Annotated in this window: 58 protein-coding genes and 1 tRNA gene (2 of these 59 running past the window's edge); 34 read left to right on the top strand and 25 right to left on the bottom strand. The window is 72.5% G+C overall.

The genetic code is table 11. The annotated features are described in order from the left end of the window. Positions 1 to 373, top strand: the 3' portion of a protein-coding gene (gene def / locus SERN_RS10135; protein WP_135850017.1) for a peptide deformylase. The gene continues 110 nt to the left of window position 1, outside the view; only the last 373 of its 483 coding nucleotides appear in the window; its start codon lies beyond the left edge, outside the window; its stop codon occupies positions 371 to 373. Positions 374 to 522: 149 nt separating this feature from the next. Beyond that, positions 523 to 1,020, top strand: coding sequence for a DUF3145 domain-containing protein (locus SERN_RS10140; protein WP_135850018.1), 498 nt, complete (start codon positions 523 to 525; stop codon positions 1,018 to 1,020). Positions 1,021 to 1,142: 122 nt separating this feature from the next. Here SERN_RS10140 and SERN_RS10145 read toward each other — a convergent pair whose 3' ends face one another. The 5 genes from SERN_RS10145 to SERN_RS10165 all read right to left on the bottom strand — a co-directional run bounded on the left by SERN_RS10145 (position 1,143) and on the right by SERN_RS10165 (position 6,121). Next, entirely contained in the window at positions 1,143 to 2,366 is a 1,224-nt protein-coding gene (locus SERN_RS10145; protein WP_135850019.1) for a beta-ketoacyl-[acyl-carrier-protein] synthase family protein, read from the bottom strand. A gap of 114 nt (positions 2,367 to 2,480) precedes the next feature. Next, positions 2,481 to 2,729 carry an acyl carrier protein gene (locus SERN_RS10150; protein WP_109227904.1) on the bottom strand — a complete coding sequence of 83 codons (249 nt, stop codon included), beginning with the start codon at positions 2,727 to 2,729 and terminating at the stop codon, positions 2,481 to 2,483. A 132-nt stretch (positions 2,730 to 2,861) separates the two neighbouring features. Then, on the bottom strand, positions 2,862 to 3,893 hold the full coding sequence (locus SERN_RS10155) for a beta-ketoacyl-ACP synthase III (protein ID WP_135850020.1): 1,032 nt from the start codon (positions 3,891 to 3,893) through the stop codon (positions 2,862 to 2,864). Then, a complete protein-coding gene (locus SERN_RS10160) occupies positions 3,890 to 4,873 on the bottom strand; it encodes an ACP S-malonyltransferase (RefSeq protein ID WP_135850021.1) in 984 nt (327 codons plus the stop codon). The genes SERN_RS10155 and SERN_RS10160 overlap by 4 nt, the downstream gene beginning before the upstream one ends. A 78-nt stretch (positions 4,874 to 4,951) precedes the next feature. Next, positions 4,952 to 6,121 (bottom strand): PucR family transcriptional regulator, encoded by a 1,170-nt coding sequence (locus tag SERN_RS10165; RefSeq protein ID WP_233251609.1) that lies wholly within the window; start codon positions 6,119 to 6,121, stop codon positions 4,952 to 4,954. A 134-nt stretch (positions 6,122 to 6,255) separates the two neighbouring features. Between SERN_RS10165 and SERN_RS10170 the strand changes: the two genes are divergently transcribed. Then, positions 6,256 to 6,885, top strand: coding sequence for a hypothetical protein (locus SERN_RS10170; RefSeq protein WP_135850023.1), 630 nt, complete (start codon positions 6,256 to 6,258; stop codon positions 6,883 to 6,885). 77 nt (positions 6,886 to 6,962) lie between these two features. Here SERN_RS10170 and aceE read toward each other — a convergent pair whose 3' ends face one another. Further along, entirely contained in the window at positions 6,963 to 9,692 is a 2,730-nt protein-coding gene (gene aceE, locus SERN_RS10175) for a pyruvate dehydrogenase (acetyl-transferring), homodimeric type (RefSeq protein WP_135850024.1), read from the bottom strand. A 276-nt stretch (positions 9,693 to 9,968) separates the two neighbouring features. Between aceE and SERN_RS10180 the strand changes: the two genes are divergently transcribed. From SERN_RS10180 to SERN_RS10200, 5 genes are all read left to right on the top strand, one after another. Beyond that, entirely contained in the window at positions 9,969 to 10,397 is a 429-nt protein-coding gene (locus SERN_RS10180; protein ID WP_135850025.1) for a DUF3052 domain-containing protein, read from the top strand. 10 nt (positions 10,398 to 10,407) lie between these two features. Beyond that, complete coding sequence (locus SERN_RS10185) at positions 10,408 to 10,899, top strand: redoxin domain-containing protein (protein ID WP_135850026.1); 492 nt, start codon at positions 10,408 to 10,410, stop codon at positions 10,897 to 10,899. A gap of 10 nt (positions 10,900 to 10,909) precedes the next feature. Further along, positions 10,910 to 12,031, top strand: a complete 1,122-nt coding sequence (locus SERN_RS10190; protein WP_135850027.1) for a CPBP family intramembrane glutamic endopeptidase — start codon at positions 10,910 to 10,912, stop codon at positions 12,029 to 12,031. 102 nt (positions 12,032 to 12,133) lie between these two features. After that, positions 12,134 to 12,466: a hypothetical protein gene (locus SERN_RS10195; RefSeq protein WP_135850028.1), complete on the top strand. Its 333-nt coding sequence runs from the start codon at positions 12,134 to 12,136 to the stop codon at positions 12,464 to 12,466. 41 nt (positions 12,467 to 12,507) lie between these two features. After that, positions 12,508 to 12,581 (top strand) — tRNA-Val (locus tag SERN_RS10200). 21 nt (positions 12,582 to 12,602) lie between these two features. Here the strand turns inward: SERN_RS10200 and SERN_RS10205 are convergent. Beyond that, positions 12,603 to 12,980 carry a TraR/DksA family transcriptional regulator gene (locus SERN_RS10205; RefSeq protein WP_233251610.1) on the bottom strand — a complete coding sequence of 126 codons (378 nt, stop codon included), beginning with the start codon at positions 12,978 to 12,980 and terminating at the stop codon, positions 12,603 to 12,605. Beyond that, entirely contained in the window at positions 12,977 to 13,909 is a 933-nt protein-coding gene (locus SERN_RS10210; RefSeq protein WP_135850029.1) for an aldo/keto reductase, read from the bottom strand. The genes SERN_RS10205 and SERN_RS10210 overlap by 4 nt, the downstream gene beginning before the upstream one ends. Positions 13,910 to 14,120: 211 nt before the next feature. Between SERN_RS10210 and SERN_RS10215 the strand changes: the two genes are divergently transcribed. Then, the gene (locus tag SERN_RS10215) at positions 14,121 to 16,388 is read left to right on the top strand and encodes a glycoside hydrolase domain-containing protein (protein ID WP_135850030.1); all 2,268 of its coding nucleotides are present in this window, start codon (positions 14,121 to 14,123) and stop codon (positions 16,386 to 16,388) included. A gap of 5 nt (positions 16,389 to 16,393) precedes the next feature. Then, positions 16,394 to 17,752 (top strand): glycosyltransferase, encoded by a 1,359-nt coding sequence (locus tag SERN_RS10220; protein WP_135850031.1) that lies wholly within the window; start codon positions 16,394 to 16,396, stop codon positions 17,750 to 17,752. A 25-nt stretch (positions 17,753 to 17,777) separates the two neighbouring features. Here SERN_RS10220 and ypfJ read toward each other — a convergent pair whose 3' ends face one another. Further along, positions 17,778 to 18,680 (bottom strand): KPN_02809 family neutral zinc metallopeptidase, encoded by a 903-nt coding sequence (gene ypfJ, locus SERN_RS10225; RefSeq protein WP_135850032.1) that lies wholly within the window; start codon positions 18,678 to 18,680, stop codon positions 17,778 to 17,780. Positions 18,681 to 18,836: 156 nt separating this feature from the next. Between ypfJ and SERN_RS10230 the strand changes: the two genes are divergently transcribed. Then, complete coding sequence (locus SERN_RS10230) at positions 18,837 to 19,427, top strand: biotin transporter BioY (RefSeq protein WP_135850033.1); 591 nt, start codon at positions 18,837 to 18,839, stop codon at positions 19,425 to 19,427. 16 nt (positions 19,428 to 19,443) lie between these two features. Here SERN_RS10230 and SERN_RS15980 read toward each other — a convergent pair whose 3' ends face one another. After that, positions 19,444 to 19,575 carry a hypothetical protein gene (locus tag SERN_RS15980; protein ID WP_269846137.1) on the bottom strand — a complete coding sequence of 44 codons (132 nt, stop codon included), beginning with the start codon at positions 19,573 to 19,575 and terminating at the stop codon, positions 19,444 to 19,446. Positions 19,576 to 19,717: 142 nt separating this feature from the next. Between SERN_RS15980 and SERN_RS10235 the strand changes: the two genes are divergently transcribed. Then, entirely contained in the window at positions 19,718 to 21,316 is a 1,599-nt protein-coding gene (locus SERN_RS10235) for an ABC-F family ATP-binding cassette domain-containing protein (protein ID WP_135850034.1), read from the top strand. A gap of 37 nt (positions 21,317 to 21,353) precedes the next feature. On the opposite strand, the gene SERN_RS10240 is transcribed toward SERN_RS10235, so the two are convergent. From SERN_RS10240 to SERN_RS10250, 3 genes are read right to left on the bottom strand one after another with little or no spacing between them, the layout of a single operon-like run. Further along, a complete protein-coding gene (locus tag SERN_RS10240) occupies positions 21,354 to 22,244 on the bottom strand; it encodes an SURF1 family protein (protein ID WP_135850035.1) in 891 nt (296 codons plus the stop codon). Then, positions 22,241 to 22,483 carry a hypothetical protein gene (locus tag SERN_RS10245; protein ID WP_199241590.1) on the bottom strand — a complete coding sequence of 81 codons (243 nt, stop codon included), beginning with the start codon at positions 22,481 to 22,483 and terminating at the stop codon, positions 22,241 to 22,243. The genes SERN_RS10240 and SERN_RS10245 overlap by 4 nt, the downstream gene beginning before the upstream one ends. Further along, positions 22,480 to 22,794, bottom strand: a complete 315-nt coding sequence (locus tag SERN_RS10250) for a DUF3099 domain-containing protein (RefSeq protein WP_135850036.1) — start codon at positions 22,792 to 22,794, stop codon at positions 22,480 to 22,482. Before SERN_RS10250 ends, SERN_RS10245 begins: the two co-directional genes overlap by 4 nt. Before the next feature lie 103 nt (positions 22,795 to 22,897). Here SERN_RS10250 and fabG point away from each other — a divergent pair, with 103 nt between their 5' ends. The 3 genes from fabG (at position 22,898) to SERN_RS10265 (ending at position 24,973) form a co-directional block, all read left to right on the top strand. Next, a complete protein-coding gene (gene fabG, locus SERN_RS10255) occupies positions 22,898 to 23,620 on the top strand; it encodes a 3-oxoacyl-ACP reductase FabG (protein ID WP_233251611.1) in 723 nt (240 codons plus the stop codon). A 72-nt stretch (positions 23,621 to 23,692) separates the two neighbouring features. After that, on the top strand, positions 23,693 to 24,460 hold the full coding sequence (fabI, locus tag SERN_RS10260) for an enoyl-ACP reductase FabI (RefSeq protein WP_135850038.1): 768 nt from the start codon (positions 23,693 to 23,695) through the stop codon (positions 24,458 to 24,460). Further along, positions 24,461 to 24,973, top strand: a complete 513-nt coding sequence (locus tag SERN_RS10265) for a SixA phosphatase family protein (protein ID WP_233251612.1) — start codon at positions 24,461 to 24,463, stop codon at positions 24,971 to 24,973. Positions 24,974 to 24,986: 13 nt separating this feature from the next. Here SERN_RS10265 and SERN_RS10270 read toward each other — a convergent pair whose 3' ends face one another. The 3 genes from SERN_RS10270 to glgC are packed head-to-tail and all read right to left on the bottom strand — an operon-like array spanning position 24,987 to position 27,834. Then, on the bottom strand, positions 24,987 to 25,880 hold the full coding sequence (locus SERN_RS10270; protein WP_135850039.1) for an aldo/keto reductase: 894 nt from the start codon (positions 25,878 to 25,880) through the stop codon (positions 24,987 to 24,989). A gap of 41 nt (positions 25,881 to 25,921) precedes the next feature. After that, positions 25,922 to 26,554: a phosphoserine phosphatase SerB gene (gene serB, locus SERN_RS10275; protein ID WP_135850040.1), complete on the bottom strand. Its 633-nt coding sequence runs from the start codon at positions 26,552 to 26,554 to the stop codon at positions 25,922 to 25,924. After that, on the bottom strand, positions 26,551 to 27,834 hold the full coding sequence (gene glgC, locus SERN_RS10280; protein WP_135850041.1) for a glucose-1-phosphate adenylyltransferase: 1,284 nt from the start codon (positions 27,832 to 27,834) through the stop codon (positions 26,551 to 26,553). The genes serB and glgC overlap by 4 nt, the downstream gene beginning before the upstream one ends. Before the next feature lie 140 nt (positions 27,835 to 27,974). Here glgC and glgA point away from each other — a divergent pair, with 140 nt between their 5' ends. Beyond that, positions 27,975 to 29,213, top strand: a complete 1,239-nt coding sequence (glgA, locus tag SERN_RS10285) for a glycogen synthase (protein ID WP_135850042.1) — start codon at positions 27,975 to 27,977, stop codon at positions 29,211 to 29,213. Positions 29,214 to 29,255: 42 nt separating this feature from the next. On the opposite strand, the gene SERN_RS10290 is transcribed toward glgA, so the two are convergent. Next, positions 29,256 to 29,987, bottom strand: a complete 732-nt coding sequence (locus SERN_RS10290; protein ID WP_135850043.1) for a hypothetical protein — start codon at positions 29,985 to 29,987, stop codon at positions 29,256 to 29,258. A gap of 66 nt (positions 29,988 to 30,053) precedes the next feature. On the opposite strand from SERN_RS10290, the gene SERN_RS10295 reads away from it, so the two are divergent. The 5 genes from SERN_RS10295 to SERN_RS10315 all read left to right on the top strand — a co-directional run bounded on the left by SERN_RS10295 (position 30,054) and on the right by SERN_RS10315 (position 36,680). Beyond that, positions 30,054 to 30,866 carry an ABC transporter ATP-binding protein gene (locus tag SERN_RS10295; RefSeq protein ID WP_135850044.1) on the top strand — a complete coding sequence of 271 codons (813 nt, stop codon included), beginning with the start codon at positions 30,054 to 30,056 and terminating at the stop codon, positions 30,864 to 30,866. A 177-nt stretch (positions 30,867 to 31,043) separates the two neighbouring features. Further along, positions 31,044 to 31,595, top strand: a complete 552-nt coding sequence (locus SERN_RS10300; RefSeq protein ID WP_135850045.1) for an NfeD family protein — start codon at positions 31,044 to 31,046, stop codon at positions 31,593 to 31,595. A gap of 31 nt (positions 31,596 to 31,626) precedes the next feature. Continuing rightward, positions 31,627 to 32,826: an SPFH domain-containing protein gene (locus tag SERN_RS10305; protein ID WP_135850046.1), complete on the top strand. Its 1,200-nt coding sequence runs from the start codon at positions 31,627 to 31,629 to the stop codon at positions 32,824 to 32,826. 141 nt (positions 32,827 to 32,967) lie between these two features. Beyond that, a complete protein-coding gene (locus SERN_RS10310) occupies positions 32,968 to 34,701 on the top strand; it encodes an ABC transporter ATP-binding protein (protein WP_135850047.1) in 1,734 nt (577 codons plus the stop codon). Continuing rightward, complete coding sequence (locus SERN_RS10315; protein ID WP_135850048.1) at positions 34,698 to 36,680, top strand: ABC transporter ATP-binding protein; 1,983 nt, start codon at positions 34,698 to 34,700, stop codon at positions 36,678 to 36,680. Before SERN_RS10310 ends, SERN_RS10315 begins: the two co-directional genes overlap by 4 nt. 334 nt (positions 36,681 to 37,014) lie before the next feature. Here the strand turns inward: SERN_RS10315 and SERN_RS10320 are convergent, their stop codons facing one another. Both SERN_RS10320 and SERN_RS10325 read right to left on the bottom strand, forming a co-directional pair. Beyond that, entirely contained in the window at positions 37,015 to 37,581 is a 567-nt protein-coding gene (locus SERN_RS10320; protein ID WP_135850049.1) for a dihydrofolate reductase family protein, read from the bottom strand. A 65-nt stretch (positions 37,582 to 37,646) separates the two neighbouring features. Further along, positions 37,647 to 38,666 (bottom strand): alpha/beta hydrolase, encoded by a 1,020-nt coding sequence (locus SERN_RS10325; RefSeq protein WP_158292631.1) that lies wholly within the window; start codon positions 38,664 to 38,666, stop codon positions 37,647 to 37,649. Between the two features lie 58 nt (positions 38,667 to 38,724). Between SERN_RS10325 and SERN_RS10330 the strand changes: the two genes are divergently transcribed. Continuing rightward, positions 38,725 to 39,534, top strand: coding sequence for a TrmH family RNA methyltransferase (locus SERN_RS10330; RefSeq protein ID WP_135850051.1), 810 nt, complete (start codon positions 38,725 to 38,727; stop codon positions 39,532 to 39,534). 30 nt (positions 39,535 to 39,564) lie between these two features. Here the strand turns inward: SERN_RS10330 and SERN_RS10335 are convergent, their stop codons facing one another. Continuing rightward, a complete protein-coding gene (locus tag SERN_RS10335; protein WP_135850052.1) occupies positions 39,565 to 40,188 on the bottom strand; it encodes a TetR/AcrR family transcriptional regulator in 624 nt (207 codons plus the stop codon). 51 nt (positions 40,189 to 40,239) lie between these two features. On the opposite strand from SERN_RS10335, the gene SERN_RS10340 reads away from it, so the two are divergent. After that, positions 40,240 to 41,430, top strand: a complete 1,191-nt coding sequence (locus SERN_RS10340) for an MFS transporter (protein ID WP_158292632.1) — start codon at positions 40,240 to 40,242, stop codon at positions 41,428 to 41,430. Here SERN_RS10340 and SERN_RS10345 read toward each other — a convergent pair. Then, a complete protein-coding gene (locus SERN_RS10345; RefSeq protein ID WP_135850054.1) occupies positions 41,376 to 41,954 on the bottom strand; it encodes a CDP-alcohol phosphatidyltransferase family protein in 579 nt (192 codons plus the stop codon). The genes SERN_RS10340 and SERN_RS10345 overlap by 55 nt on opposite strands. A gap of 228 nt (positions 41,955 to 42,182) precedes the next feature. Between SERN_RS10345 and SERN_RS10350 the strand changes: the two genes are divergently transcribed. From SERN_RS10350 to SERN_RS10370, 5 genes are all read left to right on the top strand, one after another. After that, positions 42,183 to 43,088: a MetQ/NlpA family ABC transporter substrate-binding protein gene (locus tag SERN_RS10350; RefSeq protein WP_135850055.1), complete on the top strand. Its 906-nt coding sequence runs from the start codon at positions 42,183 to 42,185 to the stop codon at positions 43,086 to 43,088. Positions 43,089 to 43,110: 22 nt separating this feature from the next. Continuing rightward, complete coding sequence (locus SERN_RS10355) at positions 43,111 to 44,190, top strand: methionine ABC transporter ATP-binding protein (protein WP_135850056.1); 1,080 nt, start codon at positions 43,111 to 43,113, stop codon at positions 44,188 to 44,190. After that, positions 44,187 to 44,843, top strand: coding sequence for a methionine ABC transporter permease (locus tag SERN_RS10360; RefSeq protein ID WP_135850057.1), 657 nt, complete (start codon positions 44,187 to 44,189; stop codon positions 44,841 to 44,843). Before SERN_RS10355 ends, SERN_RS10360 begins: the two co-directional genes overlap by 4 nt. 197 nt (positions 44,844 to 45,040) lie before the next feature. After that, the gene (locus SERN_RS10365; protein ID WP_135850058.1) at positions 45,041 to 45,964 is read left to right on the top strand and encodes an ABC transporter ATP-binding protein; all 924 of its coding nucleotides are present in this window, start codon (positions 45,041 to 45,043) and stop codon (positions 45,962 to 45,964) included. Next, positions 45,961 to 46,776, top strand: a complete 816-nt coding sequence (locus tag SERN_RS10370; protein WP_135850059.1) for an ABC transporter permease — start codon at positions 45,961 to 45,963, stop codon at positions 46,774 to 46,776. Before SERN_RS10365 ends, SERN_RS10370 begins: the two co-directional genes overlap by 4 nt. A gap of 21 nt (positions 46,777 to 46,797) precedes the next feature. On the opposite strand, the gene SERN_RS10375 is transcribed toward SERN_RS10370, so the two are convergent. Next, complete coding sequence (locus SERN_RS10375; protein ID WP_135850060.1) at positions 46,798 to 47,364, bottom strand: TetR/AcrR family transcriptional regulator; 567 nt, start codon at positions 47,362 to 47,364, stop codon at positions 46,798 to 46,800. Positions 47,365 to 47,441: 77 nt separating this feature from the next. Here SERN_RS10375 and SERN_RS10380 point away from each other — a divergent pair, with 77 nt between their 5' ends. Next, the gene (locus tag SERN_RS10380) at positions 47,442 to 48,989 is read left to right on the top strand and encodes an MFS transporter (RefSeq protein WP_135850061.1); all 1,548 of its coding nucleotides are present in this window, start codon (positions 47,442 to 47,444) and stop codon (positions 48,987 to 48,989) included. Between the two features lie 4 nt (positions 48,990 to 48,993). Here SERN_RS10380 and SERN_RS10385 read toward each other — a convergent pair whose 3' ends face one another. Both SERN_RS10385 and SERN_RS10390 read right to left on the bottom strand, forming a co-directional pair. Beyond that, the gene (locus tag SERN_RS10385; RefSeq protein WP_135850062.1) at positions 48,994 to 49,542 is read right to left on the bottom strand and encodes a YbaK/EbsC family protein; all 549 of its coding nucleotides are present in this window, start codon (positions 49,540 to 49,542) and stop codon (positions 48,994 to 48,996) included. Between the two features lie 17 nt (positions 49,543 to 49,559). Beyond that, entirely contained in the window at positions 49,560 to 50,087 is a 528-nt protein-coding gene (locus SERN_RS10390; RefSeq protein WP_135850063.1) for a YbhB/YbcL family Raf kinase inhibitor-like protein, read from the bottom strand. Between the two features lie 216 nt (positions 50,088 to 50,303). Here SERN_RS10390 and SERN_RS15345 point away from each other — a divergent pair, with 216 nt between their 5' ends. Next, on the top strand, positions 50,304 to 50,480 hold the full coding sequence (locus SERN_RS15345) for a hypothetical protein (protein ID WP_158292633.1): 177 nt from the start codon (positions 50,304 to 50,306) through the stop codon (positions 50,478 to 50,480). A gap of 58 nt (positions 50,481 to 50,538) precedes the next feature. Here the strand turns inward: SERN_RS15345 and SERN_RS10395 are convergent, their stop codons facing one another. Continuing rightward, positions 50,539 to 51,537 (bottom strand): aldo/keto reductase, encoded by a 999-nt coding sequence (locus SERN_RS10395; protein ID WP_135850064.1) that lies wholly within the window; start codon positions 51,535 to 51,537, stop codon positions 50,539 to 50,541. 248 nt (positions 51,538 to 51,785) lie between these two features. Between SERN_RS10395 and SERN_RS10400 the strand changes: the two genes are divergently transcribed. From SERN_RS10400 to SERN_RS10415, 4 genes are all read left to right on the top strand, one after another. Beyond that, entirely contained in the window at positions 51,786 to 51,989 is a 204-nt protein-coding gene (locus tag SERN_RS10400; protein ID WP_135850065.1) for a cold-shock protein, read from the top strand. 165 nt (positions 51,990 to 52,154) lie between these two features. Then, a complete protein-coding gene (locus tag SERN_RS10405; protein ID WP_233251613.1) occupies positions 52,155 to 53,240 on the top strand; it encodes a fatty acid desaturase family protein in 1,086 nt (361 codons plus the stop codon). Positions 53,241 to 53,284: 44 nt separating this feature from the next. Further along, positions 53,285 to 54,022, top strand: a complete 738-nt coding sequence (locus tag SERN_RS10410) for a zinc ribbon domain-containing protein (RefSeq protein WP_135850066.1) — start codon at positions 53,285 to 53,287, stop codon at positions 54,020 to 54,022. A gap of 180 nt (positions 54,023 to 54,202) precedes the next feature. Beyond that, on the top strand, positions 54,203 to 55,853 hold the 5' portion of the coding sequence (locus tag SERN_RS10415) for a M14 family zinc carboxypeptidase (RefSeq protein WP_135850067.1). 1,565 nt of this gene lie beyond the right edge of the window; the window shows 1,651 of its 3,216 coding nt (coding positions 1-1,651); it begins with the start codon at positions 54,203 to 54,205; its stop codon lies off the right edge, out of view.

Below are 55,853 nucleotides of genomic sequence, written 5' to 3' on the forward strand. Positions count from 1 at the left end.
GACGGTCGACCACGAGGGGCGGGCCGGGCTCGCCGCCAACCAGATCGGCGTCGGGCTCCGCGCGTTCTCCTGGAACGTCGAGGGCGACCTCGGCTACGTCCTGAACCCCACCGTCGTCGAGCTGAGCGACGAGCTGCAGGACGGCGACGAGGGCTGCCTCTCCGTCCCGAGCCTGTGGTTCCCGACGACGCGTGCGCAGCGTGCCCGCGCCGTCGGGACGGACCTCGACGGCAACGAGGTCGTCGTCGAGGGTCAGGGCCTGATGGCCCGTTGCATCCAGCACGAGGTCGACCATCTCGACGGCATGCTCTACATCGAGCGCCTCGAGCGCGGGGTGCGCAAGCAGGCGATGCGGGCGCTGCGCGACCTCTGAGCACCGCCCCGTTCCGGCGGGATCCGAGGCTCGGGGTGCACGAACCGCCATCCATCAGGCATAGTGGTGCCACTCCGTTGCCGCATGGCACCGACGGTCACGATCGAGCGCGTTGGGGAAGACTCACTCGATTCGACTGGAGGGTCGACATGCCGGGTCCTACCCGCGGTGTCCTTTTCGTGCACTCTGCGCCCCGTGCGCTCTGTCCGCACGTGGAGTGGGCTGCCACCTCCGTGCTCGGCACCCGTCCCGTCATCGACTGGACGGACCAGCCCGCCGCGCCCGGTGCGCTGCGGACCGAGATCTCCTGGTCCGGCCCGGCCGGGACCGGTGCGCGCCTGACGTCGGCCCTGCGCGGCTGGGACCACCTGCGCTACGAGGTGACCGAGGAGGCCACCACGACGACCGACGGGTCGCGCTGGTCCCACACCCCCGACCTCGGGATCTTCCACGCCCAGACCGACCGGGTGGGCAACGTCGTGGTCCCCGAGGACCGCATCCGCGCCGCGCTGGTCCACGCCGCCGACCCCGACCGCCTCGCGCAGGCGCTCGATCTCGCGCTCGGGCAGGCGTGGGACGACGAGCTCGAGCCGTTCCGCTACGCGGGCGCCGGCGCGCCCGTCCGCTGGCTGCACCGCGTCGGCTGACGCGCCCGCCGCTCCGGCCGGCGTCGCCCGGACGTCGCTCCGGCACCAGCCCTCACGGGAACCACGACGGCCCGGCACCACCGCGAGGTGGTGCCGGGCCGTCGTCGTCCCTGCGGCGAGCGCTACGCCGTCGCGATCAGGAGGCTCACGTTGTGGCCGCCGAAACCGAAGGAGTTGTTCAGCGCCGCGATCTGGCCGGCGGGCAGCTCGCGCGGCGACGTCGCGACGTCGACCGGGAGGCGCGGATCGGGATCGGTGAGGTTGATCGTCGGGGGAGCGGTGCGCTCCGCCACGGCGAGCACCGTGAACACGGTCTCGAGCGCCCCGGCGCCGCCGAGGAGGTGGCCGGTCATCGACTTCGTGGCCGAGACGACGACGTCGCCCATCACCTCGTTGATCGCCTCCGCCTCGCCGATGTCGCCGGCGGGCGTGGACGTCGCGTGGGCGTTGGCGTGCACGACGTCGGCCGCCGTGAGGTCGGCGTCCGTCAGTGCGAGCCGCATGGCGCGGGCCTGACCGGCGGCGTCTGGCGCGGCGATGTCACCGGCGTCCGAGCTCATGCCGGCGCCCGCGAGACGCGCGTAGATCCGCGCGCCGCGAGCCTTGGCGTGCTCCTCGCTCTCGAGGACGACGATGCCGGCGCCCTCACCGAGCACGAAGCCGTCGCGCGTGGCGTCGTAGGGCCGCGACGCGGTCTCGGGGCTGTCGTTGCGGGTGGACAGCGCCTGCATGCGGGCGAACGCCGCGATGGGCAGCGCGTGCACGCACGCCTCGGTGCCCCCGGCGACGACGACGTCGGCGCGACCCGAGCGGATCATCTCCATGCCGGCGACGATCGCCTCGGCGCCGGATGCGCAGGCGGACACGGTCGTGTGGGTGCCGGCCTTGGCGCCCAGCTCGATCGAGACGTAGGCGGCCGAGGAGTTCGGCATCAGCATCGGGACCGTCATCGGCAGGACGCGGCGCGGGCCGCGCTCCTTGAGCGTGTCCCAGCTGTTCATCAGCGTCCAGAGCCCGCCGAGCCCGGTGCCGACCACGACGCCGAGGCGCGTGCCCTCGACCTCGGGGGTGCCGGCGTCGGCCCACGCCTCGCGGGCGGCGACGATGGCGACCTGCGCCGAGCGGTCCATGCGGCGGGTCTCGGGGACCGTGAGCACCGCGGAGGGCTCGACGGCGACCTCGGCCGCGAAGGTGACGGGGAGCTCGAGGCCCGTGACCCAGTCGTGGGTCATGGTCGCGACGCCGGAGGTGCCCGCGAGGGCGGCCTTCCAGGTGTCCGCGACGGTACCGCCGATCGGCGTCGTGGCACCGAGGCCGGTCACGACGACGCTGCGTGAGCCTGCCATCAGGGCGTCTCCTTGCGCTGGGGGGAAAGAGGGAGGGAAGAGGTGGCGGGCGACGGCCGCGACGCCGGGTGGCGTGCGGCCGTCGACCCGTCGGGTACCGCGGTCAGACGAGGCTCAGGCCTGCGCGCCGGTGATGAAGCGGACGGCGTCGCCGACGGTCACGAGGTTCTTGACCTCGTCGTCGGGGATGGTGACGCCGAACTTGTCCTCGGCCTGCGTGACGATCGTCATCATCGACAGCGAGTCGATGTCGAGGTCGTCGGTGAAGGACTTCTCGAGCTCGACCGAGTCGGTCGGAAGGCCGGTCTCCTCGTTGACGATCTCGGCGAGGCCGGTGAGGATCTCCTGCTCGGTGTAAGCCATCTGCTTCTCCTGTTGGTTGGGTCGTGCTGAGCTTGTGCGGGTCAAGTGTTCCAGCCCGGACGCCCCTGGTGCGCCGGGCGCGCGGGGCGGGGGTGGGTCAGGTGCGCGGTCTCGCGCCTCGGACGAGGTGTCTCAGGGCAGGACGACGACCTGGGCCGCGTACGCGAGGCCGGCGCCGAAGCCGATCTGCAGGGCGACCTGGCCCGACCGCGCCTGACCCTCGCGGAGCAGACGCTCCGTGGCGAGCGGGATCGAGGCGGCCGAGGTGTTGCCGGTGTCGGCGATGTCGCGGCCGACCACGACGTCCTCGCGCAGGTCGAGCATCTTCACGAGCTGGTCGATGATGCGCATGTTCGCCTGGTGCGGGATGAACACGTCGATGTCCGCCAGCTCGAGGCCCGCGGCGGCGACGGCACGGCGCGCGACCTCCGGGATCGAGGAGATGACCCACTTGAAGACGCTCGGGCCCTCCTGGCGCAGCGTCGGCCAGGTGTCGGCGGCGATGCGAGCGGGAACACCCTCGCCCTGGTCCTGGCGCAGCTCGAGCCACGGGGTCGTCTGCGAGATGTGGCCGGCCATCGAACCGTCCGAACCCCACACCGTCGGGCCGATGCCCGGGGTGTCGGAGGCGCCGACGACGGCGGCGCCCGCGCCGTCGCCCAGGAGGAAGGAGATGCTGCGGTCGGTCGGGTCGATGAAGTCGCTCATGCGCTCCACGCCCACGACCAGCACGTTGCGGGCCTGGCCCGAGCGGACCAGCGCGTCGGCCTGGCCGATGCCGTAGCAGTACCCGGCGCACGCGGCCGAGACGTCGAACGCGGCGGCCGGCGTCGCGCCGATGGCGTCGGCGAGACGCGCGGCGAGCGACGGCGTCTGCTCGAAGTAGGTGACGGTCGAGACGAGCACCACGTCGATGTCGTCCGCCGTCAGGCCCGCGGCCTCGAGCGACTCGCCGGCGGCGGCCACGGCCATGTCGAGGATGGACGTCTCCGGGTTGGCGCGACGTCGCGTGGCGATGCCCGTGCGCTGCCGGATCCACTCGTCGGAGGACTGGATCGGGCCGATGATGGCCTCGTTGTCCACGACCTGTTCGCCGCGGAAGCCGCCGACGCCCAGGATGCGGGTGCCGGCGACCGGCTGGATCTGGTTGAGCTGGATCGTCATGCCGCTCCTCGGCTGTGCTCGGCCACCAGGGCGGCGGCCGGGGCAAGGTCGTCAGGGGTCGTGATGGCCACGCGGGCCACGTCGGGAAGGGTACGCCGCGCGAGTCCGGACAGGACGCCGCCCGGGGCGAGCTCGACCAGGCCGGTCACTCCGCGCTTGCCGAGCTGCGCCTGGCACAGGTCCCAGCGGACGGGTGAGGTGATCTGGTGCACGAGGCGCGCCAGCGCGTCGGCGCCGGTCCCGTGGCCGTGCTCGCCGGTGGCGATCGAGCTCAGGGGCGCACCGTCGGTGTTGGAGAGCAGCGGCAGGACGGGGTCGGTCGCGCTCCAGCCGGCGACGACCTCGCCGAACGCCTCCGCCGCGGAAGACATCAGCGGCGTGTGGAACGCCCCGGCGACCTGCAGCGGGATGACGCGGGCGCGGGCCGGGGCCGCCGCGACGAGTGCGGCGATCGCCTCGTGCGAGCCGGCGGCGACGACCTGACCGCCGCCGTTGACGTTCGCCGGCCACGCACCGGCGTCGCGGATGGCGGCCTCGACGGCGTCGGGATCGCCCCCGAGGACGGCAGCCATGCCGGAGGGGTTCTCGGCGGCGGCGCGGGCCATGTGGCGGGCGCGGGCGGCGACCAGCTCCACGGCGCTGGCGTCGGTCAGCACCCCGGCGATCGCGGCCGCGGTGAGCTCGCCGACCGAGTGGCCCGCCACGACGTCGACCACGTGACCGGCGTCAGCCGCGTCGGCGGCGCCGACCCGGGCGAGCAGGGCCCGCGCGGCGACGAGCGACGTCGCGACGATGAGCGGCTGGGCGACCGCGGTGTCGCGGATCGTGTCCGCGTCCGAGACGGTGCCGTGGGTGGCGAGGTCGAGACCGGCCGCCGAGCTGAGGGCGTCGACCTGCTCGGCGACGCCGGGGAGGTCGAGCCACGGGGAGAGCATGCCGGGGGACTGGGCGCCCTGACCGGGCGCGAGGAAGGCGAGCACGAGTCCAGCATGCCTGCTCGACGGCGCCCGGGTGGGGTCGCCACGCGGACAAGCGTCGGTGCGTGGTTTGGAGGTTTCCTACGAAACGGTCGACGACGGCGGCCCGAGTCGCCCGAGCACGAGCGCCACCTGGAGGACGAACCCCTCCCGGGCGTCGACGGCGTCCCAGCCAGACACCTGGGCGATGCGCCGCAGGCGGTAGCGCACGGTGTTGGGGTGCACGAACAGCGTGCGAGCCGCGGCCTCCAGCGAGCGGCCGGACTCGAGGTAGGCGGCCAGCGTCTCCACGAGCGGGCCCGACGCCGTCGCCAGCGTCTCGTGGACCTCCCGCAGCGCGGCGCGCGCCTCGAGGTCGCCGGCGAGCGCGCGCTCGGGCAGGAGGTCGGCGGCCGGGGCGGGGCGGGGCGCGTCCGGCCAGCCGCGGGCCGCGCTCAGGCCCGCCAGGGCGATGCGCGCGGACCGTCCGGCGAGCGTGACGTCCTCGACCTCGGGGCCGAGCACGACCGGGCCGGCCGACAGGCGGGGGAGCAGGGCCTCGGCGGAACGCCGGAGGTCGCCCTGGCCGCCGAGGACGACGATCACGCGGGTGCCGTGGATGCCCACCAGCGCGTCCGCGGCGGTGCGGCGGGCCGCGCGACGCAGGTCGGCCGCCGTGCCCTCGTCGACCGGACCCTCGACCGTTCCGACCATCGTCAGGACGCGCCCGGCACCGCTCCAGCCCAGTGCCGAGACGCGCGACCGCAGGCCCTCGTCGTCACCGCGCAGGAGCGCGTCGACGGCGAGCGCCTCCATCCGGGCGTCCCACGCGCCGCGCGCCTCGGCGGCCCTGGCGTAGACCTCGGCGGCCGAGAAGGCGACCTCGCGCGAGTAGACCAGGACGGCCTCGCGCAGCTGCGTCGCGCGCGCCGGCGTCGCGATGTCCTCGGTGTGCTCCTCGACGATCTCGACCACGATGCGCACGAGCGCCAGGGTGTGCTGCAGCGAGATCGACCGGATGAGCTCGGGCGGTGCGGCCCGGAAGATCTCGGCCGCGTTGTAGGTGGTCGGGGCCGGGTTCTCGTACCAGTCGATGAAGGTCGTGATGCCCGAGGCGGCGACCAGGCCGATCCAGGACCGGTCGTCCGCGGGGAGGAGGCGGTACCAGGCGACGTCGTTGTCGAGCCGGCGCATCGCCGCTGCGGTGAGCACGTCGGTGCGGCTGCGGAGCCGACGGATCGTCTCGGGATCGGCGCTGCGTCGGACTGCCACGGCGCCACTGTACGGCGTCGGGGCGTTCGGCCTCGGGCGCGGGGGTTGTAGACCTGCCACAACCACCGGTCGAGGTTCGCGGCGGCGCGAGATCCGCCGCTGTGCTTCGGACGACGAGCGGCTAGGGTAAAGAAATGGCATTGATGAGCTGGTTGCGTCGTCTCGGTGAACGAGAGTCCCGTCCCGCACCCGCCGAGCGGGTGCTCACGCATCGCGAGTCCAGTCCTGCGGAGCACGAGCTGCGTGACGAGCTCGCCCAGGACCCCAACGACGAGGCCGCGTTCGACGCGCTCGTCGAGATCGTCCGCGAGCGGGCGGACGAGGGGACGCACGTCGACCCCCTCACCGCCGCCCCCGACACCCGGGTCGCACAGGACCACGCCGTCTGGGCGCTGGCCGAGGAGCTGGCGGGCAAGCCGAGCGCGTGGCTGCCGCTGATCGTGCTGGCGCGCCTCTCGCTCGCGGCCGACCACGAGGCGGCCATGCGCCGCCTCAACCTCGCGTGCGAGCGCGAGACGAGCGGTCTCGCGCTGACCCACGCCGTCGCCATGCTGCGCGACGCCGATGCGCCCACCGAGGCGATCGCGTTCGGCGTCGCCCACTGGGAGCTCGCCTCGCGCGACGCCGAGGCGGCCGGCGAGATCATCCAGGCGGCTCTGGAGACCGGCCGGACCGAGGAGGCCCGGCGCCTGCTGGACTCCCTCGAGACGGCTCCGCCCTCGCTGACGGCGACGGTCGAGTCCGCCGAGGCGCAGAACGCCTGACGCCCACCCCGCCGAGAACGACCGCGGCCGCCCTCCCGATCGGGAGGGCGGCCGCGGCCGTTCTGCGGGGGTGAGCCTCAGGCGTCGCCGCCCGCGTTGCCGGTCGTGCCGGCCGTGACGTCGAGCAGGCGGTACTTCTCGATCGCCTGGGCGGGGGCGTCCTTGTCGATCTCGCCACGGCGCGCGAGCACCTGGAGCGTCTTGACGACCAGGGAGTGGCTGTCGATGAGGAAGTGACGGCGCACCGCGGACCGGGTGTCCGAGAGACCGAAGCCGTCGGCACCCAGGGTGGCGTACTCGCCCGGGACCCACGCCCGGATCTGGTCGGCCACGAGGTGGTCGTAGTCCGACGTCGCCACGAACGGCCCGTTCGCGTCCTGCAGCTTCTGCGTCAGGAACGGGACGGGGGTCTCGGCGCCCGGGTTCACGAACGCCTCGCGATCGGCGGCGAGCGCGTCGCGCCGCAGCTCGGACCAGGACGTCACGGACCAGACACCGGCGCGCACACCCCACTCCTCGGCCAGGATCTTGCGGGCCTCGAGGGCCCACGGGACCGCGACGCCGGAGGCGAGCAGCTGGGCCTGCGGGCCGTCGCCGTCGGGCTCCGCGAGACGGTAGATGCCGCGCAGGATGCCCTCGACGTCCACGTTCTCCGGCTCGACCGGCTGGACCATCGGCTCGTTGTACACCGTGAGGTAGTACATGACGTTCGGGTCGCTCTCGAGGCCCGAGACGCGGTTCTCGCCGTACATCCGCTCGATGCCGTCCCGCACGATGTGCCGGATCTCGTACCCGTAGGCCGGGTCGTAGTGCACGATCGCCGAGTTCGTCCCCGCCAGGAGCGGCGAGTGGCCGTCGGCGTGCTGGAGGCCCTCACCCGTGAGGGTGGTGCGCCCCGCCGTCGCGCCGATGAGGAAGCCGCGCGTGAGCTGGTCGCCGGCCGCCCAGAACTGGTCGCCCGTGCGCTGGAACCCGAACATCGAGTAGTAGATGTAGAACGGCACGAGCGCCTCGCCGTGCGTGGCGTAGGAGGTGCCGACCGCCTGGAACGCCGAGGCCGAACCGGCCTCGTTGATCCCGGTGTGCATGATCTGACCGGCGTCCGACTCCTTGTAGCTGAGCATGAGGTCGCGGTCCACGGACAGGTAGTTCTGGCCGAGGGTGTTGAAGATCTTGGCGCTCGGGAAGATCGAGTCGAGCCCGAACGTGCGGGCCTCGTCCGGGATGATCGGCACGATGCGCTTGCCGAACTCCTTGTCCTTGACGAGGTCCTTGAACAGGCGGACGAACGCCATCGTGGTGGCGACCTCCTGCGTGCCCGAACCCTTCGCGAGCAGCTGGTAGGTCTTGTCGCCGGGGACCTGCACGGGTGTGAAGGTCGAGCGACGCTCGGGCACGAAGCCGCCGAGCTCGCGGCGACGCTCGAGCATGTACTCGATCTCCGGGGCGTCCTTGCCGGGGTGGAAGTACGGCGGGAGGTAGGGGTTCTCCTCCAGCTGCGCGTCCGTCAGCGGGATGTCGAGGGAGTCGCGCAGGAGCTTGGCGTCCTCGGGCTTGAGCTTCTTCATCTGGTGCGTGGCGTTGCGCGCCGCGAACCCCGGGCCCAGGCCGTAGCCCTTGACCGTGTGCGCCAGGACGACGGTGGGGGCGCCCTTGAACTCGGTCGCCGCCTTGTAGGCCGCGTGGACCTTGCGGGCGTCGTGGCCGCCGCGCTTCATCGCCCACAGCGTGTCGTCGGAGTAGTCCTCCACGAGCGCCTTGGTGCGCGGGTCGCGCCCGAAGAAGTGCTCGCGGATGAAGCCGCCGGACTCGGCCTTGAACGTCTGGTAGTCACCGTCGGTCGTGGTGGACATGATGTCCACGAGCGCGCCCTCGGTGTCGCGGGCGAGCAGCTCGTCCCACTCGCGGCCCCAGACGGTCTTGACGACGTTCCAGCCCGCACCGCGGAAGAAGCCCTCGAGCTCGGTGATGATGCTGCCGTTGCCGCGCACCGGGCCGTCGAGCCGCTGCAGGTTGCAGTTCACGACGAAGGTCAGGTTGTCGAGCTTCTGCGCCGCGGCGAGCTGGAGCATGCCGCGGGACTCGGGCTCGTCCATCTCGCCGTCGCCGAGGAACGCCCAGACGTGCTGCTGGCTCGTGTCCTTGATGCCGCGCAGCTCGAGGTAGCGGTTCGTCCACGCCTGGTAGATCGCGCTCGAGGGGCCGAGGCCCATCGAGACCGTGGGGAACTCCCAGAAGTCCTGCATGAGGCGCGGGTGGGGGTAGGACGGCAGGCCGCCGCCCGGGTGGGACAGCTCCTGGCGGAACCCGTCCAGGCGGTCGGCCGAGAGGCGACCCTCCATGAACGCGCGGGCGTACATGCCGGGGGAGGCGTGGCCCTGGAAGTAGATCTGGTCCCCGCCGCCGGCGTGGTCCTTGCCGCGGAAGAAGTGGTTCAGGCCGACCTCGTACAGCGTGGCCACGGAGGCGTAGGAGGAGATGTGGCCGCCGACGCCGACACCCGGGCGCTGCGCCCGGGTCACCATGACCGCGGAGTTCCAGCGGAGGTAGTCGCGGTAGCGGTTCTCGATCTCCTCGTCGCCCGGGTACTCGGGCTCACGATCCACGGCGATCGTGTTGACGTGCGGCGTGGTGACACCGGACGGCACGGTCAGGCCCCTGGTGGAGGCGTGCTTGACGACGGCGGAGATCACCTCCGAGGCGTGGCCCTCGCCCCGCTGTTCGACGAGGGCGTCGACGGAGTCGATCCACTCGGTGCGCTCCTCGGCGGCATCCTCACCGGCGAAGGTGGAGTCTGATGTGGTCACGGACTCTCCAGCTCATTGAGATCGTGGCCCACCGCGGTAGCAGGGGCCGGTGCACGGTCCGTCGCGTGGCGGACCTGGGCGCGGCAAGGACGGATCGTCCGAGGCACCCACGACAGCCTATCCAGCCTGGGAGCGGGTTGCTGCCTTCGTTCCGGGTGACGGACGAGACCGCCGGGCAGGCGCCGGGGTGGCGATGGGCGGTAGTCTCCGGGAAACGAAGACGCGTTGCCGCTGCCCAGCGGCGCGACGTGACGAACACCACGAAAGGCTCAGGACGTGACAGCGACGACCGACCCGGCGGCGAGTGGCGCCGGTCGATTCGGGTTCACCAAGGACCAGGTCATCCAGGAGTGGGGGTTCGACGACGACGTCGACCACGCGCTCCGTGACGAGCTCGCCGACGAGGTCGGTGTCGAGCTCGTCGACGAGGACTACGGCGACGTGACCGATTCTGCGATCGTGTGGTGGCGCGGCAGCGACGGCGACAGCACCGACCTCGAGGACCTCCTCGTGGACGCCGCCAGCACCCTGGAGGACAGCGGCCTGATCTGGGTCCTCGTGCCGAAGATGGGCAGCGCCGGCCACGTGTCGACCGCCGACATCGGCGAGGCCGCGCAGACCGCGGGTCTGCAGCCGACGACGTCGCTCAGCGCGGCGCCCGGGTGGCTGGGCGTCCGCCTGTCCGCCCCCGGCCGCGGCAAGTAGCACGGGCGGCGTGCCCGGAAAGCCGGGCGGCGCCGTCGGCACGCCCGTGGGGCTTCGCCCCGATCCGGGGCTGAGCCTGGCCCTCCCGTACGGCCAGCGGGTCACCGTCGGCGACCTGCGCGGCGCGCCCGCGCTCCTCGTCCTCGTCCCGGGTGCCTTCACGCCCCTGTGCACGAACGAGCTGCGCGACGTCGCGGCCGCGCGCGGCGCGCTGGCACCGGCGCGCGTGCTCGTCGTCTCGTGCGACACCGCCGCGACGCTGGACGCCTGGCGTTCCAGCGAGGCGGCCGACGTCGAGGTGGCGTCCGACTCCTGGCCGCACGGCGAGGTGTCACGCGCCCTGGCGGCGTTCGACGAGGCGACCGGGTGGTCGCTGCGGCGCACCGTCCTGCTCGACGACTCCGGCATGGTCGTGTGGACCGACCTCGCGCCCGGCGGTCGGGCTCGCGACGTGGGTGACGCCGTCGCCGCCGTCGCCCGGCTCGGGGGCGACGACAGGTAGCGTGAACGGTGTGAGCCAGTTCGCGCCGACGCCCCAGTTCCCGCCGGGAAGCACCTACGCGGTGCCCGAGGCCCGCCGTGGCGAGACGTTCTCACCGGCCGCGGCGACGCCGTACGACCGGCTTCCCCGCACCCTCGCCTGGGCGTGGTGGCGCCCGCTGCTGGCGCTCGGCGTCGGTCTCGTGGTCTGCGTGCTCGGTTCGACGGTCGTGGTGGGCGGCGGCATGCTCGCCATGTATCTCGCCGGCGAGCTCACGTCGGCGGCCGACGTCGACGCGCTGCTGGAGCGCCTGCTCGCCCTGGACGCGACCGACACCTTCGTGCTCGTGATCTCGCTGGGATCGATCGCGATCTGGCTCCTGGCCGTCCCGATCGCGCTGCGCGTGGCGGGGATGCGGCCCAAGGGGCACATCTCGTCGGTGGCGCTGCGCCTGCGCTGGTCCTGGATGGGGTTGTGCGCGCTGCTCGCCGTCGTCGCCCTCGTCGTGAACTTCGGTCTCAGCCTCGGCCTGGGTGCCCTCGCGGGTGACAGCGTGAGCCCGGAGTGGACGCCGTGGGCACGCCTGTGGCTGCCGCTCCTGGTGGTGCTGCTGCTGGTGCCGTTCCAGGCCGCCGCCGAGGAGTACGTCTTCCGCGGGTTCCTCGTGCAGTCCCTCGGGTCGTGGCTGCCGCGCGGGACGTGGCCGCGCGTCGTGGTGGTCGTGGTGCCGTCGCTCGCGTTCGTCTTCAGCCACGGCTACGGGCTCTGGGGGCTGCTCGACGTGGGGGTGTTCGCGGCGACGGCGATGTGGCTGACGCTGCGGACCGGCGGTCTCGAGGCCGCCATCGCGCTGCACGTCGTGAACAACGTCGTGGTGTTCGGGATGCTGGCCAGCGGTGCGCTGGGGACCACGGTCAACGGCGCGTCGGAGGGATCGCTCGCCGGTCTGCTGATCACCGCGATCTCCTCGATCGGCTTCGCCTGGGCCGTGGAGTCGCTGGCGCGGCGACGCGGCATCGAGCGGTACTCGACCTGGCCCCAGCGCGAGACGGCGGCCCCGCTCGCGGTCGCGCTGCCGTACCCGGTGGCCTCCTGGCTCGGCGGTGAGCGGATGGGTACCTCTACCCGCGTCGCAAATACTCAGAACGTGTGAGTTTCCTCGTACGATCGTCGCGACAGCAGCACCCGAGCACCCGCTGACCCGGAGGCTCGACCACCGTCGATCCCCGCGATCGACCCACCTTGAGGGGACCCCATGTCCAAGCGCTCCATGTTCCTCGCCCTGCCCGTCGCCGTCGCGATGGTCCTGTCCGCCTGCGGTGGCGGCTCGGCCGCCGAGCGTCCCAGCGCCGACGAGATCGCCGACGTCCTCACGGAGGGCACCGAGGAGCTCGGCGGCGTCGCCGTCCCGCAGGAGCAGGCCGACTGCATCGCCGACGTCTTCGTCAACTCGGACCTCTCCGACGAGGCCCTGCGCGCCATGGTCGAGGGCGACGAGGACTACGAGGCCACGGACGAGGACGAGGCGGCGCTGACCGACCTGACCGCCGACCCCGCCATCGTGGAGTGCGTGACGCCGAGCAGCTGATCGTCCGGTGGCCCGCCCTCGTCGGCGGGCCACCGCACCGAGGGCCTATAGCTCAGCTGGTTAGAGCGCCACGTTTACACCGTGGATGTCGGGGGTTCGAATCCCTCTGGGCCCACCCGCGTCCCGACGCGTCGCCTCAGGCGTGACGGATGCAGCGCGACGCCGTCGGGCGCGCCTCGAGGCGCGCCTCGCCGATCGGCTCACCGCACACGTCGCACGTCCCGTAGGACCCGTCCTCCAGGCGTGCGAGGGCGTCGTCGATCTCCACCAGCCGCGCCGCGGCCTGCGTCGTCAGCGCCCGCAGCTGTTCGCGCTCGAACGCGATCGTCGCGCCCTCGGGGTCGTGCTCGTCGTCGAGGTTGGACCCCTGCGCCGCCCGGACGACGTCGTCCCGGCTGACGCCCAGGGCGTGCAGCCGGGACACGACGCCGTCGCGCAGGGCGAGCAGGCGCGCCCGCCCCGCGCCGACGGCGTCGACGGCGTGGTCGTCGTCGTGACGAACCTCGTCGATCACGGCACCGTGTAGCCCGCCGCGCGGAACAGCTCGTACCACTCGGCCCGCGTGAGCGGGAGGTCCGAGCCCTGCGCGGCCGCGGCGACGCGCTCCGGCGTCGTCGTCCCGAGAACGACCTGCATCTGCGCGGGGTGGCGCGTGATCCAGGCGACGGCGATGGCCTCGGCAGGCACGTCGTACTTCGCCTTCAGGCGGTCGACGACCGCGTTCAGCTCCGGGTAGCGCTCCGACCCCAGGAACGGCCCGTCGAAGAAGCCGGCCTGGAACGGCGACCAGGCCTGGACCGTGATGTCGTGCAGACGGCAGTAGTCCAGGATGCCGCCGTCGCGACCGATGGACTGGTCCAGCGCCTGCATGTTGGAGGCGACCCCCTGCGCGACGATCGGCGCGTGCGTGATCGACAGCTGCAGCTGGTTGGCCACGATCGGCTGCGTCACGAACTTGCGGAGCAGGTCGATCTGGCCGGGCGTCTGGTTCGAGACGCCGAACGACCGGACCTTGCCGGCGGCGGCGAGCTCGTCGAACGCGCGAGCGACCTCTTCGGGCTCCACGAGGGCGTCGGGACGGTGCAGCAGCAGGATGTCGATGTAGTCGGTCCCGAGCGCCTCGAGCGAGCCGTTGACCGACTCGACGATGTGCTCGTAGGAGAAGTCGAAGTACGGCCCGTCCGGGACGATGCCGGCCTTGGTCTGGATGACGAAGCCCTCGCGCTCGGAGGGGGTGAGGCGGAGCGCCTCCGCGAACCGCCGCTCGCAGCCGTGCAGCGGCGTGCCGTAGACGTCGGCGTGGTCGAGGAAGGTGATGCCCGCGTCGCGGGCCGTGCTCACGAGGGTGCGCACCTCGTCGTCGGTCTTGTCCTGGATGCGCATCAGTCCGAGGACGACGTTGGGCACCACCAGATCGGTGCCGGGCATGGGGAAGGTCTTCACAGCGCTGTCTCCTCGTCGAGTGGGCGAACCGTTCCACTGTAGGAGCCGCCATCCCGAGCGTGGCAGATCGGTGACCGTCGCTACCGCTGAGCCGCCTACTTCTTTGCATCCCGGCAGCGCAGTCTTTACCCGCCGGACACACGGCGCTCCTACATTCACGATCACGGGGGCAGCGCCTGCCCGCCGTCGTCAGCGAACGGAGGGGGCGTCAGTGCTCGATCACGTCGATCCGTTCATCGGGACGGGGTCCACGGACCTGCCGCCGCGGTCCGGCCTCGCCGCCACCTGGTGGTGGCCGAAGCCGCAGGTGGGCAACACCCACCCCGGCGCCACCTACCCGCTCGGGATGGTTTCGGCCTGCGCCTACTCGGGCGCCTATCCCACGGGCTACGGACGCTACGACCTCGGCACCGAGGGCCTTCCGGTGCCGCTCGCCGACACGTTGCGCGCCTCGGGCTTCACGCACTTCCAGCAGTCGGGCACCGGCGCGATCCGCAAGTACTACAACTACCTGCGCGTCACCCCGCTCCTCGCCCCGCTCGACGACCTCGGCCGCAGCTGGGAGATCGTCGAGGAGCAGGCGAGCGCCGGCTACTACCGCGCGGTGCTGGACAGCGGCGTGGTCGCCGAGCTGACGGTCGGCCCGAAGAGCGCGGTGCACCGGTACACGTTCCCCGCCCACCACGACGCGCGCGTGGTCGTCGACCTCTCGGTCGGCGGACTCGCGATCCCGTACGGCGAGACCGTGCCGCTGCGCGCGCACCTCCAGCACGTCGAACCCGGCGTCGCGTGCGGCGAGATCGTCGTGGAGGGGGCGCCGCTCGCGTTCCACCTCGAGTGCGACACCCCCGGCCTGCGCCAGCTCCTGTGGTACGACCGCCGCCTCATGCCCGGCGGCTCCCGCCTCGAGTTCTCCGACATCCGGCCCACCACGCTGCGGCCGTTCGGCGTCATGTGGGCCGGCCCGACGACGGCGGGCCAGGTCGTCGAGCTGCGCATCGGCTTCTCGCTCCGCGGTACGGAGCAGGCGGCCGCCAACCTGCGCACCGACCTCGCGCACGGCCGGACGGCGGACCCCGGCCCCGTCGTCGAGCGAGCCGGCGAGCTCGCCCCGACCGCCGTCCTGACCGGTCCGTCCGCGTTCGACACGCGGTGGGAGGCGACGCGCGAGGCCTGGGCCACCAACCTGGGCCGCGTCGAGGTCGAGGCGTCCCCGCGCCGCCGCGCGATCATGGCGACGGCGCTCTACCACTCGCTCATCAAGCCGTGCATCGCCGTCGACGAGAGTCCGTTCTGGCCGACCGACGGGCCGTTCGTGTTCGACCTGTGCACGCTCTGGGACGTCTACCGCACCCAGCTGCCCCTCCTCACGCTGCTGCGGCCGGACGCGAGCGTCGCGCTCGGCAACGCGCTGCTGCGGATCTGCGAGGAGGAGGGCAACTTCCCGATCGGCTACCGCATGGCGCGCGGCGCCGACCGGTTCTCCCGGCAGGCGAGCGCGCTCGCGCACACCCTCCTCGCCGACCTCAGCCAGCTCGGCGCGACGGGGATCGACTGGGACTGGGCGCTCGTGCACATGCAGGCCGACCTGCGCCGCACCTACGGCGAGGAGTACCTGCGCCAGGGAGTCACCCACCCGGTCAGCCACACGCTCGACCTCGCGTTCGGCTACTGGTGCACGCGCGCCGTCGCGCTGCGCCAGGGCGACACCGCGCTCGCGGCGGAGTCCGGACGGCTCGCGGCAGGCTGGCCCGCCGCGTACGACGCCGGGACCGGGCTGCTGCGGGCCTCCACCTTCTACGAGGGCGGTCCCTGGAACTACTCCTTCCGCCTGCTGCACGACATGGCTGGCCGCATCGACCTCGCCGGGGGAGACGCGGCGTTCACCGCCATGCTCGACGAGTTCTTCGGCTACGGCGCGGACCCCGTCACCCAGCCCGGCCTCGCACCGGACCTGGCGGAGATGACGGCGGGCTACGCCCTGCACCGGTTCGAGGGCCTGAACAACGAGCCGGACATGGAGGTGCCCTGGGCGTACATGTACGCCGGGCGCCCCGACCGCACGGCCGAGGTCGTGCACGGCGCCGTCCACCAGATGTTCGGTACGGGTCGCGGTGGTCTCGCCGGCAACGACGACTCCGGCGGTCTCTCGTCCTGGTACGTCTGGGCCTCGCTCGGGATCTTCCCCGTCGCCGGTCAGAACGTGTTCCTGCTGAACGCGCCGTCGTACGCCTCGGCCAGCCTCGCCGTCCCCGGCGGCCGGTTCCACATCCGCACCCGGGGCTTCCGCGAGGGCGAGGGCGAGGGTCCGCCACCGCTGCAGTACGTGGCGAGCGTCACGCTCGACGGCGCCCCCCTCGACCGCCCCTGGCTCACCGGCCAGGAGCTGCACGCCGGGGGCGAGCTCGTCGTCTCCCTCGCCGACCGCCCCACGTCCTGGGGCACCACCCACCGACCCCCGTCCACCCCCGAGAGGTGACCGAGATGTCCGCTGCTGCTCCCACCACCATCACGCCCGCCACCCCCACCGGGGCTGACGACGTGCTGCGGCGCTACCGCCGGCTCGTCATCGTCGTGCGCGCCGATCCGGTCATCTGCGGGCACTCGGTCGAGGCGCGCAACCTCGCCGAGGCCGCCCTGCTGCAGGGGTTCGAGGAGGTCACGATCCTCACGTGGCCGATCGACCGGCTCGAGGCAGCCGGCCTGCCGCTCAAGCCGCTGGACCGCGTGCTGCCGTACTCGCCAGGCATCACGGTCGAGCGGCCCGACCCGGTCGGGGACTACCGCGTGCCGGACGGCCGGTGGCAGGCGGGTCTCGTCGGCCGCCTGATCGAGCTGTTCACCGACGGCGTGCCGACCGTCTGCCTCTCGCTGTACCTCAGCCCCCACACGCTCGCCGTGACCGAGGCCGTGACCGCCGCGCGCCGGACGGGGCTGCCGGTCGACGTCGTCACGGTCGCCGAGGCCGTCGGCTCCGACATCACGAACGTCGTGCGCACGTGCGTGGCGCAGGGCCGCTTCGGCGCGGCGGCCCACGTCATGACGTCCTACCTGGCCAACGACGTCGTCGTGGCCGTCTCGGAGTACACCAAGGAGCTCATCATCAGCGCCGCAACCGAGATCGACGCGCTGCACGGCACGTCGTTCGCGGCCCAGTCCGCCGAGCGGGTCGCCATCTCCTACCCGGCCCTCGACACCGCCTCCTACCTCGGGGTCGACGACGCCGACGTGGCCGCCGTGCTCGCGCGGCGCGGTCTCGCCGACGCGCCGTACGTGCTGTTCCTCTCGCGCCTGACCGAGGCCAAGGGCGTGCCCGACCTCATCACCGGCTTCGAGCGGGCCACCGCGACGGCGACCGGGCCGGTCCGCCTGGTCATCGCGGGGCGAGGACCGCAGGAGGCGGAGATCCGGGCCCTCGCGGCGGCGTCACCGCTGGCGGACCGCATCCAGGTCCTGACCGACGTGCACGACGCCGAGAAGCCGGCTCTCATGCAGGGCGCGGTCGCGTTCGTGCTGCCCACGCTGCCGCGGCCGGAGTTCGTGGAGACGTTCGGCATCGCCGTCGTGGAGAAGATGCTCGCCGGCGGGGGAGTGGTCGCGACCACGACGACGGGCGGCGTGCCCGAGGCCGTCGGCGACACGGCCAAGATCATCGAGATCTCCGACCCGGACTCCGTCGCGCGCGTGCTGGACGAGGTCCTCGCGATGACCCCGGCCGAGCGCGAGGCGTGGGAGGCGCGCGCCCGCGCGTACGCGCTGCAGTTCGACCGCGCCGAGGTGCTGCGCAAGATCCTCGCGCTGGTCTCCCGCGAGGTCGGCGCGGCCGAGGCGGTCGCCGCCTGAGGGGTGCTGCGACCCGCGGGACCGGCTACAGGGCGTCGCCGACGGCGAAGGTGTCGCACGCCTGCAGCGTGCCCTGCGTCCGACCCGTCTCGAACCACGCCTTGCGCTGCTCCGACGAGCCGTGCGTCCACGTGTGCGGCGTGACCTCGCCGGAGAACGTCTCCTGGATGTGGTCGTCGCCGACGGCGGCCGCGGCCGAGAGGGCCTGGTCGATCTCGGCGTCCGTGGGGGCCAGGAGGTAGGAGTTGCCGTCAGCGTCCTTGGCGTCCACGGCGCCCTGCACCCACATCCCGGCGTAGCAGTCGGCCTGCAGCTCGAGGCGCACCGCGTCGGACGTCGGACCGGTCCCGGTGCGGTCGATCGCGTTCATCGTGCCGAGCTGGTTCTGGATGTGGTGACCGAACTCGTGGGCGACGACGTACAGCTCGCCGAGCGGGCCGCCGTCGGCCCCGAAGCGCGAGGTCAGCTCGTCGAAGAACGTGGTGTCGATGTACACCGTCGAGTCGGGCGGGCAGTAGAACGGGCCGACGGCGGAGGTCGCCGCGCCGCACCCGGTGGAGACGTTCCCGGTGAACAGCAGGAACTCGGGCAGCTGGTACTGCACGCCCGACTGGGCGGGGAGGGTCTCCTCCCAGTACTGGTCGAGCGAGAGGGCCGTCGCGTTCATGCGGCAGTCGATCTCGCGGTTGGCCTGGTCGCCGCCCTCGAGGCACTGCACGTAGGAGTCCTCACCCTGCTCCGGCTGGTACTGCCCCTGGCCCTCGCCGGTCAGCCCGGACAGGTCGACGTTCTGCCCCGTGAACACCTGGAACAGCAGGACCACGATCAGCCCGAGGCCACCGATCCCGCCGCCGACGGCGACCCCGCGACGTCCGCCGCCGCGCCGCACGCGGTTGCCGGAGATGTCTGCATCCTTGTTGAACGTCATGTGGCGCCCTCTCGTCTCGGCCGTCATCGTAGGCCCGTCCTCACCCGACGCGGCAGGGCCGTGGTGGCCGACTGTGGAGGTCCTACAACGCGACACCGGCCGATTGGTGCGCGGCGCGGCGTCGTACCGGGGGTCGCGGACCCCTACGGTTGTCGGGTGACCACAGCAGCAGCGCAGCAGCGCCCCGCCCCCCGCGTCCTCGCCGACGTCGTCGCCACGTCCCGCGTGCGCGACGTCCTGCTCGTCCTCGGCGGCACGGCCCTGGTGGCCGTCGCCTCGCAGATCGCGATCCCGCTCGGCTTCACGCCGATCCCGCTCTCGCTCGGCACGTTCGGGGTGCTCGTCGTCGGTGCGGCGCTCGGACCGGTGCGCGCGACGGCGTCGCTCGCCCTCTACCTCCTGGCCGGCGTCGCCGGTGTCGGCTGGTTCGCCGACGGCGCCTCGGGCTGGCAGTTCGCCTCCTTCGGCTACCTGCTCGGGTACGTCCTGGCCGCCGCGCTCGTGGGCGGCCTCGCACGTCGCGGCGGCGACCGCCGCCCGCTCGCGACGATCGGCCTCATGCTCGCCGGCGGCGTGGCCGTCTACGCGGCGGGGGTGCCGTGGCTGATGGCGTTCCTCGGCGTCGACCTCGCGACGGCGCTGGGCCTCGGCGTCACGCCGTTCCTGATCGGCGACGCGATCAAGGCCGTCGTGGCCGCGATCCTGCTCCCCGGCTCCTGGGCGCTGGTGGCACGCCTCCGCCGCTGACGGGGACCCGTCCTGCTCAGCCGCGTGACGAACCCTCGTCGCGCCCTCGACGCCACTCGCGGACGATGCGCAGCCCCAGCCAGACGAGGCCGACGAGGATCGCCACCAGGACGGCGGCCGTGGTGATGTGCCAGAGCTGGAGCCTCATGCTGGTGCCTTCGCGGTCGGGGTGAGGGCGGGTCGATCCGGGTCGGTCGGCGCTGTGCGTGTCGTCACGTTACCCAGGAATCCAGGGCCTGCGGGCACGGTCACGGTCCGAGCAGCGCCGCACGGACGTAGAATCGGTCCACGTGATCACCACCCAGTCCCTCGAGATCCGCATCGGCGCGCGCACGCTGCTGTCCGACGCCTCGTTCCGCATCGACTCGGGTGACCGGATCGGGCTCGTCGGCCGGAACGGTGCAGGCAAGACCACACTCACCAAGATCCTCGCGGGCGAGGGTCAACCGAGCGGCGGCCAGGTGATCCGGAGCGACGACGTCGGCTACCTCCCGCAGGACCCCCGCACCGGCGACCCCGACGTCCTGGCGCGCGACCGCGTCTTCTCCGCGCGCGGCCTGGACTCCACGATCCGCAACATGCGCAAGGCCGAGGAGCTCATGGCGTCGGGCTCGGCGGACGAGCGCGAGAAGGCGATGGAGCGGTACGGCCGGCTCGAGGCGACCTTCCTGTCCAAGGGCGGCTGGGCGGCCGAGGCCGAGGCCGCGACCATCACGAGCAACCTCGGGCTGCCCACGCGCGTGCTCGAGCAGCCGCTGCGCACCCTGTCGGGCGGTCAGCGCCGTCGCGTCGAGCTCTCGAGGATCCTGTTCTCCGGCGCGCAGACCCTGCTCCTGGACGAGCCCACGAACCACCTCGACGCCGACTCGATCGTCTGGCTGCGCGAGTACCTGCTCGCCTACCCCGGCGCGTTCGTGGTCATCTCCCACGACGCCGACCTGCTGCGCGCGACCGTGAACAAGGTGTTCCACCTCGACGCCAACCGCGGCGCGATCGACATCTACAACCTCAAGTGGGACGCCTACCTGCAGCAGCGCGAGACGGACGAGAAGCGCCGTCGCCGCGAGCGGGCCAACGCCGAGAAGAAGGCCGCGACGCTGTTCGCCCAGGCCGACAAGATGAAGGCGAAGGCCACCAAGGCCGTCGCGGCGCAGAACATGGCGCGCCGCGCCGAGCGCATGCTGACCGGCCTGGACGAGGTCCGCGCCGTCGACCGTGTCGCGAAGCTGCGCTTCCCCGACCCCGCGCCGTGCGGCAAGACCCCGCTGCGGGCGAGCGACCTGAGCAAGACCTACGGTTCGCAGGAGGTCTTCACCGGGGTCGACCTCGCGATCGACCGGGGCTCGCGCGTCGTCGTGCTGGGGCTCAACGGTGCCGGCAAGACCACGCTGCTGCGGATGCTCGGCGGCGTCGAGAAGCCCGACACGGGGCAGATCGAGCCGGGTCACGGCCTCAAGATCGGCTACTACGCGCAGGAGCACGAGACGCTCGACACCGCGGCGACCGTGGTGGAGAACCTCCGTCGCAACGCCCCTGACCTCACCGACACCCAGGTCCGCAGCGTGCTGGGTTCGTTCCTGTTCTCGGGCGACGACGCCGACAAGCTCGCCGGCGTGCTCTCCGGCGGTGAGAAGACGCGGCTCGCGCTGGCAGTGCTGGTCGTCTCCAGCGCGAACGTGCTGCTGCTCGACGAGCCCACGAACAACCTGGATCCCGCCAGCCGCGCCGAGATCCTCGGGGCCCTCAAGACGTTCGCGGGCGCCGTCGTCCTGGTCACGCACGACGAGGGTGCCGTCGCGGCGCTCGAGCCCGAGCGGGTCCTGCTGCTGCCCGACGGCGACGAGGACATGTGGAACGCGGGCTACGCGGACCTGATCTCGCTGGCCTGAGCCGCCTGAGCAGGACTGGAGCCCGGCCCGAGCAGGATCAGGAGGGGCCGGTGCGCTGGAGGCGCTCCGACGACGCAGCGGCCTCGGCCGCCTCGGCGGCGTCGAGGATCGCGTCCTCCTCGTCCGCCATCGTCGCCCGACGGCGGCGGGCCGGCACCGCGGTCGCCCCACCGCCCTCGGCGGCCGCTCGCGCCTCGGCGGCGTCGGCGTCGATCCGGCGCTTGAGGACGACGGCGGCAACGGGCAGCGCCGCTCCGAAGAACCACCACTGCAGCGCGTAGGACAGGTGCGAGCGCAGGCTCGTGTCGGGCTCGGGCAGCGAGCCGAGGACGCCCGAGGGCCGCGGATCGGCGATCATCCCGTAGGCGTTGGTCACGAGCGCGCCACCCAGGTCCGCGGCGTCGAGGCCCGACTGCTCGACCACGCTCGGCGGGTGCACGCGGAAGACCTCGCCGACTGGGTTCGAGCGCTCGTCGAGCGGCTCCTCGGCCCGCAGCCGGACCGTGATGGTCGTGGATCCGTCGGTGGGGACGTCGAGGGCCCCGTCGGGCACGACGCTGGTCTGGCGCCACCAGCCGCGGTCCACGACCAGCGCACGGGCGGGTGCCTCGTCGGTGAGGAACAGCGCCAGCGCGTGCGAGGCGTTGGCGTCCTGCACGGGGCGGTTGCGAAGCTGCACCCCCGAGGACTCGATCCACGTACCCGTGATCTCGACCGGCTGCCACACGCGCGCGGGGTCGAGGGCGTCCCCCGGCATCACCTCGGCGAGAGGCACGGGCGCGGCGTCGAAGTTCGACTCGATGACGTCGACCTGCGCGACGCGCTCCTGGTGGCGGTGGAGCTGCCAGAGGCCGAGGAAGCCGCACGCGACCGAACCCATCGCGATCAGCAGCACGATGCCGACGGCGCGCAGCCGGGCGTCGTTCACGACGCGTCCGTGCCGAGCGGGCGGTCCGACTGCTCGGCCCCGAGGGCGGTCACCTCGAGCGGGAAGGAGCGAGCGGCGAGGAAGTTGCGCAGGTGGTCGCGGTGGTCGTCGCACGCCACCCACTGCTTGCGACGCGCGGTGTCGTGGATGCGCGGGTTGCGCCACGAGATCACCCACACCGCAGCAGCGTTGCAGCCCTTCGAGCTGCAGATCACCTCGGGGCCGACCGTCGTGCTCACGGCGCCTCGTGCCGCGGCGGGTTCGGGCGGTACTCCGGCGTCGGCTCGTGGGGGAGCGCGCCGGTGTCGAGCAGGTGCATCGTGTCGTCGGACCGGCGTCGCTTGCTGCCAGCGTTGGCCAGCACCACCGCGATGTACGGAAGAACGACGGCGCCGACCGCGAAGGTCCAGCGCAGCCACCCCTCGGTGAAGACGGCGGCGAAGAAGCACACCACCCGGATGCTCATCATGATCGTGTACCGCATCGCACGACCCGAGACGTCCTGGTCGCGCGACCGCCCCGCGGACGTGATCGACTGGACCGGTTCCATCCTTCGAGCGTACGCCGGTTACCCCGGGATGCCGCCCACGGAACGGGGGTCCACCCGGCGGGCTCACGAGGGTCGGACGGGGGTGGTCCGGTAGATTGTCCCGGTGCCTCCCGAGACCCGCCCGCCCCGTACCGTCGTCGTCACCGGAGCCACCCGTGGCATCGGGCGCGCCATCGCCGAGCGCTTCGTCGCCGCGGGTGACAACGTGGCCACCCTCTCCCGGGGCAGCGAGGTGCCCGACGGCGTCCTCGCGGTTCCGGGTGACGTCACCGACTCCGCGGCCGTCGACGCCGGCTTCACCGCGATCGAGGAGCGGTTCGGCCCCGTCGAGGTGCTCGTGGCCAACGCCGGCATCACGCGCGACGGGCTCCTCATGCGGATGAGCGACGACGACTTCGACGCCGTGCTCGACGTCAACCTCGTCGGCGCCTTCCGGTGCGCCCGGCGCGCGAGCAAGGGGATGATCCGGCAGCGCCGCGGCCGCATCATCCTCATCTCCTCGGTCGTCGGGCTGTACGGCGGTCCCGGCCAGGTCAACTACGCCGCCAGCAAGGCGGGCCTCGTCGGCGTCGCACGGTCGATCACGCGCGAGCTCGGCGGCCGCGGCATCACCGCCAACGTCGTGGCTCCCGGGTTCATCCAGACCGCGATGACCGACGCGCTCCCGCAGGCGCAGCAGGACTCCTACCTCGCCGCGATTCCCGCCGCCCGCTTCGCGCAGGCGAGCGAGGTCGCGGGTGTCGTGGAGTTCCTCGCGGGTCCCGACGCCGGGTACATCTCCGGCGCCGTCATCCCCGTCGACGGCGGCCTCGGAATGGGGCACTGACGCAGCCACCCGCCGACCGCACCCGCACCCGCACCCGACCACCTCGCTCCACCCGAACCACCGGAGGACCCCATGGGCCTGCTCGACGGCAAGACTCTCCTGATCACCGGCGTCCTGACCAACGCCTCGATCGCCTTCCACGCCGCGCGGCTGGCGCAGGAGGAGGGCGCCGAGGTGATCCTGTCCTCCTTCGGCCGCCAGGCGAAGCTCACGCAGCTGGCCGCCAAGCGCCTCCCGCGCCCGGCACCGGTCGTCGAGCTCGACGTGACCGACGCCGAGCACCTCGCCGGGCTCGAGGCCGCCGTGCGCGAGCACACCGACCGGCTCGACGCCGTCGTGCACTCCATCGGCTTCGCGCCGCAGAGCGTCATGGGCGGGCGGTTCCTCGAGGCCGAGTGGCCCGACGTCGCCACCGCCGTCGAGGTCTCCGCGTTCTCCCTCAAGTCGCTGGCCGTGGCAGCCGCGCCGCTGCTGAGCGAGGGTGGCTCCGTCGTCGGGCTGACCTTCGACGCCCGCTTCGCGTGGCCCGTCTACGACTGGATGGGCGTCGCGAAGGCCGCGTTCGAGGCCACGTCGCGCTACCTCGCGCGGGACCTGGGGGAGCGCAACATCCGCGTCAACCTCGTCTCCGCCGGTCCGATCAAGACGACGGCGGCGCGCTCGATCCCCGGGTTCGAGCAGATGGAGAGCAACTGGTCCGAGCGGGCGCCGCTGGGCTGGGACTCGAAGGACCCCGAGCCGGCCGCGCGCGCCGTCGTCGCGCTCTGCTCGGACTGGTTTCCCGCGACGACCGGCGAGATGGTGCACGTCGACGGCGGTTTCCACGCGATGGGTCAGTAGGTGACCTCGCCCCGCACGCTCGTCCTGATGCGGCACGCGAAGGCCGAGGGCCACGCGAGCGCGGACGAGCTGCGGGTGCTGGCACCGTCGGGCAGGCGGCAGGCCACCGCGGCCGGTGCGGCGATGGCCGCCGACGGTCTGCGGTTCGACGCCGCGCTCGTCTCGAGCGCGGTCCGCACGCGTCAGACGTGGGAGCTGGTCGCGGAGCGGCTCTCCGGCGCGCCGACCGCCGAGGTGCGCGACGACCTCTACGACGCGACGGCGCGCACCGCCCTGGAGGTGCTGCGACACGTCGAGGACGGCGTCGCGACGCTGCTGGTCGTCGGCCACGAGCCGGTGATGAGCTCGCTCGCGCTGCTGCTCGCGGGGCCGGGATCGGAGCACCTGCACGAGGTCCGTGCCGGTGTCCCGACTGCAACGCGCTGCATCCTGGCCGTCCCGTCGTCCTGGGCCGATCTCGCGCCGCGGTCGGCCGTCCTCACGGCCGTGGTGCGGACGGCCGCCGACTCCTAGTCCTCGAGCTCGATCAGTCCTCGAGCTCGATCCCGAGCGAGTCCGAGCAGCGACGCAGCTCCTCGCCCGAGAGCTCCAGGTCGGCGGCGAGGGCCGAGTCCTGGATCGAGGTCGTCCGGCGCGCGCCGGGGATCGGGATCACGTGCTCGCCGAGCGAGAGCTCCCAGGCCAGGACGACCTGCTGGGGGCTGACGCCGTGCTCCCGCGCGATGTCGGCGAACACGGAGAATCGCGTCCCGACGTCGCGCGCTCCGCCGCCCGTCCCACCGAGCGGGCTCCACGGCAGGAACGCGACGCCGAGGCGGCCGCAGTGGACCAGCTCGGAGTAGCTCCCCGGATGGCGCGGGGAGAACTCGTTCTGGACGCTGACGAGGCCCGCGCCCAGCACCTCGCGGGCGATGTCGATCTCCTCGGCGTTGGCGTTCGAGATGCCGACGGCGGTCACGAGACCCTCCTCGAGGAGCGCCGCGTAGCTCTCGATCGACTCGGCGTAGACCATCGAGCGGTCCGGCCGGTGGTACTGGAACACGTCGATCCTGTCGACACCGAGGTTGGCCAGCGAGCGCTCGACGGCGCCGCGCACGTAGCCGCGCGACGCGTCGCGCGTGCGCACCTCGCCCTCGCCGCGCACGATCCCGGTCTTGGTCGCGATCACGAGTGCTGAGGAGTCGCCGTCCCACGTGCGCACGGCGTCGCCGACGATGCGCTCGTTGTGTCCGGTGGTGTCCCAGGTCGGCGCGTACACGTCGGCCGTGTCGATGAGGGTCACGCCGGCGTCGAGCGCGGCGTGCACCGTGGCGCGGGCCTCGTCGGGCGAGGGGTAGACCTGGTCGTTGTTCATGGACAGCGGCATCGCGCCGAGTCCGACGGCGGAGACGGTGAACGGGCCGAGCGTGCGCTGCTTCACGGGGACCTCCGTGGTCGGCGGTGGGGAGTGGCGGAGCCGCGTCAGCGCAGGAGGTCGACGACGCCGGTCAGCGAACCGCTGACGGCGTGGTCGGCCTGGGCGGCGACGACGGGTTTGGCGTTGTAGGCGATGCCGGTCCCGGCCGCCGCGATCATGTCGAGGTCGTTCGCGCCGTCGCCGATCGCGACCGTGTCGGCGAGGTCGATGCCCTCGGCCTCCGCGTACTCGCGCAGCGCCGTCGCCTTGGCCGCCCTGTCCACGACCGGCCCGGTCACGCGACCGGTGAGGCGTCCGTCGGAGACCTCGAGCGCGTTCGCGCGCGCCCGCGTGATCCCGTACGAGCGGGCCAGCGGTTCCACGATCTCGATGAACCCGCCCGACACCAGGGCGAGCGGCCAGTCCCGCTCGGCGAGGAAGGCGACCAGCTCGGGCGCTCCGGGCGAGACGGTCACCGTGGCCCGCACCTCGTCGAGCACCGACGTCGGCAGCCCCGCGAGCGTCGCCACCCTGGCGTGCAGCGACGCCGCGAAGTCGAGCTCGCCGCGCATCGCGGCCTCCGTGATCGCCGCCACCTCGGCGCGCGACCCGGCGTGCTCGGCCAGGAGCTCGATCACCTCGGCGGTGATGAACGTGGAGTCCACGTCCATCACCACGAGGCGTCGCGTCGAGGTCACGCCCCCAGTCTCCGACCGAAGGCGTACGGGGTCACGCTGTCCACGCCCACGCGCGTGCCCTTCGGAACCACGGTGATCCCCGACGGCGTCACGGTGAATCCGCGGGCGAGGTCGATCTCGCGGTTGAGGCCGACGCTCGCGCCCTCCTCGATGACGACGAACTTGTCGAGGATCGCCCGATTCACGTGGGCTCGGCGAGCGATCGTGACGCTGTCGAGGATGACGGAGTTGTCCACGCGCGACCACGAGTTGAGCTTCGTGTGGGGTGAGAGGACCGACCCGTGCACCTCGGCCCCCGAGACGACGACCCCGGGGGAGATGATCGAGTCGACCGCGAGCCCGACGCGCTCCGGGGAGGAGTGCACGAACTTGGCGGGCGGCAGCCCGGTGTACCCGGTGAACATGGGCCAGTCGTCGTTGTACAGGTTGAAGACCGGCTCGATGTTGATGAGGTCCATGTTGGCCTCGAAGTAGGCGTCGATCGTCCCGACGTCGCGCCAGTAGTTCCGGTCGCGGTCGCTGGACCCGGGGACGTCGTTCTCGATGAAGTCGTACAGCGCTGCCTCGCCCCGCTCCACGAACGCCGGCACGATGTCGCCGCCCATGTCGTGGCGGGTGTCGTCGCGCTCCGCGTCGCGGCGGACGGCGTCCACCAGCGCGTCGGCGTCGAAGACGTAGTTGCCCATGGAGGCGAGGACCTCGTCGGGGGAGTCGGCCAGCCCCTCGGCGCTGGTGGGCTTCTCCAGGAACGCCTTGATCCGGCGCGGGTCGGCGGGGTCGGCCTCGATCACGCCGAACTGGTCGGCCAGGGACCGCGGCTGGCGGATGCCGGCCACGGTGAGCTTCGCGCCGGAGGCGATGTGCGCATCGACCATCTGCGAGAAGTCCATGCGGTAGATGTTGTCCGCACCCACGACCACGACGATGTCGGGACGCTCGTCGTCGAGCAGGTTCAGGCTCTGGTAGATCGCATCGGCGCTGCCGAGGTACCAGTTCTTGCCCATGCGCTGCTGCGCCGGGACCGGCACCACGTAGTTGCCGAGCATGCGCGACATGTCCCACGTCTTGGCGATGTGCCGGTCGAGGCTGTGGGACTTGTACTGCGTGAGCACGACGATGTGCAGGAAGTGGCTGTTCACGAGGTTGGACAGCGCGAAGTCGATGAGGCGGTAGATGCCCCCGAAGGGGACGGCCGGCTTTGCCCGATCAGCAGTGAGGGGCATGAGGCGCTTACCCTCGCCGCCGGCGAGGACGATTGCGAGGACGCGTTTTGCTGCCATGTTCCGACCCTAGGGGTTGAACGGCCGTTCGTGCCACGCGTGTCGGGCTGAAGCAGGCACCCGTCTCGACCTGCGGCGACGCGAGGGCCAGCGTCCGAGATGTGGCGCACCTCACGGCGTCGACCTGGCAGGATCGCGACATGCGCGTCGACCTCCTCACCCGTGAGTACCCGCCCCACGTCTACGGGGGTGCCGGCGTCCACGTGACCGAGCTGGCCGCCGTCCTGGCGGAGAGCACCGACGTCCGCGTCCGGTGCTTCGACGGTCCGCGCGACGGCGCTCCGAGCGGTCCCGGCCTGCCGACCGTGACAGGGTACTCGGCCGATCCCGCGCTCGCGGGGGCCAACGCGGCGCTCGGCACCTTCGGCGTCAACCTGCCCATGGCGCAGGACGTGGCGGGTGCCGATCTGGTGCACTCCCACACCTGGTACGCGAACCTCGCGGGGCACCTGGCCGGGCTCCTGCACGGCGTCCCGCACGTGCTCTCCGCGCACAGCCTGGAGCCGCTGCGGCCGTGGAAGGCCGAGCAGCTCGGCGGCGGCTACGCGCTGTCCAGCTGGGCCGAGCGCACCGCCTACCACGGTGCGGCAGGCGTGATCGCGGTCAGCGCCGGGATGCGTGCCGACATCCTGCGGTCCTACCCCGACGTCGACCCCGACCGCGTGCACGTGGTCCACAACGGCATCGACCTGACGAGCTGGGCGCGGCCGACCGGCGACGACGGCGCGCTGACCCCCCGTGCCCTCGAGCTCGCGCGGGCCAGGGGGATCGACCCGGAGAAGCCGGCGGTGGTCTTCGTCGGCCGCATCACGCGGCAGAAGGGGCTGCCCTACTTCCTGCGTGCCGTGCGGCGGCTGCCCTCGGACGTGCAGGTCGTGCTGTGCGCCGGGGCGCCCGACACCCCGGAGATCATGGCCGAGGTGACGGCGCTGGTCGAGGGTCTGGCCACCGAGCGCGAGGGCGTGGTGTGGATCCCCGACATGCTGCCGCGCGAGGAGCTGGTCGCGGTGCTCGCGGCCTGCACCGTCTTCGTGTGCCCGTCGATCTACGAACCGCTCGGCATCGTCAACCTCGAGGCCATGGCCGTGGGCCTGCCGGTCGTCGCCTCGGCCACCGGCGGCATCCCCGAGGTGGTCGACGACGGCGTCACCGGCCTGCTGGTCCAGCTCGAGCAGGAGACCGACGGGACGGGCACGCCGCTCGACCCCGACCGCTTCGAGGCCGACCTCGCCGCGGCCCTGACCGCGGTGACGAGCGACCCCGAGCGTGCCGCCGCCATGGGCGCGGCGTCGCGCCGCCGGGTCGAGGACCACTTCGCGTGGCGCGCGATCGGCGAGCGGACGCTCGAGGTCTACCGCACGGTGCTCGAGAGCGTCTGACGCAGGTCACGGGTGACGGGCCCGGGCTCCCGGGTCGTCGGGTCAGGCCGGGGGCACCGCGTGCGCCGTCGCCACGCCGACGGCGGTCCGCGCCGCGCGAGCGAGGTCGCGCAGCACCGCGCTGCGGGCGTTCATCTGGTTGGCCGTGACGGCCGCGCCGTCGTCCTCGTCGGCCAGGCGGGCGATCTCCAGCACGCGGAGCGCGCGCACGAGCAGGTCGGAGCGGCGCTCGTCGAGGCGGTAGGTGAGGGCCTCGGTGCGCCGGTCCGGAGGGCCGCTGAGGTCGAGGAACGCCTCCCGCAGCTCGGGCCGCTCGCGCGCGACGTCGAGCGCGGTGAGCTCGTCGACGGCGGTGGCCAGAGCCTCGGTCAGCGCGAGGCGGGCCTCGCCGGGGCTGGCGGACGGACCGCGCGTGCCCGCGCCGTCGTGCTGCCGCCACCGCACCATGACACCGGGCTCGAGCTCCGAACCGAACGGGATGACGTCGGGGACCAGCACCGTGGTGCCGTCCGCGTGCTGGACGACGACGGCCTCACCGGCGTCCGCGGCCGCGGCGGCCACCCCGGGCGGCAGGCCCTGCGGATCGCCCGGCACGGGCACGAGCGCCCAGACGGCGCGCGCGTCGACGTCGGCCAGGGACTCCAGCAGGGGCACGGCACCGAGGGTGTGGGGCTCGTCGTCGCCGAACAGCAGCATCCCGGTGCGCGGGCCGTTGCGCTCCGACCACAGCAGCGCGAGGGCGACGGAGCGGGGGAGGAGGCGGTCGGCGTGCACGTGACCAACCTACGACGCGGCACTCTCCTGCACGCCCGTCGGCCGTCGCCTGGGTAGGGTCGGAGCATGGCCTCGGTTCTCCAGCTCGACGACGTGACGGTTCGACGCGGAGGGCGCGACATCGTGTCCCACCTGACGTGGGAGGTCGCCGACGGCGAACGCTGGGTCGTGCTGGGCCGCAACGGTGCCGGCAAGACCACGCTGGTGCAGCTCGCGGCCGCCCGCCTCCACCCGACCACCGGGACGGTCGACGTGCTCGAGGAGCGCCTCGGCAAGGTCGACATCTTCGAGCTCCGCCCCCGCATCGGGCTCGCGAGCGCGGCCCTGGCGGAGCACATCCCCGCGGACGAGAGCGTGCTCGACGTCGTGCTGACCGCCTCCTACGGCGTCACCGGCCGGTGGCGCGAGACGTACGAGGACCTGGACTCCGAGCGCGCCGAGGCGCTGCTCGCGGCGTTCGGCATGGCCTCCATGACGCAGCGGACCTACGGCACGCTGTCCGAGGGCGAGCGCAAGCGCACCCAGATCGCGCGCGCGCTGATGACCGACCCCGAGCTGCTGCTGCTGGACGAGCCCGCCGCCGGGCTCGACCTCGGCGGTCGCGAGGAGCTCGTCGCCGCGCTGGCCGAGCTCGCGGCCGACGACCGCTCCCCGGTGCTCGTGGTCGTCACGCACCACGTCGAGGAGATCCCGCCCCACTTCACGCACGCGCTCCTGCTGCGCGACGGCGGGGTGCAGGCGGCCGGCCCGCTCGAGGAGGTCCTCACGGCGGAGCACCTGAGCGCGACGTTCGGGGTCGACCTCGAGGTCGCCCACAGCGACGGTCGCTGGAGCGCGCGGGCAGCCGCGGCCGGCTCGCGGGGTCGCCGCAGCGCCTGACCTCGCGCCCTCGCACGCCCACCACCGAACCCGCGCGTCGAACCCGGGCACCGAATCCGTGCACCCGATGCCTTGACCAATCCTTTACGCTAGAGGGGCGGCGCGGCACGAATGCTGTCGCCGAGGACGGGTCGACCGACCCACCTCGACGTCCGACGCACCCCGGAGGTGAGCACGATGGAGTGGTACTGGTGGCTGGCTCTCAGCCTGATCCTCGGGGTCGTGGAGGTCCTGATCGTCGACCTGCTGTTCCTGATGTTCGCCGGCGGTGCCCTCGCCGCGACGATCGCGGCGGCGCTCGGCGCCCCGCTGGCCGTCCAGGTGGCCGTCTTCGCCGTCGTCTCGGTCCTGCTCCTCGTGGCCATCCGCCCCTGGGCGCTGCGCCGCTTCAAGAAGGAGGAGCCCGAGACGGCGACCAACATCTCCGCCCTCGTCGGGCGCAGCGCGATCGTGCTGGTCGCCACCTCCGGCGTCGCCGGCCGCGTGAAGCTGATGGGCGAGGTCTGGACGGCTCGGTTCGACGGCGCCGGCGTCCTCCCGGTGGGCACACCGGTCGAGGTCGTCGCGATCGACGGCGCGACGGCCGTCGTCGCCCCCACCGACGTCGTCCCCGGCGTCGGCACGAGCGACGCGAGCCCCTCGGGCGGCTACGGCTCCCCGCCGAGCGGCCCCGCGGCCCCGGCGTACCCGCCCGGCTACCCGACCTCCGCGCCGCCCGCGCAACCCTGAACCTGCTCACCAACCGAGGGAAGGACTCCCTGTGGAACCCCAGACCATCTTCGGCGTCGTCGTCCTGGTCCTGCTGGCCATCTTCGTCGTCACCGCCATCGCGAGGTCCGTCCGGATCGTGCCGCAGGCCGTCGCGCTCATCGTGGAGCGGCTCGGTCGCTACAACGCCACGATGTACGCCGGCCTGCACTTCCTGATCCCGTTCGTCGACCGCGTCCGCGCCGGCGTCGACCTGCGTGAGCAGGTCGTCTCGTTCCCGCCGCAGCCCGTGATCACCTCGGACAACCTCGTGGTGAGCATCGACACCGTCATCTACTTCCAGGTCACCGACCCCAAGTCGGCGACCTACGAGATCGCCAACTACATCACCGGTATCGAGCAGCTGACCGTGACGACGCTGCGCAACGTCATCGGTTCGATGGACCTCGAGCAGACCCTGACCAGCCGCGACCAGATCAACGGCCAGCTGCGCGGCGTCCTCGACGAGGCGACCGGACGCTGGGGCATCCGCGTCAACCGCGTGGAGCTCAAGGCGATCGACCCGCCGCAGAGCGTGCAGGGCTCGATGGAGCAGCAGATGCGCGCCGAGCGAGACCGTCGCGCGGCGATCCTGACCGCCGAGGGTGTCAAGCAGTCGCAGATCCTCACGGCCGAGGGTGAGAAGCAGTCCGCGATCCTGCGGGCCGAGGGTCAGGCGCAGTCCGCGATCCTGCGCGCCCAGGGTGAGTCCAAGGCGATCACGCAGGTGTTCGACGCCATCCACCGCGGCGACGCCGACCCGAAGCTGCTGGCCTACCAGTACCTGCAGATGCTGCCGCAGATCGCCAACGGCACCTCGAGCAAGATGTGGATCGTCCCGACCGAGTTCACGGCCGCGCTCAACGGCATCGCGGGGGCGTTCGGCGTCAACCCGACGTCGGGGCCGCCGTCGGGCGACGACGGTGAGCACGACGGGCGCAGGGAGACCGCCACCGAGCGCGCGCGCCGCGAGGCGGTCGACGCCGAGGACGACCCGTTCGCGGGCACCGCGCTGCAGGACCCGGCCGAGGCGCTGGCGCAGGCTCGCAGCTCCGCGAGCGCCGCCTCCGGCGAGGCCCGCGAGTCCGGCACGCTGTCGGGTCGCCCGCGCGACGCCGGCTTCGAGACCGGCCAGCTGCCGGCGGGGGAGACCCCGCCGCCCGTGCAGGGCTTCGAGGAGCCGGGCGGGATCCCGCCGCGTCCCACGGAGTGAGGTAGGGGCGCACGCGCCACGTCAGCCGAGCACGCCACAGGGGCCGTCATCCACCGGATGACGGCCCCTGTCGCGTGTGGGGCGGGGTGCTCTGAGCGAAAATCACCCGGGCGTGTCAGGGATCTGGCGTAGCGTCAGATCGTGCTCATGTCACTCCTCCGCACCCACCTGCGGCCCTACCGGGGCGCGATCGCCGTCGTCGTCGTGCTGCAGCTGGTGCAGACCATCGCGTCGCTCTACCTGCCGAACCTGAACGCCCGCATCATCGACGAGGGGGTGGCGGTCGGCGACGTCGACGCCATCTGGCGCATCGGCGCGATCATGCTGGTCATCACGCTCGCCCAGGGTGTCGCCGCGGTGGTGGCCGTGTACTACGGCGCGCGCACGGCGATGGCCTTCGGCCGCGACGTCCGGGCGGCGCTGTTCGCCCGCGTCCAGACGTTCTCGGCGCAGGAGATGGGGACGTTCGGGGCGCCGTCGCTCATCACGCGCACCACCAACGACGTGCAGCAGGTCCAGATGCTCGTCATGATGACGCTCACCATCATCGTGATGGCGCCGATCATGCTGTTCGGCGGCACGATCATGGCGCTGCAGGAGGACGTCCAGCTCTCGGCGCTGCTGCTGGTGATCGTGCCGGTGCTGATCGGTGTGGTGGCCCTGCTGGTGTCGCGCATGGTGCCGTACTTCCGTCAGATGCAGACGCGCATCGACGCGGTCAACGGCGTGATGCGCGAGCAGATCACCGGCATCCGGGTCATCCGCGCGTTCGTGCGCGACGACCTGGAGCGCGCGCGGTACGCCGCGGTCAACGGCGACCTGCGCGACGTCTCCATCAGGGTCGGCAAGCTGATGGCCCTGATGTTCCCGATCGTGATGCTGGTGATGAACGCGTCGTCAGTCGTCGTGCTCTGGTTCGGCGGGCGCTACGTCGACGCCGGCGAGATGCAGATCGGGGCCCTCACGGCCTTCCTGAGCTACATCATGTTCATCCTGATGGCCGTCCTGATGAGCTCGATGATGATCATGATCGCGCCCCGCGCCGCCGTCTCCGCCGGCCGCATCGGGCAGGTCCTGAACTCCGAGCCGACCATCGTGGCGCCCGCCAATCCCGTCGTGCCGGCGACGACGACCGGCCGGATCGAGTTCGAGGGCGTGAGCTTCGGCTACCCGGGAGCCGACCAGGACGTGCTGCACGACGTCTCGTTCGTCGCCGAGCCGGGGCGCACCACCGCGATCATCGGCTCGACCGGTTCCGGCAAGTCGACCCTGGTCAACCTCGTCCCGCGCCTGTTCGACGCCCGCGCGGGCACGGTGCGGATCGACGGCGTCGACGTGCGCGACCTCGACCCCGACCACCTCACCGACCTCGTCGGTCTCGTGCCGCAGCGGGCGTTCCTGTTCTCCGGCACGGTCGCCTCCAACCTCCGGCTGGGCGGCGAGGACGCGAGCGAGGCGGAGCTGTGGGACGCGCTCCGCGTCGCGCAGGCGGACGGTTTCGTCACCGAGATGGACGGCGGCCTCGAGGCCGAGATCGCCCAGGGCGGCACGAACGTCTCGGGTGGGCAGCGGCAGCGGCTCGCAATCGCCAGGGCGCTGGCCCACCGGCCGCGCATCTACCTCTTCGACGACTCCTTCTCGGCGCTGGACTTCGCCACCGACGCCGCGCTCCGACAGGCGCTGAAACCGCTCGTGCGCGACGCCGTCGTGCTGGTGGTGGCGCAGCGGGTGGCGAGCATCAGGGACGCCGACCAGATCCTCGTGCTCGACGAGGGTCGCCTCGTCGCGTCCGGCACGCACCACGAGCTCCTCGAGAGCTCCGAGACCTACCGCGAGATCGTGACCTCGCAGATGACGCTGGAGGAGGCGCGATGAGCGAGCGACGCAGCGACTCCGCCGTCGTCCAGGAGGGGCGGCGCGGACGCCAGGGCGGCCCGATGGGTGCGATGGGCATGCCGGCCGAGAAGGCGCTGGACCTCCGCGGCACGATCGGTCGGCTGCTCGGTGACATGCGCGAGCACCGCCTGGCCCTGGCTGTCAGCGTGGTCCTGGGCATCGGCTCGGTGATCCTGGCCGTGCTGGGTCCGCGGCTCCTCGGCGACGCGACCAACCTCGTCTTCGGGGGCGTCCTCAGCCGTGGCCTTCCCGCGGGCGACTCCCGCGAGGAGGCGCTGGAGCGGCTGCGCGACGCCGGCGACGCCCGGGCCGACCTGCTCGCCCAGGTCCCGTTCACCCCGGGTGCGGGTCTGGACACGACCGCGCTGGCACGGCTGCTCGCCGTCGTCCTGCTCGTCTACGTCGTCTCCGCGCTGCTGGCGTGGCTGCAGGCGCGCATCATCGCGGTCCTGGTGCAGCGCACCATGTACCGGCTGCGGCAGCAGGTCGCCACGAAGCTCGGGCGGCTGCCGCTGTCCTACTTCGACTCCACCTCGCGCGGCGACGTGCTCTCGCGCGTCACCAACGACATCGACAACCTCTCGCAGTCGCTGTCCCAGACGCTCGCGCAGCTCGTGACGTCGGTGTTCACCGTCATCGGCGTGCTCACCATGATGTTCCTCATCTCGCCGCTGCTGGCCGCGGTCGCGCTCGTGACCGTGCCGATCGCCGCGCTCGTGACGGCGATGATCGCCAAGCGCTCGCAGCCGCAGTTCATCCGGCAGTGGCGCACCACGGGCGAGCTGAACGGCCACATCGAGGAGATGTACACCGGCCACTCGCTCATCAAGGTCTACGGCCAGGGCGCAACGGCGCAGCGCACGTTCGACGAGCGCAACGCCGAGCTGTACACCTCCTCGTTCCGGGCGCAGTTCATCTCCGGGACGATCCAGCCGGCGATGGGCATCATCGCCAACCTCAACTACGTCGTCATCGCGGTGCTGGGCGGGCTGCGCGTGGCGTCGGGGACCATGAGCCTCGGCGACGTGCAGGCGTTCATCCAGTACTCGCGCCAGTTCACGCAGCCGATCACGCAGATCGCGGCGATGATGAACATGCTGCAGTCCGGTGCGGCGTCCGCCGAGCGGGTCTACGCGCTGCTGGACGCGACCGAGCAGGAGGGCGACCCGTCGCCGTCCGTGACCCTGGACGGGGTCCGCGGTCGTGTCGAGTTCGACGGCGTCGACTTCGCCTACGACCCCGACCAGCCGCTGATCACGGGACTCGACCTCGTGGCGGAGCCGGGGCAGACGGTGGCGATCGTCGGCCCCACGGGCGCCGGGAAGACCACGCTGGTGAACCTGATCATGCGGTTCTACGAGATCCAGGGCGGGCGCATCACGCTCGACGGCGTGAACACGCGCGACATGACCCGCGACGACCTGCGCGCGAGCGTGGGCATGGTGCTCCAGGACGCATGGCTGTTCGAGGGCACGATCGCCCAGAACATCTGCTACCCCCTCCAGCAGGAGGCCGGAGGCGAGATCACGCCCGGGATGCGCGCCCAGATGCTTCGCGCGGCGGAGGCCACGCACGTCGACGCGATCGTCCGCTCGCTGCCGGACGGCTACGACACCGTGCTCAGCGCCGAGGGCACCTCGCTGTCGCAGGGCGAGCGTCAGCTCCTCACGATCGCGCGCGCGTTCGTCGCCGATCCGCCCATCCTGATCCTCGACGAGGCGACCAGCTCGGTCGACACCCGCACCGAGGTGCTGGTGCAGAAGGCGATGAACGCGCTCCGCGTGGGGCGGACGTCCTTCGTCATCGCCCACCGGCTGTCGACGATCACGGGCGCCGACGTCATCGTCGTCATGGAGCACGGCCGGATCGTCGAGCAGGGCTCGCACGCCGAGCTGCTGGCGGCCGACGGCGCCTACGCCCGGCTGCACGCCAGCCAGTTCGCCGCGCCCCTCGCCTGAGCCGTCGCGGGCGTGCCACGTGTCCCGGGTCTCAGCCTTTTCTCAGCGACGTCTCGGTAGACAGTCCCGGGCACCGGTCGCGGCCACGGGCCGACGACCGTGCCCGGAACGACACTGCCCCACCTCGTCAGGACCGAGGTGGGGCGGTGTGCCGTGTCGTCAGCGAGCCGGTACGCGGTGTCTGGGCGGGCCGGACGGGGGCGGACGATGTTCGGCGCCGCTGAGGCTGGGGCTGGGCTCCAGGTTCAGCAGCCACCGTCAACGTACGTCGGGGCCCCCCGAGCTGGTCAAGGTTTCCGACGTCCGCGGACGCCGCTCCAGCTGCGCGGCGGCGTCAGGACGTCGTCGCCGGTCGGTACGTCAGGGCGACGGCGCCGGAGCGGAACTCGCGGCGGTCGACGAGGTCGAGCTGGAGCCGGTCGCGCAGACCGTCGAGCAGGGTCGGCCCGCGTCCGGCCACGACCGGCTGCACGACGAACACGTACTCGTCGATCAGACCCAGATCCGCCAGGGCCCGGGGCAACGTCACTCCACCCACCCACAGACCGACACCGGACTGCTCCTTGAGGGCGCGGACCGCGGCTCCCGGATCGCCGTCGATCAGCTCGGCGTTCCAGTCGACCTCGGGCAGGGTGCTGGAGACGACGTGCTTCGTCGCGCCGTCCATCGCCTCGGCGAACGGGACCTCCCACCGCGCCATCCACTCGGGCCACGTTCCCGTCACCGGCCGCCGCCAGGCCGACTCCATCATCCGGTAGGTCACCCGGCCCAGGACGAGGGCGTCGACCCTGCCCATCTCCTCGGTCCAGAACGCCATGGACTCCTCGTCCGGGGGCAGCCCCACCTCGTGGTGACAGGACCCGTCGAGGGTGACGTTGATCGAGTAGCGCAGCGGTCTCATCTCGTCGCCTCCTCGCGTCGTGCGGCCGGTGGTGGCAGCACCGTACTCCGCGGGCGCCGGACGGGTCAGGCGGTGTGCGTCCGGAGGAACCCGACGCTGCGCTCGAGCGTCGCGCGCCCGGCCTCGGACGACAGGTCGAACTGGAACTCGTGGTCGAGCGACGGCTCGCCCGCCCCGGGGCTCGGGAAGTCGGCGACCAGCTCGACGCCGACCTCGCGCAGGCGCTCGGCGAACGCGAGGCCCTGCGGCGTGAGGGGGTCGGCGTCACCGCCCGAGAGGTAGGTGGGCGGGAACGCGGGGGAGGCGTGCCGCCGGACGGAGGCCAGGTCCAGCACCGGGTCCTCCCGCGCGGACCGTCGACCCGTGTAGGACCACAGGACGGACTCCATGAAGAGCGCGCCGGCCCGCGACGTCGCTCCGTCGAGGTCCAGGTCGTACGCCCCGCAGTGCAGCAGCGCGGCGCGCAGGTGATCGCGACGGAGAGCGGGGTCGACGCCGAGCGCGCTCGCGTAGGCGGGATCGGAGATCGCGGCGGCGACCTGCGCCGCGATCTGGGAGCCCGCGGAGTCGCCGGCCAGCACCACCCGCGAGGTGTCCAGGTCGAGGTCGTCGGCGTGCGTCACGAGGTGGGACAGCGCGGTCAGCACCTGGTGCACGGGACGCGGGTACCGCGACCGCGGGGCCAGGTGGTAGTCGACCCCGACGACGACGAAGCCGCGCGCCGCCAGGATCCGCAGGTAGTTCGCCACCTGGTCCTTGCTGCCCGAGACCCAGCCGCCGCCGTGCACCCACACGATCGTCGGCAGGGGAGCGCCGCCGTCGGGACGCCCGGGCCGGTGGACGTCCAGGAGCGACGCGGGGTCGCTCGGGTCGTACGGCACGTTCAGGCGCGAGTGCACGCCGTCGGGCACCAGGGGTGCGAGCGCGGCGTTCGTCTCACGCCCGCCACGGTCGAAGGCCCGGCGGATCAGCAGGGCGCTCGGCCACGGGCTGACGGCCATGGCGACCACGGCGAGCACCGCCGCCCCGACGACCGTGCCCGCCACGGCGGCGAGCGTGGTGGCGATGGCACGGCGGGCGGTCACCGGGTGACGGTATCCCGCGCGCCGCATCCCGCGTGCCGCACCAGGGGAGAATGGGCAGGTGACCCGCCCCGCCCCGATCGAGCTGACCGATGCCGCCGACCCCCGCGTGGTGGAGTACACGGGACTGACCGACGTCGCGCTGCGCACGCGGTACGAGACCGGGGCCGGCCTCTACATGGCCGAGTCCTCGAACGTCATCCGTCGCGCCGTCGCGGCCGGACACGTGCCCCGCTCGTTCCTCATGGCGCCGCGCTGGCTCCCGCAGATGGCCGAGGTGACCGAGGCGTTCCCGGAGGCGCCCGTCTTCGTCGCGCCCGAGTCGCTCCTCGAGGGCGTCACGGGGTTCCACCTGCACCGCGGGGCGCTCGCGGCGATGAACCGGCGGGCGCTGCCGTCCGTGGCCGAGGTCGTCGCGAGGGCGCGGCGCGTCGCGGTGATCGAGGACGTCGTGGACCACACCAACGTCGGAGCGATCTTCCGCAGCGCCGCCGGGATCGGCGTGGACGCCGTGCTGGTGACGCCGCGCTGCGCCGACCCGCTCTACCGCCGCAGCGTGCGGGTCTCGATGGGCACGGTCTTCCAGGTGCCGTGGACCCGGCTGGCCGACTGGCCGGCGGGGATCGAGCAGCTGCGGGAGGCGGGTTTCACGACGGCGTCGCTCGCGCTGACCGACGACGCGGTCACGCTCGACGAGCTCGCCGCCGCGCGGTACGAGCGGCTCGCGCTCGTCCTCGGGAGCGAGGGGCACGGGCTCACGGCCGCGACGATCGAGGCGAGCGACGTCGTCGTGCGCATCCCGATGGCCGGCGGCGTGGACTCCCTCAACGTCGCGGCGGCGTCGGCCGTCGCGTTCTGGGCGACGCGCTGACGGGGACCCGAGCCCGTCCGCTCGGCGCGTTCAGGCGGTGTGGCGCGCGACCGCGGCCAGAGCGAGGTCGCGCGCCGGGAACGGGACGGGTCGCGCGTCGCCGGTGAGGAGGCCGGCGCGCACGCGGGCCGCCAGGGCGCCGTCGTACAGCGCGAGCAGCTCGCCCGCCAGCGCATCGGGGTCGTGGGCGCCCGCCTCGGACGCGAGCTGCCGGAGCCGGTCGCGCAGCAGGGCGGAGTCCGCCAGCAGCCAGGGGTGCGCGGGGTGCTCGGGGCCGGGGATCTCCACTGCGGCGGCGAGGAATGCACAGCCCCGGCGCGCGTCGTCGCCGGCGGACGGGTCGCCGCCACCCGGGTTCGACGGGAACGTGGCCAGCGCGTCGAACACCGACACCGCTCGGGCGAGCACGTCGTCCCCGCACGCGGCCAGCGCCTCGTCCCACGCCTCGCGCCACCGCGCGAACCGTCGCTCGAGGTAGGCGGCCACCAGTCCGTCCTTGCCGGAGAAGTGCGCGTACAGCGTGGCGGGGGCGACCTCCGCCCGCCGCAGCACGGCATCGACACCGGTCGCCGCGATGCCGCGGGAGTGGAACAGATCCGTGGCGGCGTCGAGCAGTCGCTCGCGGGCCGGCGTTCTCGCACTCGGGGCAGTCATGCGTCTACTGTAACGATCACTATGGTGAAACGATCGTTACGCACTGCCCGGGTGGTCTCCACGACGCCGCTCGTCGTTGCCGCGACGGGCCTGATCGCGGTGACCTACGGCGTCGTGCGCTACGGCTACGGTCTGCAGCTGCCGCAGCTGACGGCCGAGTTCGGCCTGTCCTCGACGACGGCGGGGCTGATCGCCTCGGGGAGCTTCGCGGCCTACTGCCTCGCCGCCCTGGTCGCGCGCCGGATCGTCCGACGCTCGCCCCGCGCCGTGCTGTGGCTCGCCGCCGGCCTGGCGGCGGGCGGCGCCGGTGTCGTCGCCGTCGCGGGCTCGCCCTGGGTGATGGCGTCCGGTGTGCTCGTGGCCGGGGGAGCGGCGGGAGCGGCCTCGCCGGCCCTGGTGGCGGCCGTCGCGGCGGGCGTGCCGGTCGCGCGGGCCGCCCGGGCGCAGTCGGTCGTCAACGCCGGGACGGGCCTCGGGGTCGTGGCCGTGGGTGCCGCCGTGCTCGCCGCTCCCCACCTGTGGCGGCCGGTGTGGGTGGCGGCCGCCGTCGCGGCGCTCGTGGCGGCGGCCGTGGTGGATCGCCGCACCCCGTGGCCGGCACGGTCGCGGCCGGGAGCGGACCTGCGCACGGACCGTGACGGGGCGGCGCCCCTGCGCGGGGCCGTGACCGCCGCGCTGCTCGCGGGTGCCGGCAGCGCTGCCGTCTGGACCTTCGGGCGCGACCTCGTCACCACCGCGGGTGGCCTGTCCGAGCGCACGACCGCGGCGCTCTGGGTGCTGCTGGGGGCGGCGGCCGTGCTCGGGGCGGCGAGCGGCGACGTCGTCCGCGTGCTCGGTCTGCCTTGGGCGTGGACGCTGACGGCGGCACTCTCCGGAGCGGCGACGGCGGCGCTCGTCCTCGTGCCCGACCGGACCGTCGTCGCCGCCCTGTCCGCAGCGGTGTTCGGTGGTGCCTACACCGCGCTCAGCGGGGTGCTGATCTCGTGGGCCGCGCAGCTGCGGCCCGACGGGGCGGGAGCGGCGACGGCCGTGCTGTTCACGGCGCTCACGGCCGGTCAGGCGGCGGGTGCCGCGGTCGCGGGGGCGGCGCTGGAACGCGCCGACGTCGTCGTGGTGTTCGGGGGGAGCGCGGTGGCGCTCCTGCTGGCGGCGCTGCTGCGGCCGACGACCCGCGGTCCGGCGGTGGGTCAGGCGGTCGCGACGGAGCGTCGCGTGCGACGTCGAGCCATCCCGCGCGCGTAGCCGATCCCCGCGAGCACGTGCCCGAGAGCACCGAGGTACATCAGCCCGAAGCCGACCCAGCTGAGCCAGGTGATGCCGGTGCCTGCGGCGACGACGAGCACGGGCAGCGCGAGGAGCAGGGCGCCGGTCCGCCACTTGCCGATGCGGCTGACCGGCAGGTCGGGGGAGCCGCGGAACCACAGCGTGGCCAGGACGGCGAGCGCGACGTCGACGGCGAGGATGACCGCGACCGGGCCCCACGGGATGATCCCGGCACCCACCATGGCCAGTCCGATGACGACGATCGCGATGCGATCGGCGACGGGGTCGAGGCGCTGTCCGAGCAGGCTCGTCTGGCCGAGGCGGCGCGCGAGGAAGCCGTCGAACCAGTCCGACGCGCTGAGGGCGACCAGGGCCGCGAGCGCCCACCACATGTGGCCGGCGAGCAGGAGCCAGACCACCAGGGGGAGCAGGACCAGGAGTCGACCGAACGAGATCACGTTGGGGAGGGTCCACACGCGATTCTCGGGTCGGGGGTCGGTCACCCGTCGATCCTAGGGTGCCGCACAGGTCCCACGCCCCTCGAAGCGCCCGGATCCGCCGATCCGTGGCCCCGTCTTCGCGTCCCGACCTGGTCGTATGACGGACGTCACAGGTCCGGATCCCGAGATTTCGCCACCCGGGTGGAGTCCGACCACGGCGGGCTGGCACTGTCGTGCCGCGCCGGAGCGACCGGCTGACCAGCACGACCTCACCGCACGAAAGAGAGCCTCATGTCCCGCAAGCACCTCCGCGTCCTCGTCCCCGCGATCGCCGCCGCGGGTCTGATGATGTCCGCGTGTGCCGCGCCCGGCTCCTCCTCGGGCGGCGGCGCCGAGGGTGAGGACGCGCCCATCCGGATCGGCGTCGTCAACGCCTCCGACGAGCAGTGGACGATCTTCACGGAGAAGGCCGAGGAGGAGGGCATCCCGGTCGAGATCACCAACTTCTCCGACTACCAGCTCCCGAACCAGGGCCTGGACCAGGGCGAGCTCGACCTCAACCAGTTCCAGCACCTGCAGTTCCTCGCCCAGTTCAACGTCGCCTCCGACACCGACCTCGTGCCCGTCGGCGCCACGGCCGTCTACCCGCTCGGCCTCTACTCGCTCGAGTTCGACTCGGTCGACGCGATCCCCGACGGCGCGCAGATCGCGATCCCGAACGACGAGACCAACCAGGCGCGCGCGCTCCTGGTCCTGCAGGAGGCGGGCCTGCTGGAGCTGGCCGACGGCGGGAGCTCGCTCTCGACCCCGCAGGACGTCGTCGCCGAGGGATCCCGTGTGACCGTCACCCCGGTCGACGCCGCCCAGACCGCCATCGCGCTGCAGTCCGGGAGCGTCGCCGCCTCGATCATCAACAACGACTTCGTCGGTGACGCCGGCCTGACCGCCGAGGACGCCGTCTTCAACGACGACCCCGGCAGCGCGGCCTCGGAGCCCTACATCAACATCTGGGCGGCTTCGGCGGACAACGCCGACAACCCCGACTTCGCCACGCTGGTGGAGATCTGGCACTCCGACGAGGTCGAGGCGGCCGCGCTGGAGGAGTCCGGTGGCACCGCGGTCTTCAAGGAGAACACCCCGCAGGAGCTCCAGGACATCCTCTCCGGCATCGAGGAGAACCTGCGCGCGCAGGCCTGACGGCCGGCGCACAGGAGCCCTCATGACTGAGGCGATCATCTCGCTGCGCGGCGTCTCGAAGGTCTTCCCGGGACGCCGCGCAGCGGTGACGGCGGTCGACGACGTCGACCTGGACGTGTACGAGGGCGAGATCTTCGGCGTCATCGGGTACTCCGGTGCCGGCAAGAGCACCCTCGTGCGGCTCATCAACGCCCTCGAGCACACGACGTCGGGCACGGTCACCGTGGCCGGCACCGACATCACGAAGCTCCGGGAACGACGGCTGCGGCCGGTGCGTGCCGGGATCGGCATGATCTTCCAGCAGTTCAACCTCCTGGCCTCGCGCACGGTGGCGGGGAACGTGGCCTATCCGCTACGGGTCGCGGGCGTGAAGCGGGCCGAGCGCGAGGCCCGCGTCGCGGAGCTGCTCGACTTCGTCGGACTGACCGACAAGGCGGGCGTCTACCCCAGCAAGCTGTCGGGCGGGCAGAAGCAGCGTGTCGGGATCGCCCGCGCGCTGGCCACGTCCCCGCGCATCCTGCTGGCCGACGAGTCCACGAGCGCGCTCGACCCCGAGACCACCGCCGACGTGCTGGGGCTGCTGCGCCGCGTGAACGCCGAGCTCGGGATCACCATCGTGGTCATCACGCACGAGATGGACGTCGTGCGAGCGCTGTGCCACCGCATCGCGGTCATGGAGCGCGGCCGGGTGGTGGAGGTCGGTGACGCCTACCAGGTGTTCGCCAACCCGACCCACGCCGCCACGGCGCGGTTCGTCGGGTCCTCGCTGCACGACGTCCCGACGCCGGAGATCCTCGAGCGGCTGCGACGTCGCCACGACGGGCGGCTCGTGCTGATGCGCATGCAGTCCGACGGCGGAGCGTCCGGCTACCTGACGAGCACGCTGCGCGAGCACGGGGTCGAGGGCACGATCATCTACGGCGGCATCACCGAGATCGGCGAGCGGCCGTTCGGCTCGCTCACGCTGGAGCTGGTCGGCGAGCAGGCCGACGTCGAGCGCTTTGTCGCCGACGTCACCGTCCGGGCCGGCGCGAGCGACCTCGGGACGGCCGCAGCACCGCGGCCGCTGCCGCGTCACGACGAGCGAGGGAGCGTCCGATGAGCTGGGAACGCTACGGGGACGCCTTCCTGCTGGCGCTCGGCCAGACGGGATACATGGTCCTGTGGACGATGCTGCTCGGAGGCCTGCTCGGCCTCGCGCTCGGGATCGGCCTCTACGTCACCCGACCGGGCAATCTGCTGGGCAACCGCGGCGGGTTCTCCGTGCTCAACGTCGCGGTGAACATCATCCGGCCGATCCCGTTCATCATCTTCCTCACGGCGATCTACCCGCTGACCCGGCTCGTGGTGGGCACGACGATCGGCACGGAGGCCGTCACCTTCGCCATGATCCTGATGGCCGGTTTCGCCTTCTCGAGACTGGTCGAGCAGAACCTCGTCAACCTCGACCCCGGCGTCATCGAGGCGGCGCGCGCGATGGGCGCGAGTCCGTGGCGGATCATCCTCACGGTGCTCATCCCGGAGGCGCTGGCGCCGCTGATCCTCGGCTACACGTTCCTGTTCGTCGGTGTGCTCGACATGTCGGCCATGGCCGGCTACGTGGGCGGCGGCGGCATCGGTGACTTCGCCATCGTGTACGGCTACCGGCAGTTCGACTGGCCGCTGACGGCGTTCGTCGTCGTCGTGATCATCGTGATCGTCCAGGCGGCCCAGCTCCTCGGCAACTCGCTGGCGCGCCGCGCGCTCCACCGCTGACCGGCCGGCCCACCGGGTCGGAGCCCGTTTCTGCGCGCGTGCCGCCGCTTCAGGTGACGTGAAGCGGCGGAACGCGCGCACCACCGGTCGGCCGCGGGGCGTTCGGCTGCGCCGGACCTCCGCCTCGCGGGGGAGTCGCGGGGCGGCGCCGCGGCCTAGCGTGGACGGGACACGACCCCGAGCGATGCGAGGCCGCCATGACCGCCACGGACCACCCCACCGTCCCCGGCGCACCCATCGAGGTGCGCGGGCTCACCAAGACCTTCGGAGGCGTCACCGCCGTCCAGGACCTCTCCTTCGACGTCCGACCCGGTCGCGTGACCGGCTTCCTCGGCCCCAACGGGTCCGGCAAGACCACCACGCTGCGCGTGCTGCTCGGTCTCGTCGCCCCGACGGCGGGGACGGCCACCATCGGCGGACGCGCCTACCGCGACCTGACCGACCCGCTCCGGACCGTCGGTGCCGCGCTCGAGGCCGCGAGCTTCCACCCCGGCCGCACCGCCCGCAACCACCTGCGCATCCAGGCGATGGCCGACGGGATCGACCTCGCGCGCGTGCAGCAGGTGCTCGACGCGGTCGGGATGAGCGAGTACGCCGACCGTCGCGTGGGCGGCTACTCCATGGGGATGCGCCAGCGGCTCGGTCTCGCCGGCGCGCTGCTCGGCGACCCCGGCGTCCTCGTGCTGGACGAGCCCATCAACGGTCTCGACCCCGAGGGCATCCGCTGGATCCGCTCGTTCCTGCGCTCGCTCGCCGCCCAGGGACGCACCGTCATCGTCAGCTCCCACATGCTGGGGGAGGTGCAGCAGAGCGTCGACGACGTCGTCATCATCGCGAACGGCGTGCTGGTCCGCTCCGGCACGATCGCCGACCTCGAGGCGGAGAACCCGCCCGTCGTGCTCGTGGACGCTCCCGATCGCGACGCCCTCGCCCGTGCGCTGCAGGAGGCCGGCCTGCCGTTCACGTTCGGCTCCGACGGCTTCCGCGTCGCGACGCACGACGCCGCGCTCGTCGGTCACGCGGCGTTCGTCGCCGGCGTCGAGCTGCGCACGCTGCACCGTCTCTCGACCGGTCTCGAGGACACCTTCATCGCCCTGACCACGCGGGGGGCGGCCGCATGACCGCGTTCACGCAGGCGCTGCGCGCCGAGGTCGCCAAGGTGACCACGACCCGCATGTGGTGGGTCATCGCGATCGTCATGGTCGGCTACGTGGTGCTGATGGCCGGTGGCCTCGGCGCCGCGCTGGGGTTCGCCGCCGGCCAGGACGGCGGCGGGCTGCCGCCCGGCGTCGACCTCTCCTCGACGATCTACAGCTTCGCGACGGGGATCGGCTACGTCTTCCCGGTCATCGTCGGTGCGCTCGCCGTGACGGGGGAGTTCCGGCACCAGACCGTGACGCCCACGTTCCTCGCCGTGCCGCGGCGCGGGCTCGCCCTCGGCGCCAAGTTCGTCGTCCAGTGCGGTCTCGGCGCGCTCTACGGCGTGCTGGCTTTCGCGGCCTCGATCGGCGCCGGTGCGCTCGCGCTCGGCCTGGCCGGGCTCGAGACCGGTCTCGGCACCTCCGCCGTCTGGATGCTCGTCGCGCGCGGCGTCGTCGCGATGGCGCTCTGGAGCGCGATCGGCGTCGGCCTCGGTGCCCTGGTGCGCAACCAGGTCGCGGCCATCGTCATCGTGCTCGCGTTCACGCAGTTCCTCGAACCGATCCTGCGGCTCGTCGCGCTGCTGACGCCGGTCACGCAGGCGATCGGGCAGTTCCTGCCAGGGGCCGCGAGCGACGGCCTCGTCGGCGCCAGCTTCCTCGCCGTCGGCGGGATGGGCGGTGGCGGGATCGCGATCCTGGACTGGTGGCAGGGCGGGCTGGTGCTGCTGGCCTACGCCGTCCTGACCACGGTGGGCGGCTACCTCACCACGTGGCGCAAGGACGTCACGTGACCGGGCGCACCACCCGGTCCCTCACGGCAGCAGCGGCCCCGGCTCGCGCGACAGCGCGAGCAGCGTGAGACGCAGCTCGTCGTAGGCGGCGGGGTCGGTCCTGCTCCACAGGAGCGATCCCGTCGCACCGTCGGCGGCCTTCGTCACGACGTCGGCCCGCATCGGGTCGAGCCCGTCCTGCGCGAGGCGGGCCTGCCACTGCTCGTCGTCGAGCCGCACGAACTCCTCCACGCCGGGGCTGCTGCCGACCATGCCCATGAGCGTGACCTTCTCCCGGGCGCGGTCGCCGTCGGCGAGGTCGGCGAAGACGGCGTTGACGTAGGCGCGCGTGAGACGGCCGGGCTGGTCGTCGGCGTCGTCGAGCGCGTCCTCGACAGCGGCGTCGAAGTCCGCGAGCAGCTGCCTCATGACCGCCACGAGCAGCTCCTCGCGCGTGGGGAAGTGGTGCAGCAGACCGCCCTTGGACACGCCCGCCCCACGGGCGATGAGGTCGAGGCTGACGTTCACACCGTGCTGGCTGATGGCCGATCCGGCGGCCTCGAGCAGTCGAGCCCGCGTGCGGGCGGCATCACGCCGTGGTCCTGGCATGGTCTGCCTCCTCGAGTGGTCCGGCTCACCACCCTAAGGGGTGGGAAACTAACCGTCCAGACGGTACGTTAGCCGTCATGAGCACGACAGCCCTGCCCTCGACCTCCGCCACGGCCACCTCGACCGACGCCGCGCCCCGCGCGACCCGGCGCGACTGGTGGGGCCTGGCCGTCCTCATGCTCCCCGTGCTCATCGTCTCGATCGACAACACGGTGCTGAGCTTCGCGCTGCCGTACATCGCGCTCGACCTGCAGCCGTCCGCGGCCACGCAGCTGTGGATCGTCGACATCTACCCGCTCGTGCTGGCGGCCCTGCTCGTGAGCATGGGCAACCTCGGCGACCGGATCGGGCGCCGCCGCCTGCTCCTCATCGGCGCCGTCGGGTTCGCGGCCGTCTCGGTGATGGCCGCGTACTCGACGTCGGCGGAGATGCTCCTGACGGCCCGCGCCCTGCTCGGCCTGTTCGGCGCCGCGCTGATGCCGTGCACGCTGTCGCTCCTGCGCGGCATGTTCGCCGACCGGTCGCAGCGGCGCCTCGCCATCGCCGTCTGGGCGACCGGGTTCGCGGCCGGCGGCGCGATCGGCCCCGTCGTCGGCGGCTTCCTGCTCGAGCACGCCTTCTGGGGCTCGATCTTCCTGCTCGCGATCCCGTTCCTCGTGCCGCTCCTCGTGCTCGCCCCGATCCTGGTGCGCGAGTCGCGCGACCCGGCCCCCGGTCGGTTCGACGTCGTCGCGGTCGTGCTCTCGATGGCCACGTTCGCGCCCATCGTCTTCGCCATCAAGCACGTGGCCACGGTCGGGTTCGACCTGGTCGCCGTGGTCTCGTTCGTCGTCGGCCTGGCCGCCGGCACGCTCTTCGTGCGCCGCCTGCTGCGTCAGAGCAACCCGCTGCTGGACGTGCGGCTGTTCGCCGTCCCGGCCTTCACGGGCTCGGTGCTGGTGAACCTCCTCAGCGTGTTCTCGTTCGTCGGCCTGCTGTACTTCCTCAGCCAGCACCTGCAGCTCGTCGTCGGCCTCAGCCCGATGAACGCCGGCCTGGTGCTGGTGCCCGGCACGCTGGCGATGATCGCCGGCTCGCTGCTGGTGGTGCGCGTGGTCACGCGGGTCCGGCCCGGAGTCCTGATGGCGTGCGGGCTCTCGATGGCGGGGATCGCCTACGTGGTGTTCGCCGTCACCGGCGGCCACGCGAGCATCCCCGTGATCGCCGCCGCGTTCGCGATCCTCAGCATCGGGATCGGCTCGGCCGAGACGCTGTCGAACGACATCATCGTCGCCGCGGTCCCGCCCGCGAAGGCCGGAGCCGCCTCGGCGGTCTCGGAGACCGCGTACGAGCTGGGTGCGGTGCTCGGCACGAGCGTGCTCGGCGGTGTCCTGGCCGCGGGCTACGCCGCGAACCTCGTCGTCCCGGCCGGCGTCCCGGCGGCGGACGCCGCCCAGGCGGGCCAGACGCTCGCCGGGGCGCTCACGGTTGCGGAGAGGCTGCCGGCCGAGCTCGGGACGGCGCTGGCGGACTCGGCCCGCGCGGCGTTCGACTCCGGCGTCGTGGCGACCTCGGTGGTCGGTGTCGTGCTCGCGGCCGGTGCCGCCGTGCTCGCGCTCGCCACGGTCCGCGGCCGCCAGGGCTGAGCCCTCAGACCGCGAGCCCCCGGACGACCTCGACGCGCGGCCACGCCGCCAGCAGGTCGCCCGGCAGCAGCAGCTTCGAGCTGCGCAGCCCGCTCCCGACGAGCGCGTCACCCCGGGTGGTGCGCTCGTCGAGCAGGATGCGGAAGTGCTCCGGGAGCCCCAGCGGGGTGATGCCGCCGAACTCCATGCCGGACTCGTCCACGGCACGCTCCATCGGCAGGAACGACGCCTTGCGGACGTCGAGCAGCCGCTTGATCGTCGCGTTGACGTCGGCGCGGGTCGTCGCGCGGACGACCGCGGCGGCCGTGCGCTCCTCGCCCCCACGGCGACCTCCCACGAGGACGCAGTTCGCGCTCACCTCCGGGTCGAGCCCGTAGGCCTCGGTCAGGGCCTGGGTGTCGGCGAGCTCGGGGTCGATCGTGGCGACGAGCACCTCGGCCGCGACCCGCGGCTCCGTCCACGACCACGCCACCAGCGCCTCGCGCACGGGCGCGGCGACGGCGTCGGGCCGCTCCAGCGCGGGGGCCCAGGTCAGGGTGGGTGCTGAGGTCATCACCCCACCCTGCCCGATCAGCGCTGGTACGTCGCGGTGAGGGTCGCGCGTGCCAGGGTGCGGAACAGGCCCGTGAACGCGACCGCCGTCGGGCTGGCGTCCGGATCGAGGTCGAGCGTGTCGACGTCGAGCGCGTGCACCGCGAAGACGTAGCGGTGCGGGCGGTCGCCGACGGGGGGAGCGGCCCCGGTGTAGGCGTGCCCACCGCCGTCGTTGCGGACGTGGAAGGCGGCACCGGGAAGCATGAGGTCGCTGGCGCCGGAGTCGGCCTCGAGCTCGGTCGTGTCGGAGGAGAGGTCCACCACGGTCCAGTGCCAGAACCCGGCGGGGGTCGGCGCGTCAGGGTCGAAGCAGCTGACCACGAAGCCCTGCGTCTCGGGCGGGAAGCCCGACCACTGCAGGTGCGGGGAGCGGTCACCGCCGTGGGCGACGAAGTCCTCGCCCAGGGGTGCTCCCTCGATCAGGTCCTTGCTCGTCAGGGAGAACGAGGGGACGGGCGGGAGCTGGTCGTAGGGCGCCGGTGCCACCGGCCGCGAGAGGTCCACGTCGTCAGGCTAACCCGGTCGTGCGCGCTCGGCCCGGAGGTGAGCGACGTCGCACGGAAAAGACGGGCCTACCGACCGCGCGGTCGGTAGACTCGTAGCACCGTCCCGACCAGCGTCGACCTCGTCCGCGAGCCGGGTGGTACCCATCGATCACGCCCATCGGCGTGAGTCTCGCGCGCCGTGACCCGGCGCCACGCACACGGAAGGAGGGAGACCATGACGACCACCGACCCGCGATCCGGGAGGGGCTCCAGGTCTGCCGTCCGCCGCCTGCTCCGGTCCTTCGGCGCCCCCGGCGCCGAGGCGTACCGCGAGAGCATGCAGCGGCGCGAGCGCCACGCCGTCGGCCTGCTCAGCGGCTACGTCGCGCAGCACGGCCGCGACGAGCGCTGACCCCCGCCCACCGAGACGCCCCCACCGCCTGCGCGGTGGGGGCGTCGTCGTCCTGCGGCTACCAGCGCTCGTGGATCGCGGCGCGCAGGTGGGTGTCGTAGGTGGCGCGGACCGCGGCGTCGAACGCCTCGACGTCGAAGCCGGAGCCGTCCTCGAGGAGCGCTGCGGCGTCGGCGTTCGAGCGCGCCTGCGCCGGCGTGCGCGCCCCGGGGATGACCGTGCTGAGCCCCGGCCGGGCGATGATCCAGGCGAGCGCGGCCTGGGGGAGCGCGACGCCGTCGGGAAGCGCGTCCGTCAGCTCCGCCACCGCGGCGAGGCCGACGGCGAAGTCCACGCCCGAGAACGTCTCGCCCTGGTCGAAGGCCTCGCCCCCACGGTTGTAGGTGCGGTGGTCGTTCTCGGCGAACGTGGTGGTGGCGTCGTAGCGACCGCTCAGCAGCCCCGAGGCCAGCGGGACGCGGGCCAGGATGCCGACGCCGGCGGAGGCGGCGGCCGGGAGCACCTCGTCCAGCGGCTTGAGCCGGAACGCGTTGAGGATGATCTGGACGCTGGCGACGCCCGGACGGGCGATGGCCGAGAGCGCCTGCTCGCACGTCTCGACCGACACGCCGTAGGAGGCGATCGCGCCGTCGGCGACGAGGGCGTCGAGCGCGTCGTAGGTGGCGTCGGCGTCGATGACCTCGCTGGGCGGGCAGTGGAGCTGGACGAGGTCGAGCGTGTCGACGCCGAGGTTGGCGCGCGACCGGTCGGTCCAGGCCCGGAAGTTCTCGGGGGAGTAGTGGACGGCCTCCTGCGGCAGGCGACGTCCCATCTTCGTGGCCACCGTGACGCCGTGGCCGGGGTGGGCAGCGAGGAAGCGCCCGATGATCGACTCGGAGCGGCCGTCGCCGTAGACGTCCGCGGTGTCGAGGAGCGTCACGCCGCCGTTGACCGCCGTCTCCAGGACGGCGAGCGCATCGGCCTCGCTGACGTCCCCCCAGTCCGCGCCGAGCTGCCAGGTGCCGAGTCCGACGACGGACGTCTCGCGACCGGTCCTGCCGAGAGGGCGCTGCTGCATGTGATGCTCCTTCGTCGATGCGGGGGCGTCGCTGCCGAGCCGGGATCAGCCTGTGGCGGAAGGCTCGGTGCACGGGTTACCAGGATTCCACCACGACCTGTAGTGTGGTTCGTGGTTGCAGTGAATCGCACGTCTGAGCGCCCCCAACCCTCGTGGTGAGGGGCGCTGTCTTCACCTGAAGGATAGGCGCCGGGCACCGTGGCTAGGGCTCGACTGTCGGGCCCGGCACCTAAGCAAAGGAATACCCCATGACTGACGGAACCGTGAAGTGGTTCAACGCCGAAAAGGGCTTCGGCTTCATCACTCCTGACGACGGCGGCAGCGACGTCTTCGCCCACTTCTCCGCGATCGAGGCCGACGGCTACCGTTCGCTCGAGGAGAACCAGCGTGTCTCCTTCGAGGTCACGCAGGGCCCCAAGGGCCCGCAGGCGTCGAACATCCGCGGAATCTGAGCACACCGCTCTCTGAGCATCCGCTCCTGACGGGCACCGCCCGTCCCGAGCACCACGGCCGCGGGGGCTGAGCATCACTGATGCTCGGCCCCCGCGGTCGTTCGCGTCTCCGGGCGCGGCCCTCCCCGCACCACACGTCCTCACCCCCGTCCGATCGGATCCCGCGTGACCACTGTCTCGACCTCGGCACCCGTCCCCGGGGGCGCCCGCCCCCGCGACCGACAGATCAGCCAGTACGCCGCGCTGACGAAGATGGTGCAGGAGGCGGGCCTCATGCGCCGCCGCTACGGGCACTACTGGGCGCGCCTGGTCGGCTCCGTGCTCGTGGTCGCGGGTCTCGTCGTGGCCGTCGTGCTGATCGGGGACTCCTGGTGGCAGCTCGCGGTGGCGGCCGTCATCGGCGTCGTCATGACGCAGATCGCCTTCCTCGGCCACGACGCCGCGCACAAGCAGATCTTCGCGTCGGGCAAGTGGAACGACTGGGTCAGCCTCGTGCTGGCCAACCTGTTCGTCGGCCTCAGCTACGGCTGGTGGCAGGGCAAGCACACGCGCCACCACGCCAACCCGAACAAGCGCGGCTCCGATCCCGACATCGACCTGCCGGTGGTCACGTTCACCCCGGAGCAGGCCGACGAGCGCCGCGGGGTGCTGTCGGACTGGTTCCTGCGGCACCAGGGCTGGTTCTTCTTCCCGCTGCTGCTGATCGAGGGCGTCGACCTGCACGTCACCAGCACGCGGCGCGTGCTCGGCCGCGAGGCGGTCAAGCGCCGCGCCGTCGAGATCACGTTCCTGGCGATCCGCATCCTCGGCTTCCTCTCCCTCGCCTTCCTGGTCATGTCACCCGGCAAGGCCGTCGCGTTCATCGCGATCGAGCTCGCCGTCTTCGGCTTCTACATGGGGGCGTCATTCGCGCCGAACCACAAGGGCATGCCGATCGTCCCGCCCGACATGAAGATCGACTTCCTGCGCCGCCAGACCCTGATGAGCCGCAACATCACGGGCGGCCGCGTGATCGACGTCGCGATGGGCGGCCTCAACTTCCAGGTCGAGCACCACCTGTTCCCGAGCATGCCGAGCCCCAGCCTGCGCAAGGTCGCGCCGATGGTGCGCGAGTTCTGCGCCACGCACGGCGTCAACTACACCGAGATGTCCCTGTGGCGGTCCTACGGCGTCGTCGTGCGGCACCTGAACGAGGTCGGGCTCGGCGTGCGCGACACGTTCACCTGCCCGCTGGTGGCGCAGTACCGCTGATGACCCGGTACCGCTGATGATTCAGTACCGCTAACTTCGACGCCATGCTCATCTTCGGCACCTACGTCATCCACCGCACGTTCGGCGAGGGGCACGTCATGTGCCCGCAGTGCATGGGTGTCACCGCCTACCGCGTGCGGCGGGGACGGTGGTTCTTCCACATCCTCTTCATCCCCCTGATCCCGATGAGGCGGACACCGGCGCACGTGGAGTGCCTGACCTGCCGCTCGAAGTTCGCTCTCGGTGTGCTCGGACCGGACGCGGCGCGCTTCCGCGACGACGCCCAGCCGCCCCCGCTCGAGCAGGTGCTGCAGCCGACGTCGGGTGCGCAGGGGGGCCCGCAGCAGCCCCACCGGCTCCCCGCCCCGCCGCTCGCACCGTCCCCGCCGACCGCGCAGCGCAACGACGCGCTCGCGCTGGCGCGCGGCCTCACCACGCAGGTGCTGCGCCGCGCCGAACCCGCCACGGACGAGGGTGTGGCCGCCGCCGTCGACCTCATCCGCTCGCGCGGGGTCGACGACGTGCGGCCCGAGTACGTGCGGCACGACCTCGGCAACCTCGACGTCGCCTACCTCCCCGACCTCGTCCGCTCGGGTGTCGCCTCCGGCACGATCACGCCGTCGGCGGCGCGCGACCTGGTGGCCGAGGCCACGCGGCTGGCGCGCCGCAACGGCTCGCTGACCGCAGCCCAGTGGGACTGGATCGTGGCGTTCGGGCTGGATGCGGGTGTCGGCCCGACGGCGAGTGCAGAGATCCGTGACGCGGTGCTGGCACGCGGCTGACTCGACCGCGACCGGCGTAACGCCGGGGTAACGGAAGGGCAACGACGCGGTGATCGGCGGGTCGGACACTGGACCGGGCGCCGTCGGCGCCCGTCTCACCGACCAGGGGCCACGGCAGCGTGGGTCGGTACCTCTGCGGCGGCCACGTGGGCTGCTGCAGCACCACGTGAAAGGGAACGGATGAATCGACGCATCCTCGGGGCGGGTCTGACCCTCGCCTCGATCACCGCGCTGGCGCTGGCGCCGGCCGCGGTCGCCACCGCTCAGCCCACCGATCGACCGGCGACGTCGCCGGTGGCCACCGACGCCGTCGCGATCGACGCCGTCGCGATCGACGACACGACCACGGCGCGCCGCGACGACGACGGGCTGGCCTACCCCCGGCAGACGCCGTTCGAGGCGGAACCGTTCAACCCGGCCGACGCCTCGGTCGCTCGCGGCGCCATCGCCTTCCACGAGATCGCCCCGCGCGTGAACGGCTGGCTGAGCAGCCCCTACGTCTCGGCGGAGGTCGTCGGGTCCTCCACCCAGGGCCGGCCGTTCTACATGGTGACGATCACGGCGCCGGAGAGCGCCGAGCAGAGCGCGCAGCAGGACGCGTGGCGTGATGCGATCAAGCACGACTCGGCTGCCGCGCTGGACGATCAGGCGCTCAAGGACGGGTACAAGAAGCCCGTCTGGTTCAACAACAACATCCACGGCAACGAGTGGGACGGCACCGATGCGTCCATCTCCTACATCGAGGAGCTGCTCGGCGACATCGCCGCCGGCGACCCCGAGGCACTCGAGCTCGTCGAGGGCTCGCGCCTGTACTTCACCCTGAGCAACAACCCCGACGGACGCGTCAACGGCACGCGCGCCACGGCGCTCGGCCTGGACCCCAACCGCGACTTCATCACCAACACGACGCCGGAGACGAGCATCGTGCGCGACCTCACGGCCGACATCCAGCCCCTGTTCTTCATCGATCTTCACGGGTACACGACCGAGCTCCAGGTCGAGCCGACCGGACCGCCCCAGGGCGAGAACTACGAGCACGACCTGCTGATGCCGCACGCCTACGCGGCCGCGCTGCAGATCGAGCAGGACTACCTCGGCCAGGGACTCGGCAACGAGGGCTACCCGACGGCCGCCCCGGCGACCCGTGTCAAGATCCCCTACCGCGACACGCCGTCGGGCTGGGACGGGTTCCCACCCGTCTTCACCGCGCAGTACGTGCAGTTCCAGGGTGCGATCTCCTACACGGTCGAGTTCGGCCCGGGCCGAACTGCCGACCTGGAGGAGAGCAAGCGCCGCCTCGCACACAACGTGAGGGTGGGACGCCAGGTCCTCGACTCGACGCTGGACTACATCCAGGCGAACGAGGCCGAGCTGGTCGACAACCAGATCGAGATCTTCCGTCGCGGCGCGGCCGGCGAGCCGCTGCGCGAGATCCCCGCCAACCCCGACCCCGCGAACTACCCGGGACCGGACCAATGGGCCCCGCTGTGGGACGAGGCGGACGTCACGGGCACCGAGTTCCCGCGCGCCTACGTCATCCCCGCGGGAGAGCGGCAGTCCTCGCGCACCGACGCCGCGCGGCTGGTGGAGCAGCTCCTCGCGCACGGTGTCGAGGTGCAGCGCACGTTGGCCGAGACCACGGTGGACGGGATCGCCTACCCCGCGGGCAGCTACCTGGTGGACATGCACCAGCCGCTGCGCGGTCTGGCGAACGTGCTGCTCGCCGACGGCAGCGACATCAGCGACAAGGTGCCGACGATGTACGACATCTCGGCCTGGTCGCTGGGCCGCCTGTGGGGCGCCACGGTCGACCGCGTCGGTTCGACGGCGG

The sequence above is a fragment of the Serinibacter arcticus genome (assembly GCF_004786095.1).
GTDB lineage: Bacteria > Actinomycetota > Actinomycetes > Actinomycetales > Beutenbergiaceae > Litorihabitans > Litorihabitans arcticus.

Bases quoted from the DNA above. Each gene is read 5' to 3' on its own strand.
- SERN_RS10365 (WP_135850058.1), top strand. From the start codon at position 45,041: ATGACCGCCACGGACCACCCCACCGTCCCCGGCGCACCCATCGAGGTG.
- SERN_RS10355 (WP_135850056.1), top strand. From the start codon at position 43,111: ATGACTGAGGCGATCATCTCGCTGCGCGGCGTCTCGAAGGTCTTCCCG.
- glgC (WP_135850041.1), bottom strand. From the start codon at position 27,834: ATGGCAGCAAAACGCGTCCTCGCAATCGTCCTCGCCGGCGGCGAGGGT.
- SERN_RS10385 (WP_135850062.1), bottom strand. From the start codon at position 49,542: ATGACCTCAGCACCCACCCTGACCTGGGCCCCCGCGCTGGAGCGGCCC.
- SERN_RS10155 (WP_135850020.1), bottom strand. From the start codon at position 3,893: ATGACGATCCAGCTCAACCAGATCCAGCCGGTCGCCGGCACCCGCATC.
- SERN_RS10380 (WP_135850061.1), top strand. From the start codon at position 47,442: ATGAGCACGACAGCCCTGCCCTCGACCTCCGCCACGGCCACCTCGACC.
- SERN_RS10195 (WP_135850028.1), top strand. From the start codon at position 12,134: ATGTCCAAGCGCTCCATGTTCCTCGCCCTGCCCGTCGCCGTCGCGATG.
- SERN_RS10400 (WP_135850065.1), top strand. From the start codon at position 51,786: ATGACTGACGGAACCGTGAAGTGGTTCAACGCCGAAAAGGGCTTCGGC.
- SERN_RS10370 (WP_135850059.1), top strand. From the start codon at position 45,961: ATGACCGCGTTCACGCAGGCGCTGCGCGCCGAGGTCGCCAAGGTGACC.
- SERN_RS10315 (WP_135850048.1), top strand. From the start codon at position 34,698: ATGAGCGAGCGACGCAGCGACTCCGCCGTCGTCCAGGAGGGGCGGCGC.
- SERN_RS10375 (WP_135850060.1), bottom strand. From the start codon at position 47,364: ATGCCAGGACCACGGCGTGATGCCGCCCGCACGCGGGCTCGACTGCTC.
- SERN_RS10300 (WP_135850045.1), top strand. From the start codon at position 31,044: ATGGAGTGGTACTGGTGGCTGGCTCTCAGCCTGATCCTCGGGGTCGTG.
- SERN_RS10410 (WP_135850066.1), top strand. From the start codon at position 53,285: ATGCTCATCTTCGGCACCTACGTCATCCACCGCACGTTCGGCGAGGGG.
- SERN_RS10295 (WP_135850044.1), top strand. From the start codon at position 30,054: ATGGCCTCGGTTCTCCAGCTCGACGACGTGACGGTTCGACGCGGAGGG.
- SERN_RS10140 (WP_135850018.1), top strand. From the start codon at position 523: ATGCCGGGTCCTACCCGCGGTGTCCTTTTCGTGCACTCTGCGCCCCGT.
- SERN_RS15345 (WP_158292633.1), top strand. From the start codon at position 50,304: ATGACGACCACCGACCCGCGATCCGGGAGGGGCTCCAGGTCTGCCGTC.
- SERN_RS10145 (WP_135850019.1), bottom strand. From the start codon at position 2,366: ATGGCAGGCTCACGCAGCGTCGTCGTGACCGGCCTCGGTGCCACGACG.
- SERN_RS10170 (WP_135850023.1), top strand. From the start codon at position 6,256: ATGGCATTGATGAGCTGGTTGCGTCGTCTCGGTGAACGAGAGTCCCGT.
- SERN_RS10350 (WP_135850055.1), top strand. From the start codon at position 42,183: ATGTCCCGCAAGCACCTCCGCGTCCTCGTCCCCGCGATCGCCGCCGCG.
- ypfJ (WP_135850032.1), bottom strand. From the start codon at position 18,680: ATGACGTTCAACAAGGATGCAGACATCTCCGGCAACCGCGTGCGGCGC.
- SERN_RS10150 (WP_109227904.1), bottom strand. From the start codon at position 2,729: ATGGCTTACACCGAGCAGGAGATCCTCACCGGCCTCGCCGAGATCGTC.
- SERN_RS10320 (WP_135850049.1), bottom strand. From the start codon at position 37,581: ATGAGACCGCTGCGCTACTCGATCAACGTCACCCTCGACGGGTCCTGT.
- SERN_RS10360 (WP_135850057.1), top strand. From the start codon at position 44,187: ATGAGCTGGGAACGCTACGGGGACGCCTTCCTGCTGGCGCTCGGCCAG.
- SERN_RS10395 (WP_135850064.1), bottom strand. From the start codon at position 51,537: ATGCAGCAGCGCCCTCTCGGCAGGACCGGTCGCGAGACGTCCGTCGTC.
- glgA (WP_135850042.1), top strand. From the start codon at position 27,975: ATGCGCGTCGACCTCCTCACCCGTGAGTACCCGCCCCACGTCTACGGG.
- fabI (WP_135850038.1), top strand. From the start codon at position 23,693: ATGGGCCTGCTCGACGGCAAGACTCTCCTGATCACCGGCGTCCTGACC.
- SERN_RS10250 (WP_135850036.1), bottom strand. From the start codon at position 22,794: ATGGAACCGGTCCAGTCGATCACGTCCGCGGGGCGGTCGCGCGACCAG.
- SERN_RS10335 (WP_135850052.1), bottom strand. From the start codon at position 40,188: ATGACTGCCCCGAGTGCGAGAACGCCGGCCCGCGAGCGACTGCTCGAC.
- SERN_RS15980 (WP_269846137.1), bottom strand. From the start codon at position 19,575: ATGAGGCTCCAGCTCTGGCACATCACCACGGCCGCCGTCCTGGTGGCG.
- SERN_RS10220 (WP_135850031.1), top strand. From the start codon at position 16,394: ATGTCCGCTGCTGCTCCCACCACCATCACGCCCGCCACCCCCACCGGG.